Here is a 41913-nt window from a genome sequence, read left to right on the forward strand (position 1 = left end):
GCGCGGATTGAGCGAGCCGTAGGGGTCCTGGAAAATCATCTGGATCTGCCGCCGGCCCCGGGTCAGTGCCTCGCCCTTGAGGGCGAGGAAGTCGCTGTCGCCGAGCCAGACATGCCCGCTGTCGCTGTCCACCAGGCGGATCGCCGCCTTGACCAGGGTGCTCTTGCCCGAGCCGGACTCGCCGACAATCGCCAGGGTCTTGCCCCTCGGCAGTTGCAGCGAGACATCCTTGAGCGCACAGACTTGACGCCCTTCGACGTGGTAGGTCTTGTTCAGGTGTTCGATCCGCAGGGCGATCTCACCGTCGGCGCAGGGCGCGTGCAGCTCCGGATTCAACGCCGGGACCGCGGCGATCAGCTTGCGTGTGTAGGCGTGGCGTGGCGCCTGCAAGACCTGGTCGCGCTCGCCGATTTCCACCAGCCGACCGCCTTCCATCACCGCGATGCGGTCGGCGATTTCCGCTACCACGCCGAAGTCATGGGTGATGAACAGGATGCCGTGCTGGCCGCGGCCACGCAGTTCGCGGATCAGCTTGAGGACCTGGGCCTGGGTCGTCACGTCCAGGGCGGTGGTCGGTTCGTCGGCGATCAGCAGGTCCGGGTTCATGGCCAGGGCCATGGCGATCACCACCCGCTGGCATTGGCCGCCGGAAAGCTGATGGGGAAAGCTGTTGGCGATCCGTGGCGGCTCTGGCAACTGGGTCGACTCCAGCAACGCGAGCATACGTTCGCGCCGCTCGGCCGCATCCATCTGCGGGGCGTGGATCTCGAAGATTTCCTCCACTTGTCGACCGATGCGGATCGCCGGGTTGAGGGCCGCCATGGGCTCCTGGAAGATCATCGCGATGCGGTTGCCACGCAGGCCGCGCAACTGCGCTTCGGGCATGCTGCAGATGTCCTCGCCGAGGAAATCGATACGCCCTTCGCTGTGACGCAGGCCCTTGGCGTAGTCGCCCATAATGGCCCCGGAGAGCACCGATTTGCCCGAGCCGGACTCGCCGATCACACAGAGGATTTCGCCCTTGCGCACATCCAGGTCGATCTTCTGTACCGCATGGCTGCGGTCCGCGCCCGGCGGCAGTTCGATGGACAACCCCTCGACGCGCAATACTTGTTGGCTGCTCATACTCAACTCCTTGTGCCTTTCTGGGCGTGTTCGTCCAGGCCGTCCGCCAGCAGGCTGAGGCCAAGCATCAGGGTGGAGATGGCAATGCACGGGAAGATCACCAGATGCGGAAAAGCGATGGCCATGCTGCGGCCTTCGTTGATCATGCCGCCCCAGTCCGGGGTCGGCGGTGGCAGGCCGAGGCCGAGGAAACCGAGGGCACCGATCATGATCGCGGTGTAGCCGATGCGCAGGCAGAAATCGACGATCAGCGGGCCGCCGCAGTTGGGCAGGATTTCCACTGTCATGATCCGCAGGGCGCCTTCGCCCTGGGTGATGGCGCTGAGCACATAGTCCCGCGAACGCAGGTCCATGGTCAGGGCGCGCATGATCCGGAAGATCGCCGGGGCGCTGGTGAAGGTCACCGCGATCAGGATGTTCAGCGCCGAGGCGCCGAGGGCGATGATGATCACGATGTACAGCACCAGCACCGGGAACGACAGCACGGTGTCGGCGATATAGGACAATACCGAGTCGACCCAGCCATTGAAGTAGCCGGCGCACAGGCCCATGGCAATGCCGAAGGCAAACGCGGTGAGGGTCGCCAGGGTCGACCAGAGCAGCACCGTGCGGGTGCCCCAGATCAGTCGCGAGAGAATATCGCGGCCCAGCACATCGGTGCCCAGCAGGAAGGTCTGGCCGCTGCCGTCGTCGCTGAACGGCGTCAGCAGCGGGGTGAAGCTTTCCAGCGGGTCATGGGGGGCGAGCCAGGGGGCGAAGATCCCGAGGATCACCCAACCGCCCACCAGACACAGGCCCAGGGCCGCCAGCGGGTTCTTGAATGCATGCAGAAGATTCATCGGGCGCTCCCGCCAAGGCTGCGCAAGGTGATGCGCGGATTGAGCCAGGTATAGGCCAGGTCGGAGAAGATCTTGGTCGCGCCCACCACCAGCGCACTGATCATGGCGCAGGCCTCGATCAGGTAGACGTCATGGTTCAGCGAGGCGGTGTAGAGCAACGAGCCGAAGCCCTTGTAGGCGAAGAACACCTCGACCACGATGACGTTGGACAGCAGCCACGGGATGTACAGCATGATCACCGTGATCGGTGCGATCAGCACATTGCGCAGCGCATGGCGCAGCACGATGCGTGAGGTCGAGGCACCCTTGAGGCGGGCGGTACGGATATACGGCGCCTGCATCACTTCGACCATCGAAGCCCGGGTGATCCGCGCCAGGTAACCGACGCCGAACAGGCACAGCACCATCAGCGGCATCGCCAGTTGCAGGGCACTGAAACCGTCGCTCATGCTGCTGACGCCCGGCAGCCAGTTGAGCCAGAAGACGAAGATCGCCGAGACGAACACCGCGCTGGCGAAGTCCGGGATCGAGGTGGTGACGATGGACAGGAACGACACCAGGCGGTCCAGCAGCGACCCCTGGCGAATCCCGGCCAGTACGCCGAGGGTCAGGGCCACGGGGACCATGATCAACAGCGCCAGACCCGCCAGCATCAGGGTCTGTCCCAGGTTGGGCAGCAGCAGGTCCATCACCGGTTCGCGAAAGTGCACCGAGGTGCCCCAGTGACCGCTGACGAAGTCCTTCAGCCAGATCAGGTAACGCCACAGGAAGGGTTGGTCGTAGCCGTGCTCGGTGAGCCAGGCGGCGCGTTGGTCGGCGGCGGAGTAGGGACCCAGGACGTTGATCGCGACGTCCTCGATATTCAGCTCCAGGGCGAAAAAAACGATCAGTGACACCGACAATAACGTCGCTGCCAGGGCCAGTAGCTTGCGCCACAGAAAATCAGCCATGTTTGCATGCTCCGGCTATACAGTTGCCGGCTCGCCGCACCGGGGTGGACGAGCTCATTGTTTCAAAGGTCGGATCAGGCGCTGAGCCAGGTTTCGTTCATCGGGTAGAAGTCCGATGGGTGGACCTGGAAGCCCTGGACCTTCTGCGACGTGGCGGTGAACTTGTCGGCCCAGAACGGCTGGATGATGACGCAGGCGTCCTGGAGGATCTGCTCCACGCTTTGCATCGCCAGGGAGCGCTGTTTCGGATCGACGATACCCATGGCCTTGTCCAGGACGGCGTCGAAGGCCGGGTCCTTGTAGTGGCTTTCGTTCCAGGCACCGCCGCCGCGATAGGCCAGTTCCAGGGACATCACCCCGAGCGGGCGATGGGCCCAGTAAGTGAGGCTGAAGGCGGCTTTGTCCCAGATCGGCCAGTACTGGGTGGCGGGAATCACCTTGAGGTTGATGCGGATGCCGGCTTCCAGGCAGTTCTGCTGGAGGATCTGTGCGGTGTCCTGCTCGTAGCGACCCTGGGTGTTGCCGACGATCAGGTCGATATCGATGCCCTTGGGATGTCCGGCTTCGGCCAGCAATGCCTTGGCCTGGGTCACGTCACGAGCGCGCTTGGGCAGCGGGAAGTATTCCGGGTGCGACGGCGCCACATGGTGGTCCTCGCCCAGGGTGCCCATGCCGCGATAGGCGATCTTGAGCATTTGCGCGTTGTCGGCGCAGAGCGCCACGGCCTTGCGGATGCGCAGGTCGTCGAACGGCTTCTGGTCCACGGCCATGCGCATCACCACGGTCTGCGCCGATTTGCAGGTCAGCAGCTTGGCGTTGGGCAGGCGCTTGGCCAGGTCCAGTTCGGCCACGGTGACGCGGTACAGCACGTCGACCTGCCCGGCTTGCAGGGCGGCCAGTTGGGTGGACACGTCGGTGCCCATGTCGACATACCGTAGCTCGTCCAGGTAGGCCGGCTTGCCCCAGTAATCGGCGCGCTTGGCGAAGGTCGCTTCCTTGTTCACGGCGAACGAGGTGAGCTTGAAAGGACCGGTGCCGAGCGGGTTTTTCGACCAGTCATCACCGGCTTTGAAGCTGCGATGGACGATGGCGCAGGTGAAGGCGTTGAGCATTTCCGGAATCGCCAGGATCGGCCGCTTGAGCACCAGCTTGAACTGGTAAGGCCCGAGTTTTTCGAAGGAGGCGATGTCCTGGAAGGCAGTGCGGTTGACCGACTTGGACTCGGCGCCGGTCCAGCGTTGGAAGTTGTGCTCGACGTCGTCGGCGGTGAAGGCGTCGCCGTTGCTCCACTTGACGTCCTGGCGCAGGTTGAAGACCCACTCCTTGAGGTCATCCGAGGGCTTCCAGCTTTCGGCGAGGTACGGGTGGGTGATGTTCTGGGCATCGACCCAGGTCAGGTATTCCAGGCTGTTGCGCATCAGGTTCGAGGCTTCGATCCAGGTGATGAGCATCGGGTCCTGGATTTCCTGGATGGCACAGGCAAAGCGCAGGCTGCCGCCATTGCGTGGGGTGCCGGTCTCAGCCGCCTGGACCGAATCGCTGAACAGCGCCGGGCCGAGGAAACTCCCGGCGCTGGCGGCGGTGATACCGAGCAGGGTGGCGGTGTGGAGGAATTGCCGGCGGCTGATCTGGCCGCGCTTGGCTTGGGTGCACAGGTCATCCACGGCTGGATGCGGCGCGGAGCCGTCCAGGGTAGTCAGGTCTTTCATGAGCCTCTCCGATACTGGGGCGTAAATGCGTCTTTTGGGTGCCACTGCGAACAGAGGGTTGGCAGCTAGCGCTGGCGATCCAGGGCGGACCCGTGATCGGTCAGGAAAAACGTCAACGGCAGATCAAAGCGCGGAGCATTCAGGAGGCGGGACGTGGGATAGGACATGGTGCGGCTCTCGTGTTGTTTTTATTTGAGATGCTCGCAGTTTTGTCATCTGGCTCCGGATGAACAAACGATAAATTCAGCGTAGGAAAATTCCTAAAACGCACATTACTGATTGCCCTCCCGCGCCAGACACGCTCCTGATGGCCCTACCTCGCGGGCTGAGTGCCGGCGCGGGGTAGGGCGGCAAGACTTAAACGGGCAGCAGACGCGGGTCGAACGGATAGTCCGAGAGCAGCTCGATACCATTTTCGTGGATGTAGATCTGCTCTTCGAGCTTGACCCCTTCGCCGCCTTCGTCGTGGCCGATGTAGCTTTCCACGCAGATGGTCATGCCCGCCTCGAACACCCCGTCATAGCCCAGTGCATCGATGTCCTCGCGGTGCACCACGTAGGGGTATTCACCGGTCATGCCAACCCCGTGGGCCAGGGCGAAATAACGGTTGGCCTTGTAGTGGTCGGGGATCTTCCAGGCCAGCTCCGCATACTCCTTGAAGCTGCGCCCGGCCTTGAGCATTTCCATATTGGTCTGCACCTGTTCATAGGCCAGCTTGTACAGCTCCTGCTGCTTGCGGGTGGCGGCCTGTTCGCCGCAGAGAAAGGTCCGCGAGAAGTCCGCGTAGTAGCCGAAACGACCGACCACATCGGTGTCCAGCGCCACCAGGTCGCCGGCTTCGATGGGCCGGGTGCTGCACTCCTGGAACCAGGGGTTGGTGCGCGGTCCGGAGGACAGCAGGCGGGTTTCCACATAGTCGCCGTCGGTGGCGATCACGTGCTGGTGCAGGTGCGACCAGAGTTCGTTTTCGCTGATGCCGGGCTTGAGCTTGCTTTCCATCAGCTTCACGCCGGCCTCGGTGGCGCGCAGGCTGGCGCGGATCATCTTCAGCTCGTTCGGCACCTTGATGCAGCGCGCGCGTTCCAGTGGTTCCTGGGCATCGAAGACCTGGTAGCCGAGCTTCTGCAATTCGAAGGCCGCCGCCGAGGTGGCGCTCTCGATGGCGATGCGTTTTCCGCCACCGCATTTGCGCACCAGGTCGTCGATTTCAGCGGCCCAGTCGGCGGTGACATTGCTCAGGAAACTGTCGCAGAAGTAATAGGAGATCGCCTTGGCCGGGCGCACTTCGTCGACGGTGTTCAGGGATTCGGCCAGGTGCAGGCAGCCGCCGAATTCGAAGACCACCACCGGGCCTTCGGCGGGAATAAAGGCGTAACGCGCCGGGTTACGGGCCGAGTACACCTGCATGTTGCGCGAGCCTGTGGCGTAGCGCATATGGGTCGGGTCGAACAGCACGCAGGCGGCGTAGTCGCGCTTTTTCAGTTCGTTGCGCACACGTTGCAGGCGGTCCAGCTGGATCTGCTGGATCTCGGCGTAAGTGGGCTCGCAGTCGGCGGGGTTGCGGTTGGGGCCGGAAAGACTCATGGGGTGTTCCTCGCTAATACCGGTCGGTGATGGAAATACGTTCTTATAAAGTCCGCGCTCCCGTTGTAGGAGCGAGCTTGCTCGCGATGGCCGCAAGGGCGCCGCTGGCTATCAGGCGCACCGCGTTATCGTTCACCACCATCGCGAGCAAGCTCGCTCCTACAGGAGAGGTCAGTCGAGCAGTTGGTCGCTGCGCACCCGGCTGCGCTCGGCTTGCAGATGGGCTTCGGAGAGGCGCCCGTAGAGCTGCTTGGTGCGCTCGGCGCGGCCAATGATTCCGGGCTTTTCCGAGTAGGCGAAGATCGCGGTATTGCGCTCGACCGCGCCTTCGACACGGGTCACCCGATGCACCGAAAAACGCCCCTTGAAGATCTGCAGGTCGCCGGGATTGAGCTCCAGGTATTTCACCCGGCTGCGATCCTCACCCCGCACCACCTGGCCCACCGCCCCAAGGTTTTCCGCCGTGCGCGAGCGGATCATCGGCGCGTATTCGAACAGGCCGCCGGCCTCGGGCTTCTGGGTCATCATGCTGACGATGAATTCGTTGGTGTCGAAGTGCCAAGGCTGCTGGGTGCCCTCTGGCATCACGTTGATTACCAGGCCGGCAAAGGGGTCGGCATATTCGAAAATCTCAGGTTCCCCCAGGCAGGCACTGATGAAACGTTTCATCATCGGCGAGACGTAGAGTCGGTGAATGATCGCGTCCGGGGCGATCATGTCGCGGGTCACAAAGCCGCTGGTGCGCTCCATGAAGGTGCGGCGCGGGTCTTCGGCCGGCAGCGAGGGATCGTCTTCGGTGAAGTAGGCATTGACCTTGCGCACCGAATAAAACGTCTTGTCCGAGAGTGCCTGACCTTCGAGACGAGCCTGTTCCAGCACTTCGGGGCGCAGGAAGTTCTTCAGCAGGCAGCAACCGTCGACGGCCAATTCGGCCCGGGCATGATCGATCAGTGCCTGTAATTGAACATGGCCCGAATCATGAATGGGATAACGTTCGGTGTTGACGATATCGCTGATATCACCCACTTCGGCATCGGCAAGTTGAAGGCTCATTTCGGGCTCCTGAAGTTAACGATCATTAGTCGCCAGTGCAAGGTTCGAAGTTGTCTCGGCGTTGAATCGATAGTTGCTTAAAAACAGGAATAATAGAAATGATGAGTTACGATCGAATCCATCGGCAGGAGCGATAGTTATGTCAGGTCATCTGGACGGAACATTGCTCAAGGTGTTTGTGGCGATTATTGAATGCCAGGGGTTTTCGGCGGCCGCCGAGCGCCTGCATAAAACCCAGTCGACCGTCAGCCAGAGTCTGCAACGGCTGGAGGAGGTGGTTGGCACGCCGCTGATCCATCGCACGAGCCGCAGCATCAGCCTGACCCCCAGCGGCGAGACCTTTCTGATCTATGCGCGGCGCATCCTCAAGCTGCATAACGAGGCGATCAACGCTGCCCATCTGCCCAATGACCTCGCCTGCATCCATGTCGGGATGCCCGAGGACTATGCGCAATACTGCCTGGCCGGAGTCCTGCGGGATTTTCGCGAACACTTTCCCAAGGTCCGCCCGGACGTCTGCTGTGAAGCCTCGGTGGCCCTGGTCGGGCGCCTGCAGCGTGGCGAGCTGGACCTGGTGCTCGGCGTGCAGCATGCCAACCTGCAGCAGGGCGAGTTTCTCTGCGACGAGCCGTTGGTCTGGGTGACCGCTGACGAGCGTGCCTGGGCGGATGACCAGTCGGTGCCGCTGGCGGTCTATGCCGAGGGCTGTGCCTTTCGCGCCAATGCCATCGACGCCCTGGCGGAGGCCGGTCGGGCCTGGCACGTGGTTTACACCAGCCAGAGCCCGCGGGGGATCGGCGTGGCCATCGAGGGCGGCGACACGGTGGGGGTGACTGCCCGCCGGCTGGTGCCGGAGGGCTGGCGGATTCTCGATGAACGAGACGGTTTCCCGGCTATCGAGCCGGCCCGGCTGATGCTCTGGCGTTCGTCGGCCTGCCAGGAACCGGGGATCGAGGCGATGGTGGAGATGCTCGGGCGCCAGCTACTGCGTTCAGACCGGCTCCTGGAGCAGCGGCCGACGGCGCTGGTGGCGGGCCATGACTTGCAGTAAAAGCAGACTGGCGAGGACCCAGCCGGCGATCCAGGCATGGATGATGGCGAACGAGCCGCTGGCTTGCAGCAACAGGCCGTTGACCCAGTTCGCGCTGGCGCTGCCCAGGCCGTAGCCGACCATGCTCAGGCTCACCACTTGCAGGCTTTGCACGGGTGTCAGGCGAGCACTGAGGTAGGCGGCCATCAGGCCCCAGACGGGGAAATAGAACAGCGCGAACAACCCGGCGGCCAGCCAGGTCAGCAGCAGGCCGGGGTACAATAGAAGGCCGAGCATGGCCAGACCGAAGGCGCCGATGCTGATAGCCATCACCCGCAGCGCCCCCCAGCGGTCAGCCAGTGACCCCAGTGACATCCCACCCAGCGCGCCACAGGCGCCGATCAAGGTCCAGAGCGAGCCGGTGACCTGCAGGCCGGCGCCCAGGCGTTCGGTGACGAAGGCCGAGAGGAAGTTGAGGAACGGCCCGCTGATACTGCCGATAAAGCCACTGAGCAGCAGGATATGCACGGCGATGGGCTGTTCCAGGCACAGGCGCAGCCAGCGCCGGAGTACCTGGCCCAGGGAGGCGGCCGTCGTCGGGCGAGTGTCCGGCTGGCGGCCGAGGGGCGCCAGGGCCCAGAGGGTCAGCAGGGTGACGATCAAGGTGAGCCCGGCGCAGATCAGCCAGAAAGCCCCCAGGGAAATACCCTGGAGCAGGGCGATCAGGATGCCGTTCAGGCAGATGGCAAAGGCCGCCCCGGAAGACGCCAGTCCCAGCACCCGGCTGCGGTGGGACGCGGGAATCACTTCGCCGGCCAGGGCGGCAATTGCGTTCCAGTTGGACACCGCGCAGGCCGAGACCAGCGCCAGGCACAAGGCAAAGGGCAGGACCCAGGGCGTGGCGACCGCCAGCGCCAGCAGCACCGGGCTGAGCAGCATGGTCAGGCGCACCATGTTCAGGGGGCTGATCCAGGCGGCGGCGATCCCGCTGGCAATCGAAGCGCCCATATAGAAGAGTTGCAGCAACGCGGCAATGGAGGCGGCCTGGCTATAACTCAGGGAGAAGTGCTGGCGGATTTCGGGTAACAGGGCGGAATAAAGAAAAATACTGAAGCCGTGGGTGCTGGCATTGCAGCAGGTGAATATAAAAGCGAGCAGGCCGATAGTTCTGGTTGGGGTGTTTTTGTTGATTGCCATTGTGCGGCCCGAGAAGATAAGTTGTTGGGGGAGGTGCAACACAATGGGGCGAGAGTGGGGGGGCGCCCAATGTAAGTGCGTGGAAATTTTCCGTTTAAAGTTATAGGGCAGGGTAGCGTTTATAAGTTGAAAAGAACCAGTGCTGAATACTCATGAGGGCTGTGCGAAATACTCGTGCTATTTATCTCGGGGCGACGGTTTTCTTGCAAAAGCGACCTTTGATCGCAACCTCCTTTATCGTTGATCTGGAACACGACACACATCCTGTAGGAGCAGGGCTTGCCCGCGAAGCTTTTAGCGATCTTGAGGACCTCTTCGCGGGCAAGCCCTGCTCCTACAGGTTCCGTTGTGTTCTCAAGATCTGCGTCGGCCTCACATTTTGAGGCGGCGGACAGGATTCTGATTTTTTGTAGGACGATAGACAAAAAGGAATGTTACCCACCCCCGGCCCCATGCGATGCTTGTGGCCGTCCGCCCTTGGTGAGTGTCTTTTCTTGAAACGCAAAATGCCCGCGCTCAATGCGCTCAAAGCCTTCGAAGTGGCTGGCAGCACCGGCAGCTTTACCCGCGCCGCCGAGCTGCTGAACGTGACCCAGAGCGCCGTCAGCCGCCAGGTCCGTCAGCTTGAGGAGCAACTGGGCGAAAGCCTGCTGGAGCGCCGTCATCACCACCTCGAATTGACCAGTGCCGGGCGGGTGTTGCTGCGCGCGCTGCATCAGTCCTTCGACAAGATCGAGATGACCGTGCGCGGCATCCAGGAGAAGAACCACGCCAACCGCCTGCGCATCAATGCGCCGCCGACCTTTACCAGCCGTTGGCTGCTACCGCGCCTGGGGCGCCTGCGCCAGCAACATCCGGGGCTGGAACTGAGCATCACCACACGCCTGCAGGACAGCCTGGCCGAGACCAGTACCCTGGACTGTGCGATCCGTTTCGGCGATGGCGAATGGGATGGCCTGGACAGCTCGTTGCTGATGCACGAGCGGCATATCGCCGTCTGTTCGCCAAGCCTCTATGCCCGCGAGTTGAGCGGGCAGGAAGAGATCGACCTGAACCGCCTGACCCTGCTGCATGTACTGGCCAAGGAAGATCAGCGCTACCTGACCTGGAAACACTGGCTGGACGCGGCGCGGATCAGTGGCGTCGATACCTTGAGCGGTTATGAGTTCGACCTGCTGGACCTGGCGATTCGCGCGGCCATCGACGGCTTGGGCATCACCATCGCCGACTGGCATATGGTGGCCGGCGAACTGGCCTGCGGACAGTTGACCCAGGTGCTCAACGTGCATGTCGACGGTCACCAGTCCTACTGGCTGGTGACCCGCCAGGAACAGACGCAGATCCCCCAGTTGCAGATTTTCAGCCAGTGGTTGCAGGAAGAACTGGAGCTGGCGCGGCGGCAACTGGAGCCTTCTACCCCGGTGATCATGCCCGTTATCTGAAGGGTGTATACGGACCTTGTAGGAGCCGGTTTGCTGGCGATGCAGACACCGCGGTGTATCAGTTTCACCGCGTTATCGTTCATCGCCAGCAAGCCGGCTCCTACAGTCCGGCGGTAACCTGCATTTTTTGAATGTTTACCGCCTGAATTAATCGTTTGTTCATCCCGCGTCGGATGACAAGACTGCTGGCTTCTCAGATAAGAAAAGTACGAGAACCAGTACATGTCCACCCAGCGCAACTTTGTTAACGGTCAGTTCGTCGAGCCCGCCGGTACTGCCCGGATCGCGGTCTACAACCCTGCCACCGAAGCCTTGATCGACCACGTACCGGCTGCTACCTCCGTCGAGGCGGTCGAAGCCGTCGAGGCCGCCGCCGCCGCCCAGAAGCTCTGGGGCAAGCTCACCAGCATCGAACGCGCCGAGCATCTGCGCAGCTTTGCCGGCGCCCTTGAAGCCTGCGCCGAAGACATCGGCCAGGCCCTGGCGGCGGAGTCCGGCAAGAGCGTCGCCGACGCCAGCAACGAAGCCCGTTATGCCGCGCAGATCACCCGCTACCACGCCGAATGGGCGCGGCGCATCGAAGGCGAGATCATTCCCAGCGATACCCCGGACGAAAACCTGTTCCTGCAGCGCGAGCCCATCGGCGTCGTCGCTTGCCTGATTCCGTTCAACTACCCGGTCTACACCCTGCTGCGCAAGATCGCCCCGGCGCTGATCGCCGGCAATACCGTGGTAGTGCGCCCGAGCAACAACACGCCGATCTCGGCCTTTGAAATCGCCCGGGCCGTGCAGCAATCGAGCCTGCCTGCCGGGGTGGTGAATATCCTCACCATGGACCATGACACCGCCGCCAGTGTCTGCACCCACAAGGCCGTCGGCCTGATCACCCTGACCGGCAGCGTCAACGCCGGGCGCATCGTGCTCGACTACTGCAAGGCCAATATCGCCAAGCCGTCCCTGGAGCTGGGCGGCAAGACCCCGGCGATCATCGAGGCCGATGCCGACCTGGAACAGGCCGCCAGCGCCATCGTCGCCTCCAAGACCACCCATTGCGGCCAGTTGTGCACGGCGGTGGAGCGGGTCTATGTCCACGAAAGCGTGCACGACCGTTTCCTCGCGCTGCTGAAAGAGAAAATCAGCGCGGTGCAGTTTGGTGACCGCGCCGCGGATGCCAGCCTGATGGGCCCGCTGGTCAATGCCAGCTCACGGCGCAATATCCACGCCATGGTCGAGCGGGCTGTGGCCGACGGCGCGGTGCTGGAAACCGGTGGTGGGATCCCCGAAGGCCCGGGGCATTTCTATCCGCCGACCCTGCTCAGCGGTTGCCGCCAGGATATGGAAATCGTCCAGGAAGAAATCTTCGGCCCGGTCCTGCCGGTGCTCAAGTACCGTGATATCGACGAGGCGCTGGCCATGGCCAATGATCACCAGTTCGGCCTGTCGTCGGTGCTCTATACCGAGAACTACCGCACCGCGATGAAAGTGGCGAATGCCATCGAGTCCGGCGAGCTCTACGTCAACCGCACCCCGGCCGACCCCTACCAGGGCTTCCACGCCGGCTGGAAACGCTCCGGCCTGGGCGGCGATGACGGCAAGCACGGCATGCTCGAATTCACCCAGACCCGACTGGTGGTCATGAAGTACTGAGACAGGCTTTACGCGACACGCTATTCCAATAACAACAATCAATAGAGAAGGGCGACCGTGCACTGCCGGATCGCCCGAGGTCCCAGTACATGTCCAAGCCTGCTGCTGTTCAGGTTCACGCCGCCGCCACGTCCGCCAAAAGCGACAAGGGCAGCCGTTATTTCCAACTGATGTTGCTGGTGCTGGCCGCCGGGGCGATCTACCCGATCCTCTACCTGCGCCAGGTCTACCAGACCACCATGCTCGAAGTGTTCCATATCAATCACAGTGAGCTGGGTTACCTGTACTCGATGCTCGGCACCATTTTCCTGCTCAGCTACCTGCCCAGCGGCTGGTTGGCGGATCGCCTGGCACCGCGCTTCCTGATCTTCTTCTCGCTGGTCGCCACCGGCCTGCTGGGGATCTGGTATTCCACCGCACCGTCGATGACCGGCCTGATGATCATCTTCGGTTGCTGGGGTTTGACCACCGGCCTGACCTTCTGGGCCTCGGTGCTCAAGCGGGTCAAGATGATCGCCGAGGCCTCCGAGCAGGGGCGCTTCTTCGGCATCCTCGACGGCGGTCGCGGCCTGGTGGAAGCGATGCTTGCCACCGTGGCCCTGGGGCTGTTCGCCTACGCCACCGAGACCCGCAGCGAGTCGGCGGCCGAAGGCTTCAAACATGTGGTCTACCTCTACTCCTTTACCTGTATCGCCATCGGTTGCGTGCTGGTCTCGCTCAAGGACCCCAAGTCCGTGGCGGCCGTTGAAACCCAGGAAGAAAAAGCCTCGCACAATCTGTTCAGCGACCTGGCCTTCCTGGTGAAGATTCCCGAGTTGTGGCTGGTGACCGCCATCGTGTTCTGCGGTTATCACATCTTCTGGGCCACCTACAGCTTCTCCGACTACCTGCAAGGTAGCGGCATGACCGCGGTCATGGCCGGCACCATCACCACCATCAAATTGTGGATGCGCCCCATCGGCGGTCTCGGCGGCGGCTACCTGGGGGACAAGTTCTCGAATATCTCGGTGTTGATCCTTGCACTGCTGCTGGCGACCCTCGGCATCCTCGGGCTGATCGTCTTCCCGGCGCTGGGCAGCATCGGCGTACTGGTGGCCACGGTGATCTTTATCGGCCTGATGACCTACGCCATTCGCGGGCTGTACTGGGCGATCCTCGACACCTGCAAGATCCCGCTGCGGATCACCGGCCTGGCCATCGGCATTGTCTCGGTGGTCGGCTACCTGCCGGACACCTTTATCCCGTTGATCAACGGCTATCTCACGGAAAACTTCCCTGGCGCCCTCGGTTACAAGCTCTATTTCGGCTACATCGCCTTTATTGGCGGGCTTGGAACCCTGGCGGCCCTGGCGCTGCGTGCGCTGGTCAATAAAAAGGCAGGTGCCTGATATGAAAATCGTCTCCCTGGAAACCCATATCGTCGCCGTACCGCCGCCGCACATCGGTGGCATGTACTGGCTGTTCGTCAAGCTCAAGACCGACTGCGGTATTGAAGGCGTCGGCGAGATCTACGCCGCCACCTTCGGTCCCAAGGCGATGGTGCCGATCATCGAGGACGTGTTCGAGCGTTACCTGCAGGACCAGGACCCGCACCATATCGAGCGCTTCTTCCGCCAGGCCTACTCCAGCGGTTTCACCCAGCGTCCGGACCTGACCATGATGGGTGTGGTCAGCGGCCTGGAGATGGCCTGCTGGGACATCATCGGCAAGGCGGCGAACAAGCCGGTCTATGAACTGCTGGGCGGCAAGGTCAACGAGCGCCTGCGCTCCTACACCTACCTGTACCCGGTCAACAGCCGTGGCGAGTACGACTACGACGACCCGGACCTGGCCGCCGAATGCGCGATAGAGAATATGAAGCTGGGCTTCACCGCCGTGAAATTCGACCCGGCCGGGCCTTACACCGCCTATTCCGGTCACCAGATTTCCCTGGAGGTGCTGGAGCGCTGCGAAACCTTCTGCCGCAAGATCCGCGAAGCGGTGGGCGACAAGTGCGACCTGCTGTTCGGCACCCACGGGCAGATGGTGCCGTCGTCGGCGATTCGCCTGGCCAAGCGCCTGGAGAAGTACGACCCGCTGTGGTTCGAGGAACCGGTACCGCCCGGCCAGGAAGACGCCATGGCGCAAGTGGCGGCCAAGACCACCATCCCGATTGCCACCGGCGAGCGGCTGACCACCAAGTACGAGTTCTTCAAGCTGTTGCAGGCCGGCGGCGCGTCGATCCTGCAGATGAACGTGGCGCGCTGCGGCGGCCTGCTGGAAGCCAAGAAGATCGCCAGCATGGCCGAGGCCTATTACGCGCAGATCGCCCCGCACCTCTACAACGGTCCGATCGGCGCCGCGGCCAGCTTCCAGCTGGCGACCTGCACGCCAAACTTCCTGATCCAGGAAAGCATCATGACCTGGGGCGGTTTCCACGCCGAAGTGCTGACCAAACCGCTGCAGTGGGAAGACGGCTACATCATCCCGTCGACCGAGCCGGGCCTGGGCGTCGAGCTGAACATGGACGTGGTGCGCAAGCACACGCCCTACACCGGCCAGCGGCTGCACCTGCAAATGGCGCCGACGCCCGCCGATGTGAAAGACACCTCGCCGGCCAGGGGCTGAGCCATCCTGCCGCCCTGGGACAGGGCGGCGTTTTCAACGAATCAGCGGTAACCTGCATGACATACGACTACATCATCGCCGGCGCGGGCGCCGCCGGTTGCATCCTCGCCAACCGCTTGTCGGCTTCGGGGAAATACTCGGTCCTGTTGCTGGAAGCGGGCGGCAAGGACGCTTCGTTCTGGTTCAAGATCCCGGTCGGTTTCGCCAAGATGTATTACAACCCGACCTTCAACTGGATGTACTACAGCCAGCCGCAGAAGCAATTGCACAACCGGGAAATCTACGCGCCCCGGGGCAAGGTCCAGGGCGGTTCGGGTTCGATCAACGCCATGGTCTACGTGCGTGGCCAGGCCCATGACTTCGATGACTGGGCGGCCAACGGCAATGACGGCTGGGCGTTCAAGGACGTGTTGCCGTACTTCCGCAAGCTGGAAAATCACCCGCTGGGCGATACCGAATATCACGGCGGCAGCGGGCCGATCAGCATCACGCCGATGCAGGGGCATACGCACCCGATCTGCGATGTATTTCTCGAAGGCTGCCAGCAGTTGGGTTATCAGCGCAGCGACGACTTCAATGGACCGAAGTTCGAAGGGGCGGGGGTCTATGACGTCAACACCCGCAATGGCCAGCGCAGCTCCAGTAGCTTCGCCCACCTGCACCCGGCACTGAGCCGACCGAACCTCACCGTCGAACACCATGCCTTGGTGGATCGGGTGTTGTTCGACAACGACCTGCGGGCCATCGGCATTTCCATCAGCCAGCACGGCGTGGCGCGCTCGTTCAAGGCCAACAAGGAAGTGATCCTGTGTGCCGGTGCGGTGGATACGCCGAAGATCCTGCAACTGTCCGGGGTCGGTGACCAGACACTGTTGAGCGAACACCGGGTGCCGGTGGTCAAGCATCTGCCGGCGGTGGGGCAGAACCTGCAGGATCACCTGTGCGTGAGCTACTACTACAAGGCCAATATCCCGACCTTGAACGATGAGCTGAGCTCGCTGTTCGGCCAGCTCAAGCTGGGCCTGCAATACCTGCTGACCCGCAAGGGCGCGCTGGCCATGAGCGTCAACCAGGCCGGCGGGTTCTTCCGCGGCAATGAAGAGCAGGCGCATCCGAACCTGCAGATGTACTTCAACCCCTTGTCGTACCAGATTCCGAAGAACAACAAGGCCAGCCTCAAGCCGGAGCCGTATTCGGGCTTCCTGCTGTGCTTCAACCCGTGCCGGCCGACCAGTCGCGGCAGCGTGCGGATCGCCTCGAAGAACCCGGCGGATGCGGCGCTGATCGACCCGAACTACCTGAGCACCGAGAAGGATATCGACGAGGTGTTGCAGGGCAGCCGGCTGATTCGCAAGATCATGCAGGCGCCGGCCTTGCGGGCGATTACCGTCGATGAGGTGTTGCCGGGCAAGGCGGTGAATGACGACGCGGCGATGCTGGAGTATTTCCGCGAGAACAGCGGGTCGATCTATCACCTGTGCGGTTCGTGTGCGATGGGTTCGGATCCGCAGGTGTCGGTGGTCGACAAGCGCCTGAAGGTGCATGGGATGAAGGGGCTGCGGATTGTCGATGCGTCGATTTTCCCCAACGTGACGTCGGGCAATACCCACGCGGCGGTGCTGATGGTGGCGGAGAAGGGCGCGGACCTGATTCTCGAGGATGCCTGAACGGGCGAGTGAGGCGTTCTTGGGGAGGGTGTAAGGCTCTGGGGCCTCTTCGCGGGCAAGCCCTGCTCCTACAGTGATGTGTCGCTCACCCATATTGTGTACGACACATCACTGTAGGAGCAGGGCTTGCCCGCGAAGGCGTCGATTCAGGCGACGCAAGGCTCAAGGATTCAGGCTCCGGAACGGGTTACTTCTGCGGATGCTCCAGCAGGAAATTCCCCAATGCCTCGAACGCCGGCAAGGTCACCGGGTCGTTCGCCGAATTGCTTGCCACCGGGTGGGAGGCATAACGCACGATCACCATCTCGGCCTTGGGATCGATATAGATCCGCTGGCCATGGACGCCCCGGGCCATATAGGCCCCGTGGTTGTTATGGGTCACCCACCACATGTCGCGATAGCTCCAGCCCTTGAGCAGCGAGTATCCGGCTTTGGCGAATGCGGCCTTGTCAGCCCCACGTCGAATATCCTCGACCACCTTAGCCGGTACGATCTGCTGGCCGTTGGCGCGGCCGTCGTTACGGAGCATTTCGCCGAAGCGTGCCAGGTCTCGCAGACCTGTATTCAGACCACCGCCGGCGAACGGCGTGCCAATCGAGTCAACGGTGAAATAAGCATCCTGCTCGGCGCCCATGCGGCTCCAGATCCGTTCCGACAGCACCTGCGCCACGTTATGCCCGGTGGCCCGGGCGATCACCCAGCCGAGCACGTCGGTGTTGACGGTCTTGTAGGAGAAGGCATTGCCGTTCTCACCTTGCGGTTGCACGGTCTGGAGAAATTCGTAGTAGGTGCGCGGGCCCTGGTAGTCGGCGGGCTTGGGCAAGGGGTTGCCGGCCTGGGCGTGGGCCCAGACACCGGCGTTCGGGTCGCTGTAGTCTTCGCTATAGTCCAGCGCCGTGGTCATATCCAGCACCTGGCGCACGCTGGCACTGCCGAAGGCCGACTTCGCCAGCTCCGGCACATAGTCCTTGACCTCCTTGTTCACATCGATCAGCCCTTCGGCCACCAGCGTCGCGCCCAGGGTACCGATCACCGACTTGGTCACCGACATCGCGGCGTGCTGGCCCTGGGGAGTAAGCGAGCCGAAGTAGCGCTCGTACACCACCTTGCCACGGTGCAATACCACGATGCCGTCGGTGTAGGTCGCCGCCAGGGATTGTTCCCAGGTCATCGGCGTTTTCGTGTCGAGGGTGGTGAAGCTCAGGCGATCAATGTCATTGCGCAAGGCCGATGGCAACGCAACCGGCCCTTCAAGGCCCCGGGACACATTGGTGGTGGGCATCAACTGGCGAAAGTGCGAGACGCTCCAGCGCAGGGCCGGGAAACGGAAATAGCTGCCGTCCTCGAAGCGCAGGATGCGATCGGCCGGCGGCGGGGCGCCGATCATCCAGCCGAGTTTCGTCGGGTCGCTGGCGGTGGCATCCGGAAAGGGGGCCGGCGCTGTTTCGGCGAGGGCCGTGGAGCAAGCCAGTGCGCTGAACAGCAGGCACAGGCCCGGTCGTACCCTGTTGAAATACGTCTTGAACATATGAGCCATCCTTGAATCAGTGGGCAGAGCTTGGACAACCGGGCGCGTTTGTGCAACCCGCTGCGACGTCGCAGGCGAGCGGACCGGGGGCGGGGAGAGCGGCTTTTGACAGCGTGAGGCCTTTTGCGCGGTAGTGATTCGTATTGAGTCGCCACAATGCTAAAGTCGCTTCTTTTTTTCGGCAGGGAATGGTCATGCGGATGTTAATCGGGGCGTTGGCGGCAGTGGCGTTGGCGGGCTGCATGGGGCCTGCGATGAACCAGACCCGTACCACCGGGCCGACCAAGAGCTTCACGTCGAGCAAGGCCGAGGATGTCGTGGCCCAGTGCATTCAGTTTGCCTGGCAGGAAGAGGCGGTGTTCGGTGTCGATGCGGCGGCTTATCTGCAACCCGGCTACAAGAGCGGCTCGACCGTTTATACCCGGGGCTCGGAGTTTTTTGCCGACGTGCGCCACGAAGGCGCGGACACGCGGGTCGACTACTACGCGACCGTCAGCAAGCCGATTGGTGTGAGAAGGCTGGCCGCGCTAGCAACCTGCCTGTAACCCCTGGCTCCTACAAGGGCGGTTTGCTCAGCGCGCCCTTGACCGCCCCCAGCGCGATATTGTGCATCAACGCCCGATAGGTCGCCGCATCCAGTCCGGCTTCCTCGGTCCAGGCCGGCAGGTTGTTCAGCAGGCAGAGAAAGGTCCGCACGGTGGTCAGGGCCAGGGTGGCGTCGGTCGACAAGCCCAACGGCCCGAGCAACTTGATCAAATGAGTCTCATAGCGCCTGCGCAAGACCAGGATCGCCGCCTGGTGCGCCGCTTCCAGGCAATGGAACTCATGCTCGGCGACCCGGAAGAAATCACCCTTGGCGCGATGCAGGTCCAGGTGCGCGGCAATCAGCTCGTTCAGACGCTTTTCCGCCGAGCGCGCGCTGCGCACCGGTTGCGTGACAATCCCCAACAGCTCCAGGTGCAGACTCTCGATCAGTTCGAAGAGCAAGGCCTGCTTGCTCTCGATATGGTTGTAGATCGAGCCCGCCTGGATGCCCAGGTGCCCGGCCAGTTCACGCAAGCCCACCTGGGCGAACCCGCGCCGGGCAAACAGCGCCACGGCTTTTTCGCGGGTTTGCAGATGGCGCGAGGCCCGTGCCTGAAGCTCGGCTTCCGGCACGGCGGCGAGGGCTGCACGGGGCATGACGATCAGCGCTCGTAGCTATAGAAGCCGCGACCGCTTTTACGGCCCAGATAACCGGCGGCCACCATTTCCTTGAGCAACTGCGCCGGACGGTACTTGGGTTCGTCGAAGCCCGAGTGCAGGCTTTCCATGATCGCCAGCAGGGTGTCCAGGCCGATCAGGTCCGCCAGGGCCAGCGGGCCGATCGGCTGGTTGCAGCCCAACTGCATGCCGGCGTCGATATCTTCGGCGCTGGCCAGGTCTTCCTGGAGCACGAAGATGGCTTCGTTGATCATCGGGCAAAGGATGCGGTTGACCACGAAACCCGGACGGTTGCGGGCGGTGACCGCGGTCTTGCCGATCTGGCTGGCCAGGGCCATGGCCTGGGCATGGGTGGCATCGCTGGTCTGCAGGCCACGGATGACTTCCAGCAGGCCCATCATCGGCACCGGATTGAAGAAGTGCAGGCCGATAAAGCGCCCGGGCTGGTCGATGGCGGCCGCCAGTTCGGTGATCGACAGCGACGAGGTGTTGGTGGCGATAATGCATTCGGCGCTGGCCACTTCGGCCACCTGCCGCAGAATGCGTTTTTTCAGTTCGAGGTTTTCCGTGGCCGCCTCGATCACCAGTTCGGCCCGGGCCAGCACCGCGTAGTCGCTGCTCAGGCTGATGCGGCCGAGGGCGGCTTGCTTGTCCTCGGGGGTGATCACGGCCTTGCGCACTTGCCGGTCGAGGTTGCCGGTCAGGGTCGCCAGGCCTTTATCCAGGGCCTGCTGCGAGACGTCGATCAGCGACACTTCAAGACCCGCCACCGCGCAGACCTGGGCAATCCCGTTGCCCATGATGCCGGCGCCGATCACGGCGATACGTTGAATACTCATGTTCTGTTGTCCTTAAACCCGTTCGAAGATAACGGCGATACCTTGGCCGCCGCCGATGCACATGGTGGCCAGGCCGTAGCGGCCGCCGGTGCGATGCAGTTCATGAATCAGTTTGGTGGCGATGATCGCGCCGGTGGCGCCCACCGGATGGCCCAGGGCGATCCCGGAACCGTTGGGATTGACCTTGGCCGGGTCGAAGTCCAGCTCCTGGCTGACGGCGCAGGCCTGGGCGGCGAAGGCGACGTTGGCTTCGATCACATCCAGGTCGGCCACCGTCAGGCCGGCGCGCTTGAGGGCCAGGCGCGTGGCGGGGATCGGGCCCAGGCCCATCAGTTCCGGTTCGAGCCCGGCATGGGCGTAGGCCACCAGGCGCGCCAGGGGTTTCAGGCCGTCGCTCTGCAGCGCGGCGCCGGTGGCCAGCAACAGGGCGGCGGCGCCGTCATTCAGGCCCGAGGCGTTGCCGGCGGTGACGGTGCCGTCTTTCTTGAAGGCGGTTTTCATCTGCGCCAACTGTTCCAGCGAAGTCGCTCGCGGGTGCTCGTCGACACTGAACCATTGAGTGCCCTTGCGGCTGCGCACTTCCACCGGGACGATCTGCGAGGCGAAACGACCCTCTTCGATGGCACGGCTGGCGCGCAGCTGTTCTTCCAGGGCCAGGTCGTCCTGCATCTGCCGGGTAATGCCATTGCGTTCGGCAATGTTTTCGGCGGTGATGCCCATATGGATGCCGTGGAACGGGTCATGGAGAATGCCCAGCATGTAGTCGATGGCCTGGACATTGCCCATGCGCGCGCCCCAACGGGCCGAGGGCAGCAGGTAAGGGCCGCGGCTCATGGATTCGGCGCCGGCACCGATGGCGATATCGGCGTCGCCGAGCAACAGGGTCTGTGCCGCCGAGACAATCGCCTGCAAGCCCGAGCCGCAGAGGCGGTTGACGTTATAGGCTGGGGTTTCCTTGGGAATGCCGGCGTTGATCGCGGCGACCCGGGACAGGTAGGCGTCCAGGGTGTCGGTGGGGATCACGTTGCCCATCACCACATGGCCGACCCGCGCCGGATTGACGTCGCTGCGTTGCAGGGCGGCCTTGACGGCGGTGGTGGCCAGTTCGCTCAAGGGAACGTCTTTCAGCGAGCCGCCGAAGGTACCGATGGCGGTACGGGCGGCGCTGACGATATACACTTCGGGCTTTGACATGGGGGCAGTCCTGATTATTGTGGGGATCAGCTTGCATGATCCTGGTTGGAGTGGAGGCAGTTCATCCAGTGCGGCCAGTCTAGGACCGTCGGCCCACTCGGCCTATGCCGAAACTGCTCAGTAAACCTGTGACTTTTTGCCATACGCAGCTTGGGATTCATGAAAGAAAAACATTCGGTGTCGTCCTACTTCATTAAAGCCCTGCTGGTGCGTTTTCTCGACCGCCCGCAGCGCATTTCCGAGCTGCTGCAGGCCGCGGGCTTTGCCGAGCGTTCCCTGGACGAACTGGGGGAGCGGGTTGCACCGAAGCTGCTGGCACAACTCTGGCTGACGGTGATCCGCGAACTGGGCGACGAGTTCTTCGGCTTCGATTCCCACGGCATGCCCATCGGCAGCTTTGCCCTGATCTGCCGGGGGCTGATCCAGGCGCCGACCGTGGGCAAGGCCCTGGGTCTGTCTCTGGAGTATTTCGCCCTGTTCCTGCGGGATATTGATGCCCAGGTGCAGATCCGTGGCAAGCGGGTGGTCGTGGTGATGCGCACCGAGACCCAGGACCCTTACCTGCAAGCGGTGATCACCGAAACCTTCCTGATCCTGATCGTCGGCCTGATGTGCTGGCTGGCCGGACGGCGCATTCCCATCAGCCGCGCCCGTTTCGCCCATGCTTGTCCGCCCCATGGCGACGAGCACCTGTTGTGGGGCGCCTACGTGGAGTTTGACGCGGCGGTGACCGAGATCGAATTCGAGCGTGAATACCTGCGTTTGCCGGTGCTGCAGGATCGCAAGTCGCTCTACACTTTTTTGCGCGATGCGCCGCAGTCGGTGTTTATCCGTTTCCGCAATCGCGAGGGTTTCAGCGCCCGGGTCCACCAGCGCTTGCGGGCCTGTGGTTATGACCATTGGCCGACCCTGGAGCAACTGGCGCTGGAGTTCGATATCCACCTGGCCAGCCTGCGCCGGGCGTTGCAGCGCGAGGGCTTTTCCTATCAGGAAATCAAGGACGAAGTGCGTCGGGCGATCGCTTTCGAGCGGCTGCGCAGCAGCACCATGAGCATTGCCGATATCGCCCAGGAAGTGGGTTTTCGCGAGCCCAGTGCCTTCCACCGCGCGTTCAAGCAGTGGACGGGGGAGAGCCCCGGGAGTTTTCGTTTACGCGGATCGCAAGGATCAGCACAGCCCTGACGGATTCAGCTATAACCTTCGTTTCATCCATCGCTGTCCACTCACCGAGGAACCGTTCATGCCGTCCCAGCATCTGACCGAATACGAAGACGCCAATCCGGAAGTTCGCGCCGTCTACGACGACATCATGCATACCCGCAAGGTCGACCAGGTCAATAACTTCTGGAAGTGCCTGGCCGCGCACCCGCCGACCTTGCGCCGGACCTGGGAGAGCCTCAAGGAGATCATGGCCCCCGGCGCACTGGATCCGCTGACCAAGGAACTGATCTACGTCGCGGTCAGCGTCACCAATAACTGTCCGTATTGCATCGCTTCTCACACTGCCGCCGCGCGCAAGGCCGGGATGAGCGACGAGATGTTCGGCGAGTTGCAGGCGGTGGTCGGCATGGCCAACGAAACCAATCGCCTGGCCAACGGTTATCGCATTCCGCTGGATGAGGCGTTCAAGCTGGACTGAAGCGATATTTCAACGCCGCGCTCGAGAAACCGATAGGTCCGCTCATCCTCCGAGTGCGCTACGGCGTTTTCAATATCTCACTTCCTCAACTGAACGGCATCCCGGCAAGCCCGGCTCCTAGGCGGCTTGTGCGGGTCTCAGCATTTTGATCCATTCGGCCGCCAGACGATGGCAATCCCCTGGCCAGCGTGCGGTCAGCAGGTTGCCGTCGCGGACCACGAAGCCACGGCCCGGTTTGGCCGCGGAATCGCGCAGCAGCGCTGGCGGGCCCTGGGAAAAGTCTTTTGGCGTGGCCAGCGCGGCCTTGATCTCGGACTCGACGGTTTGTGGGTAGGTCCGGTAGTAGCGGCCGAGCCACGGCGCGGTGATCAGCCAGGCGGCCAGTTCCATGGTGGTGGACAGCAATGCGGTGACCTTGCGCCCATGGAGCACCGAGCGCCCGCTGTCGGGGTCGAGAGTGCGGGCCAGCAGCAACGGGCCGTGGCACACCGAGGCGATGGGTTTGCCGGTTTTGAAGAAATGCAGGACGATACGCTTGGCCACGTCCGATTCCAGCAGGCTGCGCATGCCCTCGGCATGTCCGCCTGGCACGAACAGCCCTTCGAACTGCGTGGGGTCGACATCGGCGTAGGCCAGCGGTTGGCGGAAGTACTCGTCGGTGATCATCGTGTTGTAGCTTTGCAGATCGCTGTCGCGGGTCATCAGCATGGGGTTCAGCAGGCCGAAGCCATGCTCCACCAGGCGTGGGTCGGCGTAGGCCGGGGCGCCCAGCGGGGTGGCGAAGCGCACCTCGATTCCGGCCCGGCGCATGGCTTGCCAGGGCACACTGCTTTCGGTGGGGTCGTAGTCGGAGTGGGGGAGCAGGATAAGGATCATGCAGGTGGGCTCGATTTCTACGGGGTAGAGATCGAGGATAGCAGCAGGATCGTTATCGGGCCGTGCCGGATAACGCTATGAAACCTGTAGGCGATAGCACAACAACAGCGTACGCCGACCTGTAGGAGCCGGCTTGCTGGCGATGGCGGCCGGACAGTCTATGCAAGACTTGCTGGCCTCATCGCTGGCAAGCCAGCTCCTACAGAATCGGGGCCTGTCGCAGGGCGGGTGTTGTTCGCCCTGTCGAGGCCCGTCGGCAGCTAGCGCTCGATCGCCAGCGCCACGCCTTGCCCACCGCCGATGCACAAGGTCGCCAGACCTTTTTTCGCATCGCGCTTGAGCATTTCATGCAACAGCGTTACCAGTACCCGGCAGCCCGATGCGCCGATCGGGTGACCCAAGGCAATCGCACCGCCATTGACGTTGACCTTGGCCGTGTCCCAACCCAGTTCCTTGCCCACCGACAACGCCTGGGCGGCAAAGGCTTCGTTGGCCTCGATCAGGTCCAACTGGTCGAGGGACCAGCCGGCCTTGTCCAGGCAACGACGGGTCGCGCTGACCGGGCCGATGCCCATGATCGCCGGGTCGACGCCCGCGTTGGCATAAGCCGCGATCTTCGCCAGCACCGGCAGGCCGAGGGCCTTGGCCTTGGCGGCGCTCATCAGGATCACGGCGGCGGCCCCGTCGTTCAGCGACGAGGCGTTACCGGCGGTGACCGTGCCGTCTTTCTTGAACGCCGGCTTGAGCTTGCCCAGCGACTCGGCGGTGGTACCTGCGCGAGGTTGTTCATCGGTAGCGAAGGCCACCGGATCGCCCTTGCGCTGGGGAATCAGGATCGGGGTGATTTCGTCGACGAAACGCCCGGCTTCAATGGCGGCAACGGCTTTCTGCTGGGACGCGGCGGCAAACTCATCCTGGGCTTCACGACTGATATCGTACTTGGCCACCAGGTTCTCGGCGGTGATGCCCATATGGTAATCGTTGAACGCATCCCACAGCCCGTCACTGATCATGGTGTCGACGATCTGCGCGTGTCCCATGCGCAGGCCGGTGCGGGCACCGGGCATCACGTAGTTGGACAGGCTCATGTTCTCCTGGCCACCGGCGATGATCACCTCGGCATCGCCGCAGCGAATCGCCTGGGTCGCCAGGTGCAGGGCCTTGAGGCCCGAGCCGCAGACCTTGTTCAGGGTCATGGCCGGCACCGCGTGGGGCAGGCCGGCCTTGATCGCGGCCTGGCGCGCGGGGTTCTGCCCGGCACCGGCGGTCAGTACCTGGCCCATGATCACTTCATCGACCAGCGCACCGTCCAGGCCGGTCTGTGCCAGCAACTGGCGGATCACCGCGGCGCCCAGGTCCACGGCGGAGATATTCGCCAGCGAACCCTGGAAACTGCCCACCGCCGTGCGGGTGGCGGCCACTATCACTACATCTTGCATCGCTTCATTCCTCATCAGGAAAACTGCATTTCAGGCACGTGGTCGGGAACGATCAGTTTACCCGCGGTCTTGCTGACAATCTCTTCGACGCTGACGCCCGGCGCGCGCTCCTTGAGAATGAACGCGCCGTTTTCGATTTCCAGGTAGGCCAGGTCGGTCAAGACGCGCTTGATGCAGCGCGCGCCGGTCAGCGGCAGGCTGCAGCGCGACAGCAGTTTCGACTCACCGTCCTTGGACGCATGGGTCATGGTGACGATGATGTTGTCCGCGCCGGCCACCAGGTCCATGGCACCGCCCATGCCCTTGACCAGCTTGCCGGGGATCATCCAGGAGGCGATGTTGCCCTCGACGTCGACTTCAAAGGCGCCGAGCACCGTCAGGTCGATATGGCCGCCGCGAATCATCGCGAAGGACTCGGCGGAAGAAAAGATCGACGCGCCGATACGGGCGGTGACGGTTTGTTTGCCGGCGTTGATCATGTCGGCATCGACTTCGTCGTCGGTCGGAAAGGCGCCCATGCCGAGCAGGCCGTTTTCCGATTGCAGCATGACTTCCATGCCGGCGGGGATGTAGTTGGCGACCAGGGTCGGAATGCCGATGCCCAGGTTCACGTAGTAGCCGTCCTGCATTTCGCGGGCGACGCGCTGGGCCATTTGTTCGCGGGAAAGTGCCATGTTCTTGTTCTCCGTTAGTCGAGGGAAGGGCCGGGGTTCACTTGCGCACGGTGCGTTGTTCGATGCGCTTTTCGAACGTGCCGCAGATGACCCGGTCGACATAGATACCCGGGGTGTGGATCTGCGATGGTTCCAGCTCGCCGGGTTCGACGATTTCCTCGACTTCGACCACGGTGATCTTGCCGGCGGTCGCGGCCAGCGGGTTGAAGTTCTGGGCGGTGTGGCGATAGATGACATTGCCGAAATGGTCGGCTTTCCAGCCTTTGACAATGGCGAAATCACCGGTGATGGACTCTTCCATCAGGTACGGACGGCCGTTGAACTCACGGGTTTCCTTGCCGTCGGCGACCGGGGTGCCGACCCCGGTGGCGGTGAAGAAAGCCGGGATACCGGCACCGCCGGCGCGCATTTTTTCGGCCAGGGTGCCTTGGGGGGTCAGCACCACTTCGATTTCACCGCTGAGCAGCTGTTTTTCGAAGAGGGCGTTTTCGCCGACATAGGAGGCAACCACCTTGCGGATCTGCCGGTCTTCCAGCAGCACGCCGAGGCCGAAGCCGTCGACGCCGCAGTTGTTGGAGACCACGGTCAGGTCGCGGGTGCCCTTGCGCTTGATCTCGGCGATCAGGTTCTCGGGAATGCCACACAGGCCGAAGCCGCCACTCAGGACCGTCATGCCATCCTCGAGCCCGGCCAGGGCTTCTTCATAGGAAGACACGCGTTTATCGAAACCTGCCATATGCACCATCCTCTTGTTGTTTGTCGGACTCGCCGCTGGAGGTGAGTGTTGCTCCGGAAGATATATTTGTTAAGTTGATTTTTAGGGTCGATTGATTGATAAAGATCAAGAATGCCCTTTTCTCCAGTAGAGACCTCGTTCATGACCGTTAAACAGCTTAGGGCCTTTCTGGCCGTTGCCCAGAGCCTGAGTTTCGCCGTGGCGGGCGAGCGTCTCTATTTGTCGCAATCGGCCCTGAGCCTGACCATCAAGGCCCTCGAGGAGGGCTTGGGCGGGCGACTGTTCAGCCGCAATACCCGCAATGTCGCCCTGACCCCGGAAGGCGAGGTCCTGGTGCCCCTGGCCCGGCGCCTGATCGCCGACTGGGACAATGCCGAGGACGAACTGCGCCAGCGTTTCACCTTGCAGCGCGGTCGCGTGACCCTGGCCGCCATGCCGTCATTCGCCGGTAACCTGCTACCGCCGATCCTCAAGACCTTCCGTGCACGCTATCCCCAGGTCAATGTCACGGTCAACGACGTGATCAACGAGCAGGTCCTTGAAATGGTCCGTGATGGCCAGGTGGAACTGGGGGTGGCCTTCGAACCGCAGCAGGGCTCGTCGCTGGCGTTCACGCCGCTGTATATCGACCGTTTTGTCGCGGTGGTGCCGGCGGATTCGCCCTGGGTCGACCAGGCTGAGATCGATTGGCCCACCTTGTTGACGCAGCCCTTCATTACCTTGCAGCGCCCGTCCACGGTGCGGGTGATGCTGGAAGAACATCTGCGGGCGCGGGACATGAGCTTGCCGGTGGAGTTCGAGAGCCATCAACTGGCCACGGTGGGGCGCATGGTCGCCAGCGGGTTGGGGGTGAGTGCGGTGCCGGCGTTGTGTGTCGGACAGATGCGCGAGCTGGGCGCGCGTTGCATCACCTTGTGCGATCCGGTGGTCGAGCGGGCCATTGGCGTACTGACCAAACCTGGTCATGAGCTGTCGGCGGCGGCCCAGGCATTGTTCGATGTGTTACAGGAGGAAAAATTAAGTTACTTGAATTTCGAAAAATAACTGCTTTGCGTGTGGACCTTTTCCGGCGATGCGCAATCATTACCCCATGAATATCCGAAGGAGGTGTGTATGTTCATCCGGTCTTTGACCCTCGCTGTACTGTCCATCGTTGCTACAAGTCCCGTCTGGGCGGCCGATGAGCCGTCTCCGCTGGCCCAGGATCTGGGGAAAAACCGTCCGTTGATCGTGATTGCGCCGAGTACGGTGGATCCCACATTGGTCAGTCTGAAGAAGGCGATCGAGGATCCGGCCAACAAGAAGGACATCGACGATCGTCAACTGGTGCTCTACGAAGTGGCCCAGACCGTCGGCAAGCGTGCGGGCAAATGGATGGAGCAGCCGGCTACCATGGCGCTGATTCGCGGGCTCAAGCTGGGGGTCACGCCGGAGGACAAGTCCACGGTGATCCTGGTGGGCAAGGACGGCGAGCAGAAGGTCCTCGAACACGATGGGCCGATTGCATTCAAGGATGTGCTCAGTGCGGTCGATGCGTTGCCGGCCTCGGAGAAAGCCACTGTCGCGCCTGCGCCAGCGGCGCCGCCGGAAGCCAGGCCGGCCAAGGGGGCGAAAGGTGCCAAGGCCGAGAAGGCCGGTAAGGCGGCAACACCGCCCAAGGATCTGGAAGACTGATGTCGGGCAGCATTGATCGGGATTAGTCCATAAGAGGCGATGGCCATGTCGGGCGTTCACAAAGCAGCACAACTCGGTTTCAGCGCTGAAGCCAAAACCTATGCCCACGGGCGCCCTGACTATCCGGCCGAGATGTTGTCGTGGCTGCGCGATACCCTGGGTATTGCGCCGGGCGGGCAGGTGATCGACCTCGGTGCCGGCACCGGCAAGTTCACTCGCTTGCTTGAGGCGACCGGAGCGACGATAACGGCCATCGAGCCGGTCGAGGCGATGCGTGCCGAGTTGGTCGCGCGCCTGCCAGCGGTCCGGGCGCTGTCGGGGACTGCCGATGCGATACCGCTGGAGTCCGGGGTTGGCGACGCGCTGCTGTGTGCCCAGGCGTTTCACTGGTTTGCCCATGAGACGGCGCTTGCCGAGATTCACCGGGTACTCAAGCCGGGCGGACGGCTCGGGCTGGTGTGGAACGTGCGTGACGAGTCGGTTGACTGGGTCGCGGCCATTACCCGGATCATTACGCCTTACGAGGGCGATACTCCGCGTTTTCACACGGGGGCCTGGCGTAAACCGTTCAACGGCCGCTACTTCTCGGCGCCGGAACTGAGCTGTTTTGGGTACAGTCATGTGGGGACGCCCGAGGAAGTCATCATCGACCGCTTTCTGTCGGTCAGTTTTATTGCGGCATTGCCCGCGGCGGAAAAGGCACAGGTCACCGAGCAGCTTCAGACCCTGATTCAAACCCATCCGGCCTTGCGCGGCCAAGAGACCATCGCCTTTCCTTATCGGACCGAGGCGTATCGCTGCATTCGCCTGGACTGATACCGGCTGGTCAGCTTGACGCCCGCTGGTTAGGATCGTGCCTTGTCGTGGTTCATGGTCAAGGAGCGGGTATGAAGGGCAGCTGTGCTTGCGGGGCCGTCGAATATGAAATCGACGCTATCGATATGCCGATCGGGCATTGTCATTGCCACACCTGTCGCAAGACCCACGCGGCGGCGTTTGTGAGCACTGCCGGGGTCAAACGTGAGCATTTTCGCTGGCTCAAGGGTCAGGAAACCCTGACCGCCTATGAATCCTCGCCGGGCAAGCTACGCTATTTCTGCTCGCGGTGCGGTTCGCATCTGATGGCCGAAAGGCCGCATCTGCCCGTAGTGATTGTGCGTGTCGCGACCCTGGATGAGGTCCGGGCCTGCTGGCCGAGCATCACATCTGGGTATCCCATGATGTGCCATGGCTGCGTTATGAAGGCGTGGTCGAGCATTCGGAGTGGCAGCCGGGACGCTGACTGAAGGCCTGCGCGCTAATCTGCATGTGTGATCCACACCGTCCGCATGGCACGATGGTTATAACGTTAGATTATATTTATATAAAGAGTCATAACGTTAGCCGCTATGCTGCCCGCCAGATTTTTATGTCGTCTCGCTAGATTCTCCAGGGCTTGCTAATGGATGTCGGTAATTTCGGTTTTGTCGTTGCAGGCTTGGTGGTCGGTTTTATTGTCGGGATGACCGGCGTCGGTGGCGGCTCGTTGATGACGCCGATCCTGCTGTGGTTCGGCATCAACCCGGCCACCGCCGTGGGCACGGACCTGCTCTACGCCGCGATCACCAAGTCCGGTGGCGTTCTGGTTCACCGGAAAAATGACAATATCGACTGGAAAATTACCGGCTGGCTGACCCTGGGCAGCGTACCGGCGGTGTTGTTGACCTTGTGGTTTCTGAGCAGCCTGCACACCGCGCCCGAAGCCTTGAACAGCATCATCAAGCAGTCGCTGGGTTTCGTGCTGTTGCTGACGGCACTGGCGGTGCTGTTCAAGAACAAGTTGCTGGCGTTTGCCCATCGGCGTGGTGTCGATCACTCGAAGATCAGTGACTCGAAGTTGAACGGGCTGACGGTATTGACCGGCCTGATCCTCGGCACCATGGTCGCCTTGACCTCCATTGGTGCCGGCGCCCTGGGTACGGTGGCCTTGTTTATCCTCTATCCGTTCCTGCCGACCCGGCGTCTGGTGGGCACGGAAATCGCCCACGCGGTGCCGCTGACCCTGGTTGCAGGCCTGGGGCACGCGAGCATGGGCAATATGAACTGGGAACTGCTGGGCTTCCTGCTGATGGGCTCGCTGCCGGGGATCTACATCGGCAGCCATCTGGCGGGACGGGTTCCGGATAACCTCTTGCGGCCGTGCCTGGCGGTCATGCTGTTTTCCATCGGCTACAAGCTGGTGTTCTGATCGCTATCGGTTGAATCCGGCCAGCAAGGCGTCCAGCAGACTGCGCACGGCAGGCACCATGCCCCGCCGGGAAGGGTAGATCGCGTGCAGGCTGCCGCTGGGCGATGGGCAGTCGGGCAGTATCTGCACCAGACGGCCCTGCATCAGATCGTTCTGAACCAGGCTTGTCGGCAGCTGCGCTATACCGATTCCCCTCAAGGTTGCTTGCAGCAGTGTCTCCAGGTCATCGGTAGCCAACCTTGGCTGGTGGGTCAACACGACGGGGTGCGGCGCCTGGAAATGCCATTGATATTTATCGTTGGTGTTGGCCATGGCCAGGGTTGGCATACGCGCCAGGTGGTCCAGTTGAGTGAGCGGTGCATGCTGTGCCAACAAGGCCGGACTCGCGACCAGAATGCGCTGGGAGGTCAGCAGCGGCAGCAGCGTCAACTCGGAGTCATCCAATGGCAGCAGGCGTACGCGCAGGGCGATATCCAGGCCCTCCTCGATGACATCGACACGCCGGTTGGTTGCATCGAGCATGATCCGCACCGCCGGATTGTCCACCAGGTATTGCGCCAGAATGGCCCTGGCTCCCATCTGCAAGACCCCCAATGGGCAACTGATTCGGACCACGCCCCGTGGCGAAGCGCGGGTTTGATCGATGGCTGTCTTTGCCGCCCGGGCTTCCTCCACCAGGGCCACGCAGTGCTGGTGAAACAGGCGGCCGGCGTCGGTCAGGGAGACCCGTCGCGAATTGCGATTGAGCAGGCGTACGCCCAATTCCGTTTCGAGTGCACTGATACGGCGGCTGAGCTTCGAGGTTTGCAGTCCCATCGCCTTCGCCGCTGCTGTAAACCCGCCGTGATCCACCACCTTGGCGAACAGGTACATATTGTTCAAATCCGTCAGAGGGTCCATTGCCGGTCTCGTGCTGGTTTATCGTTCTATTTTCTACAAGGTAGCGTTGCTTTTACAGCAGTTCTTCTTGGTTGGTTTCAAATTTATGCTCTTTAACGCGGCAATCAGCCGCTTTTTCAGGAGCTGAAATGTTAGAGCATCGATTCAAGTCCGACCTCGGCGGCGGCGACTATGGCTGGCTCAAGGCCCGCCATCATTTCAACGTAACGGCTGATGGCAATCCCGCGCACCGTCCGCTGGGGGCTCTGGTGGTCTGGAATGACGACGAGATTGCGCCAGGCACCGGTTTCCCGATGCATGGCCACGAAAGCATGGAGATCGTTTCCTACGTGCTGGAAGGTGCGGTGAGCCATCAAGACAGTGTCGGCGGACAAGGCCGTACCGAGGCCGGTGACGTGCAGGTGATGAGTGCCGGGACCGGCATTCGACATCAAGAGCGCAATGAGGGTGACGTTCCGTTAAGACTGTTCCAGATCTGGTTGCGGCCGCGGGAAAACGGTGGACTGCCCAACTGGGGCATGCGGCCTTTTCCCAAGTCTGATCGGGCCGGCCAATGGGTCGTGTTGGCCAGTGGAATGCCTGACGATAAAAGCGCTCTGCCGATCCGCGCCAACGCTCGTGTGCTGGGGGCGACTCTTAAGGCCGGCCAGAGCCTGGGCCAATGTTGTTCGACTACTCGCCAGGGTTATCTGGTGCCGGTGTTCGGCGCGGTGAAGGTCAATGGCGAAAGGGTCGAAGCGGGGGACGGGATTGCCATGAGCGAGGAGTCGATGCTTGTTGTCGAGGCTATCGAGGATACCGAAGTCGTATTGGTCGAGGTGTTTTGAGCATGAAGACGATCATCATGACCGGTGGGACTTTCGGTCTGGGGGAGGCGACAGCAAAGCAACTGAGCGCCACCCCCGGCACCCAGTTGATCCTTGGCGGGCGAGAAACCCGTTTGCCGCTGGAGCTGGCGAGCTTGAGCAGTGTCAGGCAATTCGCCAGGCAGGTGCTTGAGACGCTGGGCAAGACGAAGATCAACGCCCTGGTGCTCAATGCCGGACTCAGCTTTCCCAAGGCGGCGCGCACGGTGGACGGCTACGAGACCACCTTTGCGGTCAATCATCTGGGCCACTATCTGCTGCTGCGTCTGCTGGCGCCGGCGTTGGCGCGAGAGGCCATTGTGGTGATCACCACCAGTAACACCCATGACCCGATGTTCAGTCCGGTTGCGCCGTTTCCCTTTGTCGATGCGCAACAGCTGGCGCAGTTGGACCTTGGGAAAGGCGCGCAGGGTGGTGTGGCGTTCGAGCCCGGGTTTCGCGCTTACGCCACCTCGAAGTTGTGCAATCTGCTGACGGCCCGTGCCTTCGCGGCTTCAGCCGAGGTCAAGGCACGCCGTTTGCGGGTTATCGCTTACAACCCGGGTTATATCCCCGGCACAGGGCTGGGACGTAATTTGCCTGTTGGGGCGTTGCCTGCGCCGGCCATGGCATTGAGTCCCTATTTTGCCGATGTCATGCGCATACAAGCCGGGGAGTTCCTGGCCGATCTGGCGTTGGGGCGGATTGTCCCGCCGAGAGGGCGGTTGTATGCGTCCCTGGTGAGAGGTGAGCTGACTTGGCCGCAGCCGTCCGAATTGGCTCGTCGTGATGATGTGGCGCAGCAACTGTGGAATGACAGTGCAGTGTTGGTGGGGATGGACAGCCCGGCGCCTGCACTTGTCATGTGAAACTTGCGAACGTAGCCGCTTGATGTGTGCAGCCATTGGTTGTTCTAAGAGTGTGCGTGGGTGATCCGTCTGGTGAAGAAATCAACGGCATGTTGCCTAGTACCTACCGCCTGCAGTGTCGCTGCCGGGTCGAGTCCGAAGCGTTTTGCGGAACCTGTGACCAGGCTTTTTTGAAGATCGTTGAGCGCCGCAGTCGGCGATGGCTGCGCGAAGGTAGTCGCAGCCGGCGCTGATATAGGGGGTAAATCAACACGAGGTGTATTCAGGGTGAGCAACTGATTGAGCGTCGGCGCATTCGCAATCCGCTTGCTGGGGAGCATGTCCTTCGCGGGGATACCGATCCAGTCGCGCAAGGTCGCCAGGATACTGGTGTGATCGTACGGTGCATTCGGGGTGTTCGATCTGAACACCGTGCCAGCCTGAATGTAAGGTGAGATCACCACGGCTGGCACGCGTACGCCAAAACGAGTGAAGTCGAAGCCGTTGCCATTCGGCGAACGGGCCTGGTCCGGCGGGGTGGCATTGAACGGCGGAGTGACATGATCGAAACAACCGCCATGCTCGTCGTAGGTGATGATGAGCAAGGTCTGGTTCCAGCCCGGCGACGTACTGACGGCGTTCCAGATCGAATACAGAAAGGCTTCACCCGCCTGAACATCATGCGGGGGATGCTGGTCGTTAGGGTCGACCAGAAAGCTGGGCTCTATAAACGAATAGCGTGGCAGCGAGTTGGTCTGGCATGCATCCAGAAACGCGGAAAAACCTCTGAAGTGGGGACTCAACATGGGGTCCCATAATTTCGGGAACATTGTCCGGGTCAGCGAGGGGGTGAGGATGGTATTGCTGTAGACGCCCCAACTGCATCCGATCGATCCCAGGACGTTGAAGATGGTGGGGACATCCCAGGCGAATGGATCGGGAGGTGCACCGTTGTCCACATTGCCATTGGACGTCCCGGCGTGAGCAAAGGCGCGGTTAGGCCAGGTCTGGCTGGGCACGGAGGCGAACCAGGCATCGGAAACCGCATAGGCGCGCGCCAGTTCTGCCAATACCGGCAACTGCGCCGGGCTGTAGCACTGCATGATCTGATCGGGATTGGCGGTTTTCGTGGTGGCGTAATTGTCGACAAAGCCCATGGGCGGCGTATTGTCGGGGCTGACTGGACCGTCTCTGAATAGCTGGTAGGTGACGTTGGCAAAGGTTTCTTGTGGATCGGGGTCTGGAGCCTGGAAACCGCTGGCCTGCAGAGTCACTGCCACATGACGCGCAGGCGTGGAGTTCGAGCAGGGGTTGGACATGCCAGGTTGCAGGCCGTCAAATCGAGGGGCGCTGGTCGCCGGCAAGACCTGCGACGGTGGGCTGTCATTTGGATAGAGCCAGCCAAGCATCGTATCCAGTGAGCGGTTTTCCAGCATGACAACGACGACATGTTCAATTTGATTCATGGCTTTCACCGTCAGTGATCAATTGTATGTCTTGCGAAGTGCTATCTCACGCCTCCTACGGCCCGATATGCGGCCGCTCCATACGCCACCGCCAGGGCGCCACCTATCAAGTTCGCCACTGCCTGGATAAACCACAGGCCTATGATATTGACCAACAATAGCACTCCTGCAAGCAGTAGGGCCCGTCCCCATGATCTAGAGTGCGACGCTTTGAATCAGATCGCCGAGCAGGCTCTGCGCTACATCCAGTTGCTGTATGAAATCGAGAGCGAAGTGCGCGATCTGGAGCCGGATTTACGGTGCCGAATACGGCAAGAAAAAGCCGTACCGGTGATGGATAGGCTGCATGCCTGGATGATCGCCCAGCATGATCTTGTGCCCGAAGGTTCGGCTATCAGCAGAGCACTCGATTACAGCCTCAAACGCTGGGCAGCGCCGTCGTGCTACCTGAATGACGGGGCCGTACCCATTGATAATAATTGGGCGGAGAACCAGATCCGACCATGGGCCCTTGGACGCAAGAACTGGCTCTTCGCCGGATCGCTACGCAGCGGAAAAAGGGCGGCGGTGATCATGAGCTTGATCCAGTCTGCGCGGCTTAATTGTCATGATCCGTATGCGTATCTAAAAAATGTCCTCACGCGCTTGCCGACGCAGCGGGCGAGTGAAATCTATCAGTTGTTGCCGCATAGGTGGCAACCTATCTAGTTATGCAAGGCTTGATGCCCGGACGCATACGTGCCAGTGTCAGGCACTGCCTGTCCATCGTCTCCAGCAGGAAGCTACGCATGCCCGATCTCACCCGTTTTATTGCACTTGTCCGGGCGATACCTGGCCGCATCTGTGTCTGGTGTATGACACTGTGCATCGCACTTTGCATGCCGTGTGTGGCATATGCGGCGAGCGGCACGCAGGTCTACAGCGGCACGCTGGGCAAAATGCCGATCGTGCTTGAGTTTAATTTCAGCCGCACGGACGGCATCTGGGGCCGTTACTTTTATCAAAAATACCACGCTGATCTTGTCGTCTCCGGCACGCTGCAAGGCCAGGATCTGGAACTGACGGAGGACCGAAACGACAAACGTATCAGTGACATTCCTACGCTGCACCTGAGTCCGACTGACAAAGGCGGTTGGCAAGGAGTATGGAAGGATACCGCTGGCAAAGTACTCCCTATCGAACTGACACCGGCTGAAATCCCGCCACCCTCCGAGAAGACTCAGCCTGGCTGGCAGGCCATCTATGATACGTCACGGTATGACTATCTGCGTGTACAGGGCCTGCCGCTCAAAGCAGGTAAAGTTGAAACCGTGATGGGGCACACCTTGCAGTGGTGGCACGAGCCGGTGTCGCAACTGTCGATGTTTGAGATCACCTCCGGCTACACCGCCGAACAGCGTCGGCGGATCAACCAACAACTGCGCGCCAGTCTTTGGGCTGAAGTGGTCAACTACAACGACTGCATGCTGGGAGGAGGCCATGTGGACGCCTCCTTCGGTGAGACGGTGACGCCTCATCTATTGGCGCCCGGTGTGGTCAGTGCCGGGATCTCGAGTTCCTATTACTGCGGCGCCCATCCGGCCTCGTCCTACACGGCGCTCAATTTTGATGTTAAAAGCGGCAAGCGCCTAACATTGGAAAACGTACTGTGGGTTGGCAAGGGGGAGGTGTTGCAAGACTCGCACGACGGCTGGGAGGCCTATGGCGATTACCGTAAAACACAGCTGGTGCCCTGGCTGATCAACCAATTGAAAGTCATCGCGCCCATGAACATGAAGAAGCCCGCCAGTGAGTACGAGTGCGACTTCAACGACCCTGATATCTGGCAATACGCCTACTGGTACTTTACCCCGAAGGGCATCAATTTCGCGCCCTACCCGGACGGCATTTCACACGCGTGCGAAGGCCCTGAGTGGTCGGTTGTGCCGTATGCGCAGATTAAAAGGAAGCCGGGAGACATGAAGCTGCAACTGCCGAACTGAGTGGTGGAGCGATGACGGGGAGTAGAAAATACCGGTGTGCCAGTACCGTGAGAGGCATCAAATCTAGTAGCAAGCGAAGGGCAGGTTCAGTGCAACATAAGCGCTCCCCCAAACCCGATCTAGATGGAAACAGGGGGTGACGCTCAGCAATGCAATTGAGGGTGGCTACAACCCCTACAATTAACAGTGATTCATACTGGCCATATCTTATAAGCTTTAAATCAGAGTGCTTCGAGTAAGCGGTTCGTGCATAGTGCTACCGCCAACTGCTCCACTGCTGGTGCTTATCAGAAACAGCCTTTCATTGCCCAGGACAAGGATAGTCATGCGTCGTTTGTTTAGTCGTGCTCTTTTTGTCGTGGTGGTGCTGTGTAGCGCTCAGGCCTATGCCGACGAAAAAGATAGCCAGGGTACGACCGATGCTTTCAGTGCATTACTTTCGATGCCGCAAGCCCAGCCGGAGGGCGACGGTGAATGGCAGGTTTTCGCCCCGGAAGATTTTAAGGCCACCGATGAAGCTGGCCTGATTGAATACCTATCGCATCAGAACGCCGACATGCAGCAGGTCGCGTTCCACGGCACACTTTTGCAGCATGCCGTGCGCGCCAATATGAAAGACGTGGCCATGTGGTTGATAAGCCAAGGCGCTGATCCATTGGCGACAGTGGCTGGTTTTTCACGCGATCCAGACTCTCTTGGCTTGGCTATCTATATGGGCCATTGGAGCATCGTTGATGCGCTGCTGGCGCTGCCGGTGTATCAGCAGTTGTCGGGTCAGCAACGGACTGACCGCTATCTAGTTCAGAACCCCGCCGCGCTCGATGAACTGCTGGCCCGCCACTTCGCGGCCCCGACTGGCAAACTGGGTTCTTGCATGCTCAATTATGAGCTCGAGCGAGGTGCTGTCCAGCAAGCGCTGGAGGTGGACAGCCGCCAGTTACCCGCGCCCGGCGAGCTGGACAGATATGGCAATTGCCAGAGTGTTCAACCCGCCGAGGATCAGTCTGTTCGTGGCTCTTTTAAAACAGTCGATCTTGCCGCTTGGAAAAAACTCGATTCGCAAATGCAGCTCCCGATATTTGGCTATTTACTTCAGACGCTGGCCTCAGCCGATGACGTGAAGGCCCTGTTCGCCTCGGATTTGCGCCGCCCCGAACAGTCTGAAGAGCTGACTGAATTGCTGCTTCCGTGGATGGTTGCCAGGCCGAGAACCTTGAATGGAATCGACCCGGCGCCTTTGCCTTTCGATGCGCGCAAAGCATTGGCTGAGCACTTGCCGACGACGATTCTTAATCATTGGTTGGCTGATTCAAACCATCTTTACAACTGGCTGGCAATCGCTGCATCGGGTTCTGTTGAAGAGTTTTCCTGGGCGTTGGCCTTGGTGCCGGATGAGATACTGACAGCAGAGTCTGCGTCTGCAGCTCAGGCGGGTTTGCAAGGCGTAAGGTCTATCGAGCAACGACTGATGATCTGGTCGGCTCTGTTGCAGCGCCGCGCGTTACGGCTTGATGTGCAGCGTGTGCCTCAGCTGCTTTACGCGGTTCCGATATCGCTATGGGCGGAGTTGTTCAAGCACGGTTATCGTATTGAAAATACCTTGGCCACTGAGAGGACAGAGAATTCTAATCATCCCGACGAGATTCGCGACTGGCTCGTGCGCCCTGTTGCTGAGCTACAGCAAAGCTGGCCGCTGATGACCGAGCAAGTACCAGATCTCGCCAATAACATTATTGAAAAGCTAATACGTCCGTTTGGTCGCAAGCCCTTCACCTGCACCAATAATTCAGATTCGCCCCAGGCTCTTCAGATAGCCAGTCTGAACACGCTGATCCAATTGGGCGCAGTTGTTCATCCGCTTTCCTTCCCCAAGGCTTGCGTGCTTAACACTGCTCCCCATGTTTACGCCCAGTTGCTTGCGTTGGGTGTTGTGGCACCGGTTGCCGACGTGGCGAGTGCTGCACGGTTTGTCTTCGAGCCAGTGAAGTGCAATTTTTTGCCAAGCGACGGCTGGTTAAAGTCGCTTCTGGCCCCAGGCGAAGAGGAAGATTCCAGACAACTGCATTTCGAGACGGTACAGCTGTTAGACGTGCCTGAGTCGGATAACTGCGCGATGGTCGTGTCTGGTTTTTGGGACATGGTGGGCTCGGCAGATAACGACGATTTTATAGGGGGGTACGAGCGTATGAACCCCTGCTTCGAAAGGCTTGAAGTGACTGAATCGCGAATGGAGCGTAATGGTGCCATTGAGGCGCTTCGCTTTGATGGAGGTGCCAGCGCCGGGCTATTGGGCCTGCGTGATACTCAGGAGGGGACACGGTATTACTTGGCATATAGAGAGTCAGGCGATCGCTGTAGTGGTGGGCTTGCGCCTCATCTTCTGGCCTGGACTAAAAGCGCTCCCTATTATCTCAAAGAGGTCTCTGCTTATGCTCCTGTCGCTCAGGCCCTACAAGCGCAATGCGATCTGCAAGGCGATTTGAGCGCGTGCCTGGGAGCAGTGGATAACTCTAGAGACGGCAATTCCACAACCTGGGACGCTCCACAAGATGTGGAAGGCTTTATCTACCGTACATTCACCGTCCAACGCGATGACTACCTCGGCGCGATACAATCATTTGACTTGGTCAAGCTGTACCATTGGGGCCAAAACCCTGTTCCCCCGAAATGGATCCTCGCCGCAATCGATGCGATCAGCCACGCTAGCTTGCCAGTCCCGGAAAAGCGCCGGCGAATAGCCTGGTTATTCAAGAACCCGGCGCAGCTCAAGGTCGCGCTAGAGAAACGCGAGTCAGATGACGTAATACTCGATCTGGCCGATTGGTTGCCACGAAAGGATTGGCGGCCACTCATTACCGCCCTTCACGTTGAAAGCACGCCGTCGAACATCGAGCCCTGGTCGACACTCGCCAGCGAAGCGCAAAGCAATAACGATCCCAAAGCTGCCTGTCAATTTCTGACCGTGGCCGGCCTGCCTTGTCATTGACTTGCTGCCACCGTCGACATTAGGGAGAGATGGGTGCTGTTTCTGGCTGGGCCTGCAAATGAACTATGACTTGTGGCAAGCCGAGCACCGTGAGCAGCCGGTCGTGGATCGTCTGGTTGCTGCCTGAGCCCCTATTGGCAAATGATCCTACGCCGAAAATGCACCTCCCTGCTGATGGGTTAGGCTTGTTATTCGACTCCGACACAATGAAAAAAGAGCATTGCCAAGACGTAAGTGGAGGCCGATGATGGATCGTATAACTCAACTGTTCATACGCGTTGCACCGCAATGCCTGGCGACTACCCGACAACCGGAGTCCGATCATGAATGAACAAACCTGCGCCTGCCCGCACTGTACCTGCAAGGTTGGTGAGCATGCGGTCGTGCGTCATGGTAAGCACTACTGCTGCCAGGCGTGCGCCGACCATCACCCAAATGGTGAACCTTGCACGGCTTCAAAATGCCACTGTGCAGACAAACCTAAGTAAAAGTTACATCTTTCTTGGTTGCGCAATACGCCTCAAGTTCTTTGCTACGTACGGCGATCAGATTCTCCTGTTCACTGCGTCGCTGACACGGCTTTTTTGGTGGGCTATAGCCAGGCACACCCTGAAGCTGCGCGGATAGCCAAGGAGCAGGGGATCGGCATTCGGCCAAGGTCAACTTAAAGGGCTTTTCGGTATTTACTGCAATGGCAGCATCATTGTGATCGGTGAGACGCCGGGGCAGGGGATGAAGCCTGCGTGCCGGGCATAAAAGTCTGCGAGCCGGTCATTCAGGGGATGGACCAGAACGGCTGTTGAGCCCACCGTTTCGGAGGCGCTGATACAGCGTTCGATTGCATCCTGTAGCAGATCGATAGCATAACCGTTGCCCTGAGCGACGAGACTGATGCCGATCCGACCGATGATGGTAACGGGATGCTGTCCCGGCGAATTACGTTGCCGACTCTTCGGTACCACGGACGCGCGCATGGCCGACCCGTTGGATAGGGTGTAGTAGCCGATGACCTTCTGGGTACCTTTGAGACAAATCACATAGACCACCGCGTGTTTAGCGGTCTGGGCTCTATGTGCTTTTTTGACGAGGTACTCATTGATCGAGCTTTCACCACAATCGAAATCGTTCAGATCGTGCTGCTCGTTTAGCTTTGCGGGAGCGCTCAGCTCCAGCGTTTTGGCCTTGCCAGGAGTTTTTGCAGGCACTGGTTCCCTCGCACCGGGTTGTCTTCCAAAGCTTTCTCGAATGAGTCAAACGCGTCCTCATCGAGTACGAACAACCGCTTGTCCAAGATGACCTCTTCAGCTTTCTGGCAGGCTGCTTCCAGAATGAAGCTGGTACGGTCACGGCCTGACAAGGCAGCAGCGATATCAATCAAATTTCGTTTCTTGATGTCTGCCCGCATGTTGATAGGTACGGGCTTTTCTTTCGTCGGTTCTGGCTGGCTGGTCTTCAGCATCATGAAACCCTCTATGGGGGCGCTCTCTGTCGTCGGCAGGTGGAGCAGACCTGCGGCACAATCGTAGCATTCCTGTGTATCAGATGTAAGTGTTGTGTATCTCATTGATATACGATCTCTGCTGTGAATTGTGTTCGAGCGTGGATGCCAGCCAAGCGTTGATGCGTGCTTAGATTGCACTCGGAGCTTGAGGGCGTCCACACATCGAAACCTGCTGAAACAAAGGCTTTACGCTGTGATCAGACACAAACAAAAAAGCCCTGAACAGGTTCAGGGCTTTCCGGTGTTTCACTCTATTCACCCAAGGTGAACAGCCGCATCAATCCCAACTTAACGCCCCGCCAGTCTGATACTCGATCACGCGGGTCTCGAAGAAGTTCTTCTCTTTCTTCAAGTCCATGATCTCGCTCATCCATGGGAACGGGTTGGTGGTCCCCGGGTACTCTTCCTTCAAACCGATCTGCGACAGGCGACGGTTGGCGATGAACTTGAGGTAGTCCTCCATCATCGCCGCATTCATGCCCAGCACGCCGCGCGGCATGGTGTCG

General features: G+C 61.0%; 38 protein-coding genes and 2 pseudogenes (1 of these 40 running past the window's edge). 20 read left to right on the forward strand and 20 right to left on the reverse strand.

Annotated features, from left to right (window positions below; all coding sequences use genetic code 11):
* From M5C01_RS05355 to M5C01_RS05380, 6 genes are all read right to left on the reverse strand, one after another.
* Positions 1 to 1125, reverse strand: partial view of an ABC transporter ATP-binding protein gene (locus tag M5C01_RS05355; RefSeq protein WP_152737537.1) — the 5' portion only. Its footprint begins 516 nt before the window's first position; the window shows 1125 of its 1641 coding nt (coding positions 1–1125); the start codon lies at positions 1123 to 1125; the stop codon falls past the left edge of the window.
* Positions 1126 to 1127: 2 nt separating this feature from the next.
* On the reverse strand, positions 1128 to 1964 hold the full coding sequence (locus M5C01_RS05360; RefSeq protein ID WP_152737538.1) for an ABC transporter permease: 837 nt from the start codon (positions 1962 to 1964) through the stop codon (positions 1128 to 1130).
* Positions 1961 to 2914 (reverse strand): ABC transporter permease, encoded by a 954-nt coding sequence (locus M5C01_RS05365; RefSeq protein ID WP_152737539.1) that lies wholly within the window; start codon positions 2912 to 2914, stop codon positions 1961 to 1963. Before M5C01_RS05365 ends, M5C01_RS05360 begins: the two co-directional genes overlap by 4 nt.
* 74 nt (positions 2915 to 2988) lie before the next feature.
* The gene (locus M5C01_RS05370; protein WP_152737540.1) at positions 2989 to 4623 is read right to left on the reverse strand and encodes an ABC transporter substrate-binding protein; all 1635 of its coding nucleotides are present in this window, start codon (positions 4621 to 4623) and stop codon (positions 2989 to 2991) included.
* A gap of 357 nt (positions 4624 to 4980) precedes the next feature.
* On the reverse strand, positions 4981 to 6207 hold the full coding sequence (locus M5C01_RS05375; RefSeq protein ID WP_152737541.1) for a Xaa-Pro peptidase family protein: 1227 nt from the start codon (positions 6205 to 6207) through the stop codon (positions 4981 to 4983).
* 171 nt (positions 6208 to 6378) lie between these two features.
* On the reverse strand, positions 6379 to 7260 hold the full coding sequence (locus M5C01_RS05380) for a hypothetical protein (RefSeq protein ID WP_152737542.1): 882 nt from the start codon (positions 7258 to 7260) through the stop codon (positions 6379 to 6381).
* A 139-nt stretch (positions 7261 to 7399) separates the two neighbouring features.
* On the opposite strand from M5C01_RS05380, the gene M5C01_RS05385 reads away from it, so the two are divergent.
* Complete coding sequence (locus M5C01_RS05385; protein WP_152737543.1) at positions 7400 to 8311, forward strand: LysR substrate-binding domain-containing protein; 912 nt, start codon at positions 7400 to 7402, stop codon at positions 8309 to 8311.
* Here the strand turns inward: M5C01_RS05385 and M5C01_RS05390 are convergent.
* Positions 8252 to 9487, reverse strand: coding sequence for an MFS transporter (locus M5C01_RS05390; protein WP_152737544.1), 1236 nt, complete (start codon positions 9485 to 9487; stop codon positions 8252 to 8254). The genes M5C01_RS05385 and M5C01_RS05390 overlap by 60 nt on opposite strands.
* A 494-nt stretch (positions 9488 to 9981) precedes the next feature.
* Here M5C01_RS05390 and M5C01_RS05395 point away from each other — a divergent pair, with 494 nt between their 5' ends.
* From M5C01_RS05395 to M5C01_RS05415, 5 genes are all read left to right on the forward strand, one after another.
* Complete coding sequence (locus M5C01_RS05395) at positions 9982 to 10929, forward strand: LysR substrate-binding domain-containing protein (RefSeq protein ID WP_152737545.1); 948 nt, start codon at positions 9982 to 9984, stop codon at positions 10927 to 10929.
* 222 nt (positions 10930 to 11151) lie between these two features.
* Positions 11152 to 12576: an aldehyde dehydrogenase gene (gene aldA / locus M5C01_RS05400; RefSeq protein ID WP_103498455.1), complete on the forward strand. Its 1425-nt coding sequence runs from the start codon at positions 11152 to 11154 to the stop codon at positions 12574 to 12576.
* Positions 12577 to 12665: 89 nt separating this feature from the next.
* On the forward strand, positions 12666 to 13964 hold the full coding sequence (locus M5C01_RS05405; RefSeq protein ID WP_152737546.1) for an MFS transporter: 1299 nt from the start codon (positions 12666 to 12668) through the stop codon (positions 13962 to 13964).
* A gap of 1 nt (position 13965) precedes the next feature.
* Positions 13966 to 15183, forward strand: a complete 1218-nt coding sequence (locus M5C01_RS05410) for a mandelate racemase/muconate lactonizing enzyme family protein (protein ID WP_103498457.1) — start codon at positions 13966 to 13968, stop codon at positions 15181 to 15183.
* 56 nt (positions 15184 to 15239) lie between these two features.
* Positions 15240 to 16850 (forward strand): GMC family oxidoreductase N-terminal domain-containing protein, encoded by a 1611-nt coding sequence (locus tag M5C01_RS05415; RefSeq protein WP_100943524.1) that lies wholly within the window; start codon positions 15240 to 15242, stop codon positions 16848 to 16850.
* Positions 16851 to 17037: 187 nt separating this feature from the next.
* Here M5C01_RS05415 and M5C01_RS05420 read toward each other — a convergent pair whose 3' ends face one another.
* The gene (locus tag M5C01_RS05420) at positions 17038 to 18378 is read right to left on the reverse strand and encodes a serine hydrolase (RefSeq protein WP_152737547.1); all 1341 of its coding nucleotides are present in this window, start codon (positions 18376 to 18378) and stop codon (positions 17038 to 17040) included.
* A gap of 194 nt (positions 18379 to 18572) precedes the next feature.
* Here M5C01_RS05420 and M5C01_RS05425 point away from each other — a divergent pair, with 194 nt between their 5' ends.
* Positions 18573 to 18923, forward strand: a complete 351-nt coding sequence (locus tag M5C01_RS05425) for a hypothetical protein (protein ID WP_178129766.1) — start codon at positions 18573 to 18575, stop codon at positions 18921 to 18923.
* Between the two features lie 10 nt (positions 18924 to 18933).
* On the opposite strand, the gene M5C01_RS05430 is transcribed toward M5C01_RS05425, so the two are convergent.
* From M5C01_RS05430 to M5C01_RS05440, 3 genes are read right to left on the reverse strand one after another with little or no spacing between them, the layout of a single operon-like run.
* Positions 18934 to 19560, reverse strand: a complete 627-nt coding sequence (locus M5C01_RS05430; RefSeq protein ID WP_103498465.1) for a TetR/AcrR family transcriptional regulator — start codon at positions 19558 to 19560, stop codon at positions 18934 to 18936.
* A 5-nt stretch (positions 19561 to 19565) separates the two neighbouring features.
* A complete protein-coding gene (locus M5C01_RS05435) occupies positions 19566 to 20420 on the reverse strand; it encodes a 3-hydroxybutyryl-CoA dehydrogenase (RefSeq protein WP_152737548.1) in 855 nt (284 codons plus the stop codon).
* 12 nt (positions 20421 to 20432) lie between these two features.
* Complete coding sequence (locus M5C01_RS05440) at positions 20433 to 21614, reverse strand: acetyl-CoA C-acyltransferase family protein (protein WP_152737549.1); 1182 nt, start codon at positions 21612 to 21614, stop codon at positions 20433 to 20435.
* A 159-nt stretch (positions 21615 to 21773) separates the two neighbouring features.
* Between M5C01_RS05440 and M5C01_RS05445 the strand changes: the two genes are divergently transcribed.
* Together M5C01_RS05445 and M5C01_RS05450 are read left to right on the forward strand one after the other, a co-directional pair.
* Positions 21774 to 22796, forward strand: coding sequence for an AraC family transcriptional regulator (locus tag M5C01_RS05445; protein WP_152737550.1), 1023 nt, complete (start codon positions 21774 to 21776; stop codon positions 22794 to 22796).
* Between the two features lie 58 nt (positions 22797 to 22854).
* Positions 22855 to 23253, forward strand: coding sequence for a carboxymuconolactone decarboxylase family protein (locus M5C01_RS05450; protein ID WP_152737551.1), 399 nt, complete (start codon positions 22855 to 22857; stop codon positions 23251 to 23253).
* 117 nt (positions 23254 to 23370) lie between these two features.
* Here M5C01_RS05450 and M5C01_RS05455 read toward each other — a convergent pair whose 3' ends face one another.
* The 4 genes from M5C01_RS05455 to M5C01_RS05470 form a co-directional block, all read right to left on the reverse strand.
* Positions 23371 to 24129: a DJ-1/PfpI family protein gene (locus M5C01_RS05455; RefSeq protein WP_152737552.1), complete on the reverse strand. Its 759-nt coding sequence runs from the start codon at positions 24127 to 24129 to the stop codon at positions 23371 to 23373.
* A 260-nt stretch (positions 24130 to 24389) separates the two neighbouring features.
* Positions 24390 to 25568: an acetyl-CoA C-acetyltransferase gene (locus tag M5C01_RS05460; protein ID WP_152737553.1), complete on the reverse strand. Its 1179-nt coding sequence runs from the start codon at positions 25566 to 25568 to the stop codon at positions 24390 to 24392.
* A 14-nt stretch (positions 25569 to 25582) separates the two neighbouring features.
* A complete protein-coding gene (locus M5C01_RS05465) occupies positions 25583 to 26242 on the reverse strand; it encodes a CoA transferase subunit B (protein WP_100943506.1) in 660 nt (219 codons plus the stop codon).
* Positions 26243 to 26279: 37 nt separating this feature from the next.
* Positions 26280 to 26978, reverse strand: coding sequence for a CoA transferase subunit A (locus M5C01_RS05470; RefSeq protein ID WP_103499279.1), 699 nt, complete (start codon positions 26976 to 26978; stop codon positions 26280 to 26282).
* 141 nt (positions 26979 to 27119) lie between these two features.
* On the opposite strand from M5C01_RS05470, the gene M5C01_RS05475 reads away from it, so the two are divergent.
* The 5 genes and pseudogenes from M5C01_RS05475 to M5C01_RS05495 all read left to right on the forward strand — a co-directional run bounded on the left by M5C01_RS05475 (position 27120) and on the right by M5C01_RS05495 (position 30879).
* Entirely contained in the window at positions 27120 to 28022 is a 903-nt protein-coding gene (locus tag M5C01_RS05475) for a LysR family transcriptional regulator (RefSeq protein ID WP_103499280.1), read from the forward strand.
* A 69-nt stretch (positions 28023 to 28091) separates the two neighbouring features.
* Positions 28092 to 28652 (forward strand): DUF4174 domain-containing protein, encoded by a 561-nt coding sequence (locus M5C01_RS05480; protein ID WP_152737554.1) that lies wholly within the window; start codon positions 28092 to 28094, stop codon positions 28650 to 28652.
* A 45-nt stretch (positions 28653 to 28697) separates the two neighbouring features.
* Entirely contained in the window at positions 28698 to 29468 is a 771-nt protein-coding gene (locus M5C01_RS05485; protein WP_103499287.1) for a class I SAM-dependent methyltransferase, read from the forward strand.
* A 71-nt stretch (positions 29469 to 29539) separates the two neighbouring features.
* Positions 29540 to 29934, forward strand: a pseudogene (locus M5C01_RS05490) (GFA family protein).
* A gap of 159 nt (positions 29935 to 30093) precedes the next feature.
* A complete protein-coding gene (locus tag M5C01_RS05495) occupies positions 30094 to 30879 on the forward strand; it encodes a sulfite exporter TauE/SafE family protein (protein ID WP_103499283.1) in 786 nt (261 codons plus the stop codon).
* Between the two features lie 3 nt (positions 30880 to 30882).
* On the opposite strand, the gene M5C01_RS05500 is transcribed toward M5C01_RS05495, so the two are convergent.
* Complete coding sequence (locus tag M5C01_RS05500; RefSeq protein WP_152737555.1) at positions 30883 to 31779, reverse strand: LysR family transcriptional regulator; 897 nt, start codon at positions 31777 to 31779, stop codon at positions 30883 to 30885.
* A gap of 128 nt (positions 31780 to 31907) precedes the next feature.
* Here M5C01_RS05500 and M5C01_RS05505 point away from each other — a divergent pair, with 128 nt between their 5' ends.
* Positions 31908 to 32606 carry a pirin family protein gene (locus M5C01_RS05505; protein ID WP_152737556.1) on the forward strand — a complete coding sequence of 233 codons (699 nt, stop codon included), beginning with the start codon at positions 31908 to 31910 and terminating at the stop codon, positions 32604 to 32606.
* Positions 32607 to 32608: 2 nt separating this feature from the next.
* On the forward strand, positions 32609 to 33493 hold the full coding sequence (locus M5C01_RS05510; protein ID WP_152737557.1) for an SDR family NAD(P)-dependent oxidoreductase: 885 nt from the start codon (positions 32609 to 32611) through the stop codon (positions 33491 to 33493).
* A gap of 44 nt (positions 33494 to 33537) precedes the next feature.
* Here the strand turns inward: M5C01_RS05510 and M5C01_RS05515 are convergent, their stop codons facing one another.
* Entirely contained in the window at positions 33538 to 34938 is a 1401-nt protein-coding gene (locus M5C01_RS05515) for an alkaline phosphatase family protein (RefSeq protein ID WP_152737558.1), read from the reverse strand.
* A 213-nt stretch (positions 34939 to 35151) separates the two neighbouring features.
* Here M5C01_RS05515 and M5C01_RS05520 point away from each other — a divergent pair.
* From M5C01_RS05520 to M5C01_RS05535, 4 genes and pseudogenes are all read left to right on the forward strand, one after another.
* A pseudogene (locus tag M5C01_RS05520) lies at positions 35152 to 35646 on the forward strand (transposase); the annotation flags it as partial.
* A gap of 80 nt (positions 35647 to 35726) precedes the next feature.
* Positions 35727 to 36920 (forward strand): DUF3298 domain-containing protein, encoded by a 1194-nt coding sequence (locus tag M5C01_RS05525; protein ID WP_152737559.1) that lies wholly within the window; start codon positions 35727 to 35729, stop codon positions 36918 to 36920.
* Positions 36921 to 37245: 325 nt separating this feature from the next.
* On the forward strand, positions 37246 to 39906 hold the full coding sequence (locus tag M5C01_RS05530) for a hypothetical protein (RefSeq protein ID WP_152737560.1): 2661 nt from the start codon (positions 37246 to 37248) through the stop codon (positions 39904 to 39906).
* Positions 39907 to 40229: 323 nt separating this feature from the next.
* The gene (locus tag M5C01_RS05535) at positions 40230 to 40394 is read left to right on the forward strand and encodes a metallothionein (RefSeq protein ID WP_100943706.1); all 165 of its coding nucleotides are present in this window, start codon (positions 40230 to 40232) and stop codon (positions 40392 to 40394) included.
* Between the two features lie 195 nt (positions 40395 to 40589).
* On the opposite strand, the gene M5C01_RS05540 is transcribed toward M5C01_RS05535, so the two are convergent.
* The 3 genes from M5C01_RS05540 to M5C01_RS05550 form a co-directional block, all read right to left on the reverse strand.
* Positions 40590 to 41111: a GNAT family N-acetyltransferase gene (locus tag M5C01_RS05540; protein WP_248747982.1), complete on the reverse strand. Its 522-nt coding sequence runs from the start codon at positions 41109 to 41111 to the stop codon at positions 40590 to 40592.
* On the reverse strand, positions 41069 to 41368 hold the full coding sequence (locus tag M5C01_RS05545) for a DUF1778 domain-containing protein (RefSeq protein WP_247263498.1): 300 nt from the start codon (positions 41366 to 41368) through the stop codon (positions 41069 to 41071). Before M5C01_RS05545 ends, M5C01_RS05540 begins: the two co-directional genes overlap by 43 nt.
* Positions 41369 to 41684: 316 nt before the next feature.
* A partial coding sequence (locus tag M5C01_RS05550) for a ribonucleotide-diphosphate reductase subunit beta (RefSeq protein ID WP_332874102.1) occupies positions 41685 to 41913 on the reverse strand: 229 nt, incomplete at its 5' end.

It is taken from the genome of Pseudomonas sp. MWU12-2319 (assembly GCF_023242525.1).
Lineage (GTDB): Bacteria > Pseudomonadota > Gammaproteobacteria > Pseudomonadales > Pseudomonadaceae > Aquipseudomonas > Aquipseudomonas gingeri_D.

Excerpts from the sequence above, each read along its gene's own strand:
- M5C01_RS05475 (WP_103499280.1), top strand. The coding sequence starts at position 27,120 with ATGACCGTTAAACAGCTTAGGGCCTTTCTGGCCGTTGCCCAGAGCCTG.
- M5C01_RS05380 (WP_152737542.1), bottom strand. The coding sequence starts at position 7,260 with ATGAGCCTTCAACTTGCCGATGCCGAAGTGGGTGATATCAGCGATATC.
- M5C01_RS05420 (WP_152737547.1), bottom strand. The coding sequence starts at position 18,378 with ATGTTCAAGACGTATTTCAACAGGGTACGACCGGGCCTGTGCCTGCTG.
- aldA (WP_103498455.1), top strand. The coding sequence starts at position 11,152 with ATGTCCACCCAGCGCAACTTTGTTAACGGTCAGTTCGTCGAGCCCGCC.
- M5C01_RS05440 (WP_152737549.1), bottom strand. The coding sequence starts at position 21,614 with ATGTCAAAGCCCGAAGTGTATATCGTCAGCGCCGCCCGTACCGCCATC.
- M5C01_RS05435 (WP_152737548.1), bottom strand. The coding sequence starts at position 20,420 with ATGAGTATTCAACGTATCGCCGTGATCGGCGCCGGCATCATGGGCAAC.
- M5C01_RS05390 (WP_152737544.1), bottom strand. The coding sequence starts at position 9,487 with ATGGCAATCAACAAAAACACCCCAACCAGAACTATCGGCCTGCTCGCT.
- M5C01_RS05460 (WP_152737553.1), bottom strand. The coding sequence starts at position 25,568 with ATGCAAGATGTAGTGATAGTGGCCGCCACCCGCACGGCGGTGGGCAGT.
- M5C01_RS05500 (WP_152737555.1), bottom strand. The coding sequence starts at position 31,779 with ATGGACCCTCTGACGGATTTGAACAATATGTACCTGTTCGCCAAGGTG.
- M5C01_RS05535 (WP_100943706.1), top strand. The coding sequence starts at position 40,230 with ATGAATGAACAAACCTGCGCCTGCCCGCACTGTACCTGCAAGGTTGGT.
- M5C01_RS05470 (WP_103499279.1), bottom strand. The coding sequence starts at position 26,978 with ATGGCAGGTTTCGATAAACGCGTGTCTTCCTATGAAGAAGCCCTGGCC.
- M5C01_RS05525 (WP_152737559.1), top strand. The coding sequence starts at position 35,727 with ATGCCCGATCTCACCCGTTTTATTGCACTTGTCCGGGCGATACCTGGC.
- M5C01_RS05430 (WP_103498465.1), bottom strand. The coding sequence starts at position 19,560 with ATGCCCCGTGCAGCCCTCGCCGCCGTGCCGGAAGCCGAGCTTCAGGCA.
- M5C01_RS05530 (WP_152737560.1), top strand. The coding sequence starts at position 37,246 with ATGCGTCGTTTGTTTAGTCGTGCTCTTTTTGTCGTGGTGGTGCTGTGT.
- M5C01_RS05360 (WP_152737538.1), bottom strand. The coding sequence starts at position 1,964 with ATGAATCTTCTGCATGCATTCAAGAACCCGCTGGCGGCCCTGGGCCTG.
- M5C01_RS05415 (WP_100943524.1), top strand. The coding sequence starts at position 15,240 with ATGACATACGACTACATCATCGCCGGCGCGGGCGCCGCCGGTTGCATC.
- M5C01_RS05375 (WP_152737541.1), bottom strand. The coding sequence starts at position 6,207 with ATGAGTCTTTCCGGCCCCAACCGCAACCCCGCCGACTGCGAGCCCACT.
- M5C01_RS05515 (WP_152737558.1), bottom strand. The coding sequence starts at position 34,938 with ATGAATCAAATTGAACATGTCGTCGTTGTCATGCTGGAAAACCGCTCA.
- M5C01_RS05510 (WP_152737557.1), top strand. The coding sequence starts at position 32,609 with ATGAAGACGATCATCATGACCGGTGGGACTTTCGGTCTGGGGGAGGCG.
- M5C01_RS05445 (WP_152737550.1), top strand. The coding sequence starts at position 21,774 with ATGAAAGAAAAACATTCGGTGTCGTCCTACTTCATTAAAGCCCTGCTG.
- M5C01_RS05495 (WP_103499283.1), top strand. The coding sequence starts at position 30,094 with ATGGATGTCGGTAATTTCGGTTTTGTCGTTGCAGGCTTGGTGGTCGGT.
- M5C01_RS05480 (WP_152737554.1), top strand. The coding sequence starts at position 28,092 with ATGTTCATCCGGTCTTTGACCCTCGCTGTACTGTCCATCGTTGCTACA.
- M5C01_RS05365 (WP_152737539.1), bottom strand. The coding sequence starts at position 2,914 with ATGGCTGATTTTCTGTGGCGCAAGCTACTGGCCCTGGCAGCGACGTTA.
- M5C01_RS05485 (WP_103499287.1), top strand. The coding sequence starts at position 28,698 with ATGTCGGGCGTTCACAAAGCAGCACAACTCGGTTTCAGCGCTGAAGCC.
- M5C01_RS05410 (WP_103498457.1), top strand. The coding sequence starts at position 13,966 with ATGAAAATCGTCTCCCTGGAAACCCATATCGTCGCCGTACCGCCGCCG.
- M5C01_RS05405 (WP_152737546.1), top strand. The coding sequence starts at position 12,666 with ATGTCCAAGCCTGCTGCTGTTCAGGTTCACGCCGCCGCCACGTCCGCC.
- M5C01_RS05505 (WP_152737556.1), top strand. The coding sequence starts at position 31,908 with ATGTTAGAGCATCGATTCAAGTCCGACCTCGGCGGCGGCGACTATGGC.
- M5C01_RS05455 (WP_152737552.1), bottom strand. The coding sequence starts at position 24,129 with ATGATCCTTATCCTGCTCCCCCACTCCGACTACGACCCCACCGAAAGC.
- M5C01_RS05425 (WP_178129766.1), top strand. The coding sequence starts at position 18,573 with ATGCGGATGTTAATCGGGGCGTTGGCGGCAGTGGCGTTGGCGGGCTGC.
- M5C01_RS05385 (WP_152737543.1), top strand. The coding sequence starts at position 7,400 with ATGTCAGGTCATCTGGACGGAACATTGCTCAAGGTGTTTGTGGCGATT.
- M5C01_RS05370 (WP_152737540.1), bottom strand. The coding sequence starts at position 4,623 with ATGAAAGACCTGACTACCCTGGACGGCTCCGCGCCGCATCCAGCCGTG.
- M5C01_RS05545 (WP_247263498.1), bottom strand. The coding sequence starts at position 41,368 with ATGATGCTGAAGACCAGCCAGCCAGAACCGACGAAAGAAAAGCCCGTA.
- M5C01_RS05450 (WP_152737551.1), top strand. The coding sequence starts at position 22,855 with ATGCCGTCCCAGCATCTGACCGAATACGAAGACGCCAATCCGGAAGTT.
- M5C01_RS05465 (WP_100943506.1), bottom strand. The coding sequence starts at position 26,242 with ATGGCACTTTCCCGCGAACAAATGGCCCAGCGCGTCGCCCGCGAAATG.